The following is a 57,671-nucleotide window of genomic DNA, read 5'->3' on the forward strand; positions in this document are numbered from 1 at the left end:
CACTTCTCGACGAGAAGCTGCCAGGCGCACTTGTCATTAGCATCGCCCACCGTGAAGCCCTCGAAGCATTTCATTCCAACTCTATTATTCTTTCTCAGTAGATATAGCGATGCAGTAGCTACCTGTCGCCATTCGTCTTGATGGCGACCAATGGCAGCGTCTGTGAAGACTTCACCGTCTCCATTGAGATGTATGCGCTTACTCGGGTCATGTCAACTTTCCGAATTAGCGACTTATAAACCCGATCGTAATCCTCCACTGCAGGCAACACAATTTTAAGGATATAGTCCACGTTTCCCGTTAATCGATATGCATCGACGATTTCCGGTATTTCCGTCAACGCGGAATGGAATTTTGCGGTCCATTCGTCGTTGTGCTGACTTGTTCCGATCATGACGAAAATTGTTGTCGGTAGCCCGAGTTTGAGCCGATCAAGTACCGCTACGTTGCCTCTGATATACCCCGCTTCTCGCAGCTGGGTTAAGCGGCGGGAACAAGCAGACGGAGAAAGATGGACAGCCTCTCCCAACTCGGTCAGCGGAGTATCGCTGTCTAGTTGCATGATGTTAAGAATTGCTAGGTCGCGGCTTGTGAGCATGGTCGCTGGATTGGAAAGAGAGGACGCACACATTCTACATCGCTGCATCTGAATTGCGGATGTGCCCGCTTGCGCGCAACTATCGAGCATTTTTTCTGAAATCAGTGCAAAAAACGCATGCAAAATTCCTGTGTAACTGTCTATATTGGATGCCAATATGCGATTGAGTGTTGGAAGCAGCTGATGAGTCGACTGGCGGCCTTGGACAGGATTGGGGAGCTTGTCTTCGTTGTTCGGCCCCGGGGCGCGCCATAACGTGTCTTGCAATGGCCGTCCAAGTCCGTGCTTCGAATACTGGTACACGTCATACGGGCGTTAGCCGGTTCTTCAATGGCGTCAATGAATTCTTATAAGGGCTATTTAATGACTTTCGTAAAAGCAGCCGATTTAGACTTTGCTCAAGATGTTATGAAATCGGAGTTGCCGGTGCTGCTGAAGTTTTCAGCGGATTGGTGCGCTCCGTGCAAATCCGTTGCGCCGGTGATAGAAAGCCTTGCCAAGGAGTACGCTGACGAAATGAAGTTCGTTTCGGTGGACATCGACGACAGTCCGCACATCGCCGAGGCTCACGGAGTGCGAGGCGTGCCGGCTTTTGTAGTGGTCAAAGATGGAAAGATCACCCAGCAACTGTCCGGTTTGCAAACGCGGACGAGGTTAGCTGAATTTATTGAAGCAGCTATTGGGGCTGACCAGTGACTGGAAAAAACGAAACCGCTGTGCTGCTTTTGCAGCGGTTTACGACCGCTGTAGCCAACGGCGATTTCTTTCCAGCCCCGAGCGACCCTGCAAATCGAGATGGCTATCGCGGCATGGTGTCTTGCGTTGTTGGTTCGGAGGACGAGATCTCGTTCGCAGATTTCACCAAAATTCCGCTATCGATTGTCTTGGTCATGACGCCGATTATTCAGAGCCTCCCTCCATCTGTGGCAACGCAGGCTGCCTTCAATTGGCTAGAGCCACGGGTAGGCGTGATGGACGACCTTGCTGCCGAGCGTATCGTCGTGGATTATCTTGAAACAAGTGCTCTGCAGCGGCGCGTGATGGGAAGCGAGGGCGCAAGCGAAGTGCACGCTACGTTGGTTCGATTGCACCAGCTGGCCGCCTCGTGTGATCCGCCTAGTCAGAGCGAGTGGCGAGCGGTGAGACGCAAGGCGAGTGCCTTGTTAAGCGGCCTGGACGAGCACGACGCTAAGGCGCTCTCTTTTCTGGGAACTGCGGGATGGCCGGTGGCGTCTGCGCCGGAATTGATGCGTGACCTGCTGAATGACGAGGCCGCTGCTCTTGCTGCGATTGCAACTCGTAATCGTGGGCTACGGCAACCGGATAGCTCAGATTGGGAAATATTCCGCGCTCTGATTGATGAGCTTAAAGGGGCTGGAAAAAGCAAGGATGAGGCGTTCTCGCTCGTAGATGGTGTTCTCAGTGATCGATATCCAGATGTTTGGAAGCGCTTGAACGATGCTAGCGCATTGAGGCACGAGACCGCGCAAGACGCTGCCGAATTCATGCGTGCCTTAGTCGATAAGCAATTTTCTTTACTTCTGTAATCTTCGAAGTGAGCGAAGCGGAGCCAATCATCGAGTGCCCATCGGAAAGAAAAAGATCCTTGCCCTGCAAATGGGAGAGGACTGTACGAAGGGCGCTTCCTTCCTCTCCCCGCCTGTTTCTCAAGCCCGTGCGGGCGGAGGTCTCCACTATTGGTTTTGTTGAGCGCAAGTCCTACCTTGGCGGCGATACGCTTCTTTCCGAGCCCGCAGAGGCAACCACCAGCGTCGTATCTTCGAGGGCCGACGCTGCGGTGGTCTGTTTCGGGATCAGGGCGTCTGCTTTCGGCCGCGCGGAACTAGTTGGTTTCGGTCTGCTACGGCAGATCTTGCTCTTTATGTTCATTGCGCGATGTTTCAGGTTTATTGATCCGCTTGCCGGGGGAGACAACTTCGCCTTTGAACGACCGACCAAGCCCCTGGCACTTGGCGCAAGTAGGCGTGCCGGTGAAGCGCATTCGAGACCATCGCTAGCTTCTAAGAGCTACGGCAATGAGCCTAGTTACTTGGTCTCTATACTCCCATTACAGCTGCCATGATGGACTGGTGCAGCCAGCGCGGAGTCGCCCACGTCAGGGCTGTCATCGCCTTATTGCCAAACCCCGGCACGACGCTCATGCGACCTGCCTGTAGCGCTGCGATGCCGGCCTGTACGACAGGTTTTGGCTGCATCATGATCATTTTCAAGGTCGGTGTGAGCTTCTGTTTGGCGCCCGCTGCAAACCCTGTATCTGACATGCCCGGGCAAAGCGCGGTGACGATGACGCCGTCTTTCTTGAGCTCCCGATGGAGGGCATCCGAGAACTTCAATACATAGGCTTTGGCGGCAGAGTACACGGCGAAATCCTTGACCCCCTGGTAGGCGAGCAAGCTGGCGACCATCAAGATGCTTCCTTTTTTTCTTGCGCGCATGTCTTCGCCGAAGAGTCGGGTCATGGCAGTAAGACTGCGGATGTCCAGATCGATCATGGCCAGCGAGTGGTCGAGCGCCTCGTCGAGGAATGGACCTTGCAGTCCGTGGCCTGCATTGTTGATCAAGACATCAACTACGATGCCACGTTCGCGCAGACGCTGATGCAGGGCAGTCACTGCTTCAATAAACGAAAGGTCCACCTGCTCCACAATTACATCTACGTTGAAGCTCTGGCGCAACTCAGTCGCGAGAGATTCAAGCTTACTCAACGTACGCGCTGCCAGGATCAGTGATCGGCCCTGCTCCGCATATTGCCTAGCAAACTCGACGCCGAACCCGCTTGATGCGCCGGTCACGAGCACCCAGGATTTAGTGTTGCCAGTCATATGATGCTCCGCTGCGTTTGGTGAGGGCTGGGTAAGAGGGGCGCATGCTGAATTGAGGGGGGGGGCGGGGCGGGATCATAAGTTGGCTTCATGTGACGCGTACTCTGCTGCGTGTCGACGAACGAACTCAGCCATGGTTGTTGCGGGCTTAGCTGTCAGGGCGGACAGGTCGTCTGTCTCACGGTCGTACCGCCCCTGCTGGTGCAGTTGTGCCATAACCGAGAGATGGTGGACGACGTGCGCGGGAACACCGGCTTCATGCAATGTATTGGCCCAAGCGCTCACCGGGATGTCCCGATAGATGATCTTGCGGCCTAGCGCTTCAGAGAATATCCGTGCGTAATTCTCCAGGTCAGTGGACTGTGGGCCGGTGAGGTTGTAGATCTTGCCGACATGCGGTGCAGGGTCCACCAAGATAGCCGACACCGCGTCAGCGACGTCGGCCGCACAGATGGGTGAGGTTCTGCTGTGACCTAATGGCAATAGCAACGTGTTGTTGTCCCGAACTTGGGCGGCAGCAAAACGCAGAAAGAATCCCTCCATGAATACGGTGGGTCGCAGAGTCACCACAGGCAGACCAGACCACGCGAGCGCTTGCTCGGCTAGCCAGTGCAGCTTGTGCTGAGGGCTGTCGGTTGTCTCAGTGATGCTCATCTGTGAAATCGTCATCTGTGACATGTTCACAAAGGCCTCGACGCAATGATGTCGCGCTACCGCAGCTGTATTGACGGTGGCTTCCAGATACGCAGGTGACACCGACATGCCAAAGTAGATTCGAGCAACGCCCTTTACGGCACGATGCATTGATTCAAGGCTTGTCAGGTCGCCGACCACAACCTCAGCGCCGAGCTGACGTAAAGCAGCAGAGCGCGCGTCTTCGCGTCGAACCAAGGCACGGACCTTCAGCCCCTTGGCAAGCAGTGTCTCGGTCACTGTGCGTCCGATACCGCCGACAGCTCCTGCTGCCCCGGTTACCAGTACCGGACGATCATCGCTTTTGGTCATGAGCCTTCACTCCATCAGTACCGGCAGCGGCATATTCGGTTGCCCTAGGGCGTGGGGGCTGCCGTGAGCCGACCGTCAACGTTTTAGCCCTGCGTAATCGGCCGCAGATAGATGCCGTTACTCAGGTTCTGCTTGATTTGTTGGCTGGTCTCATCGGCCAGTACCTCGGGCTGATCGTTGATCACGCCCTCGAGAACGCGCTGGGCCACTTGGTGGGGGTCGGATTTGTGCACGCCCTCGATGCCACGCGTCATTTCAGTGTCTAAGAACGCGACATGGACGCCCACCACCAGCGTTCCCTGCGCGGCCAGCCGCAGGCGCAAGCCATTGGTCAGTGACCATGCTGCCGCCTTGCTTGCCGAGTACGTTACGGTGTTCGGGAGGTTAATCCAGCTCAGGGCCGAGTGCATGTTGACGATGGCCCCACCACCGTTGGCGGCGAGGAGTGGTGCGAACGCCAAACTGGTAGCCAACGGACCGGCAGCATTGGTCTCGAACTCAAGGCGGAGGGTATCCAGGCTGATGCTGTCCTGCGCTTGATCGCTCAGGCCACTGATGCCTGCATTATTGATCAGCAGTGTGAGGTCAGGCGCACGTTGAACGGCTGCAGCAATGTCTTCCGGATGCGTGACGTCGAACTTGAGCGGCACCACATTCGGCAGGGTTTCGATCGTGGAAGGGTCGCGTGCTGCGGCGTACACCTTGGCTGCGCCTGCGGCCAGAAGCGCCTGGACGAACGCCTTGCCCAGCCCGCGGTTTGCACCTGTGACCAGTGCGATGCTGTCTTTGATTTGCATGTCGATCGACCTTCGTCTGTTGAAAAATTGATGCGCGATTTCATCTGCGTAACTGAGGTGTCGAGTGAGCAGAAGCGCGCGGAAGTAGGAACAGGGTCAGCGCAACCAAGCAGGCCACGAACTGAATGCCACCCAGTGCGGCGACAGGCGTAGCGCTCAGGACAGAGCCCAACCAAGTTGTCAGCGCGGCCGAGCTCATGGTGAGAAATCCCAGCAGTGCCGAAGCCAATCCGGCTTCCCGACCAAACGGCCCCATGGCAATTGCGGTGCCCAACGGATTGGCCAGCCCCATGCCGCACAGGAAAGTCACCATCGACAGGGCATACCACCACAGACTGGGATGCGCGGGTCCCAGTGCCAGCAACGCGCCCCCTCCCATGGCACAAGCGATGCCGAATGTGGCAACGGGCGCTGCACCATGGAGATGGGCCAGACGTGGGGCAGCCATGCCTGCGCCGAACACGACGAACACGGTCGTCGCGAAGTACACGCCAGTCTGCAGCGATGACAAGCCGATCTCGTTCATCAGGATGGCTGGAGCTGCTGCGAACGAAGCAAACAGTCCACTCATCAATAAGCTCATCGCCAGGGCCGGCAGGATGAAGCGCTTGTCATTCGCAAGCCTGCCGTAGGCAACAACTACCTGGCGGGTAGAGTGCGGTGTGCGGCGGTTGGCCGGGAGGGTCTCACCCAGATCCTTGACATAGAAGATGGCAAGCATGACCGCAGCGACGCCAACCAGAATGAAGGTTACGCGCCAGCCGACGGTGACTGACAGGATGCTGCCTGCCAGGGGAGAAAAGCCCGGTGCTGCAGCAGTAGCGATCATGGTAAGCGAGAGTGCACGTGCCAGTGTCTCGCCCTCGAACAGGTCACGTGCGATGGCGCGGGAGAGCACAGATGCCGCACACACACCCAGTGCCTGGGTGACACGCGCAAGGATAAGTGCGTCCAATGAGGTCGCCAGTCCTCCTACAAGTGTTCCAGCGAAAAACACAGCCAGTCCGCCCAGCACTAGTTTCTTTCGCCCATAGCGGTCTGCCAGAGGGCCGACGACCAACTGGCCCAGAGCGAAGGTCATGAAGAAGCTCGACAGCGTCAACCCAAGTTCGCGCGTACTTACCCCCAGTTCCCGGCCGATATCCGGAAAGGCAGGGAGGATGATATTTGTGGACAGCATGCCGATAGCCGCCAGTCCAGCAAGCAACGCGACGATATTGCCGGTCAGTGGTTGCCTATTGGGCTGCGATGAAGTATCGACAATCGCTGCGTCGTTCTTAGGCGCCATGCCAGTCCTCCTGCGTCAGGTGTGGCCCAAGAACATCCACGCGCGTGCCTCCATACGGGCGGTAGCCATCGTTGGCGACGGGCGCGCGCGTGACGCCCACCGTTTGCAATTGCGTCAGTACAAGGGGGGCTGTCATGGATTCATGCCTAGGTCGCTTACGCTTATTGTTGCTAGTGCTCAGTGGCGTGAAGAGATCGCTGCCAAGAGCCTCTGGAAGTAATCATGATGGTTGTCATACTTGAATTTAAGTATGATGGCCATCATGAAAAGCGTCAAGCCATTGTTGCTGCCAAGGACTACGATTCGAGGTCTACTGAATGAGATACCCCGCCAGTCAAACGGCAGAACGCCACGAACGGGTTCTGGATGAGGCTTCCCGACTGTTCCGCGCCAAGGGCATTGCCGGCGCAAGCATCGCTGAGGTCATGAAGGCATCAGGTCTGACGCACGGCGCGTTCTACGCGCACTTCGAGTCAAAAGAGGCGCTGGCGTGTGCGAGCATTGACCATGCCATGGACCAGTTGAACCGTGAGCTGGGAGAAACAGTGGCCTCAAGTGAAACGCCGAAGGTAGCTTTTCTCGATCATTACCTGAGTAAGCGTCATCGCGATCATCCCGAGAATGGATGCGCCATGCCAACGCTTGCCATTGAGGTCGCCCGTGAGCAAGGCATGCGTCAGACGTTCACTCGACGCGTGACGAAAATGATTGCATCGTTCAGTGCCAACTTACCGTGGCGGCGGGGTCGCTCAAAGGAGGAGCAAGCGATCTGCTTCATGTCCGCAATTGTTGGCGCCATGGTGCTCGCTCGCGCAGTCGACGATCCTGATCTATCAGACAAGATTCTGATGGCGACTCGCAACGAGCTGTCGCGGCAGTAGTGCCGGTGCGACTGCATGGGTGATTATTTTTTCAAAGTTGTTGGCCGATGGGCGTATTGTCCACTCCGTCTCGCACACGATGGAAGGCGAGAGTTAGGCGGTGATCCAAACTGCCGATTCAAGACGTAACGACAGCAACACGTGTAGCGCGTTCGAATTGACCATCTTCAATATCGACCAGGAAGATCTCTACTTCTACTGGCTCAATCCGCGTAATCCCCTCTCGGTGCCGTTGCAACGGCACGCGGTCCATCAGGTCACGTGCGTATTTTCCGATACTTGTCGCTGGTGTTTGCGTTGTTCGAAAATAACGCCTCCTACGCCAGGTTCTAGCGCCTAGTGCAAGGCGAGGTGCGTGGCACCCCTAGCTTGACGTGCGCGGAGCCGCCATCATGATCATTGCTGCGATGGCGACCGCAAGCCTGATCTGATACAACGCATCGCGTGTCGACAGTGACGCTGTGCTCTTGCATGCTCAATGCAACGGTAAGGCATGCATCACGATAGACCTCGCAACCGTTTGATCTTAGGGGCGAAGCAGACGCCTCCAACGCTACGCTCTGGCAAACGACCCTCGATGAGGCATGTAATGTACTGGATGGAAGAAGCCTCGGTCTTTGATGTCCAGCATCGCTGGATCATCGAGGTAACGGAAAAGCGATTACTTGCGCCCTATCCGGCGCCCAAGCTTCAAGTAAAAACCTAAGGAAGGTAGTCATCCAGGCCTCGCACTAAGACGCGTTGCGCGCCAAGGTCGACAGATGTAATGACATTACCTAACGCGCCAGAAGATCGTTCGGAGGTCTTTGCCACAGTCGAGAAGAAGCCTCTCGCCGACAAGCATGTCCGCGCCCGCGTCTGTGTGTACTGCGCGGTCGTCGTCGTGACCGCCGCAAGACCGGCGCACCAAAAAAAGGGCCGCTCCCCTCAAGGAAGCGACCCTAAAGATCTGCGGTTAGCAGATCAAACGGCTCTCGAATCGTGTATATATTGAAGACGCTGTGGGTCCTTAGAACTCCTGCCAGTCACTGCCACCGGCCGTCGGTTGCGTAGCACTTGCGGAAAAGCGCGGCTGGGAGTTAGCACCGCTACGCGTCGTGGCACCTGCTGCGATGCGTGCATTGGCCGGTGCCCTGGCGATGGCTGAGAGCTTGCGCGCCAGCGAGCTCTGCTCGACGATCTTGAACACGGCCACCGCCTCGGTGAGTTGCTGGGCCTGTTCTTCCATCGCGCGGGCGGCGGCGGTGGCTTCTTCCACCAGCGCGGCGTTCTGCTGGGTGGCTTCGTCCATGTGGGTGACGGTCTGGTTGACCTGCTCGATGCCGGCCGACTGTTCCTGCGAGGCGGCAGAGATCTCGCCCATGATGTTGGTGACACGCTGCACGCTGGCGACGATCTCGGCCATGGTCTTGCCGGCCTGGTCCACCAGCTGCGAACCGTCGGCCACCCGCTGCACCGAGTCGTCGATCAGGCTCTTGATCTCCTTGGCCGCTGCCGACGAACGCTGTGCCAGGGTGCGCACCTCGGAGGCGACCACCGCAAAGCCGCGGCCCTGGTCGCCGGCACGCGCCGCTTCCACTGCTGCGTTCAGGGCCAGGATGTTGGTCTGGAACGCGATGCCGTCGATGACGCTGATGATGTCGGCAATGCGCTTGGACGAGGCCTCGATGCCGCTCATGGTGTCGACCACCTTGCTGACCACCTCGCCACCCTGCGAGGCCACACTGGCGGCGCCGATGGCGAGTTGGTTGGCCTGGCGTGCGCTTTCGGCGTTCTGGCGCACGGTGGAGGTGAGTTCTTCCATCGAGGCAGCGGTTTCCTCCAGGTTGGCGGCCTGCTGCTCGGTGCGCTGCGACAGGTCCTGATTGCCGGCGGCGATCTCGCTGGCGGCAGCGTTGATCGAGGTGGCCGAGTGCTGGATGTGCCCGACGATGCCGGACAACTGGGTCGCGGTGGCGTTGGCGTCGTCGCGCATCTGTGCGAACACGCCCTTGAACTCGCCGTCCATGCGCGCGGTCAGGTCGCCCGCCGCAATCGCCCGCAGGATGCCCGACAGCGACTGCAGGCTGCCATCGGCGGTGGCCATCAACTGGTTGAGGCTCTCGACCATGACGCGGAAATCGAACTGGAACTGCGCTGCATCGCCGCGTGCACCAAAGTTGCCGTCGGCAGCGGCTTGTGCCAACTGCTTGATTTCCAGATTCATGGCGGACAGGTTGGCCTTGACCTCGTCCATGGTCTGCGTCAGTACGGCTTTCTCGCCCGGCAGTTGCTCCATGTCTTCACTCAAATCGCCGATGGCGTAGCAGCCCATGATGCGTGCGAGGTTCGACTGCACGCTCAGATGGGAAGCAACCAGAGCGTTGGTGTCCTTGGCCATGCGGCCGTAGTCGCCAGGAAGTGCGCTGGCATCCATCAGAAAGCTTATCTGGCCTTCGTCGTGGCGCTTGGCCATGTCTGACTGGGCCGACATCAGGCTGCGGATTTGCGTTTGCATGAGTTGCATGGCCTGCAGCAAGCGACCTGGTTCATCCAGTGCCTTGGTCCGAGCATCGCTACTCAAATCTCCTTGAGCGATGGCGTTGGCAACCTTGGTTGCACGGGCCAGTGGCGTGGTGAGGCTGCGCGTAATGATCCAGCCCAGTACTGCGCTGACGATGACAACGATCGCACCGCCCGCGATCAGCATGGCTCGCCCTCCAGCGATTGCGGTAAGCGCTTCTTCATAAGCCTGCTGGGCACTTTGGTTTTGACGCTTTACCAGCTCTCGAAGTGTTTTTTGCCAGCTGAGAATGGCTGGGCGTGCCTTCTCGCTCAGCAGGGTTTGTGCCCCCGGGTAGTCTTCTGCGACGCAAAGGGCGATGACTTGATCACTCAGCTGGCGAGCAATCGCGCGCTGGCTGTCTAGAGTGACTCGAACTTGACGGCCACCTTCGGAGAGAGACTTGCTATCCAAGGCCGTTAGCTGCTCGCGTAGTTGTGAGTAGCGGTCACGTTCGCTGTGGATGGTTCCAGCGGCCTCTTTGTTGAGCTCATCACTGGTGGTCATCGCATACGTGCCGAGGGCGACGAGGATTGAAGAATTGGCATCCAGCATTCCATTGGCAACTTGGATCTTTGCCATTCTGTCTTGGACAATGGAGTCCAGCTGATGCTTGGAATTGGACATCGTCCACAGGCCCGCTGCAACAAGCATGGCGGAAAGAAGAATCAGGATGCCGAAAGCGACAGTCAGACGCTTGCCAACGCTATGCCTTTGAAGAAAATCCATCTCATAACTCTTGATGCCGTGCAAAAGCGCACGGATGCTTAGCGGCCTCATCCTTCAGAAATTAAGAAACTAGCGATTTCTGTGTTCATTCCAATGCAAGAAGGCGCGTGAACTAGCGCGTCAGGGTAGCCATCTTTCAACGCTGCATTGCGAGCCGTTCCATGCGCAGGCACTCCACCACCGATTTGTCCTGATCGACATCCGTGACCGGCTTGAGATGCACGAAGCATCCTTTACCGATTTCCTCTCGACACCAACCGTGGGTACAATGGCAGACCTTAGCAACGACTCGAATCTCGGACAGTGATGACTCCCCCCTGAAACTCCATTGAGAGTTGAACCAGGTAGACCTACCTGGTAACGGGATGCTGTCTGTTGAATTCAGCGCGCGCCTCGCGCGTGGAGGTCGTTCTCATGTCTAATGTTTATCCGCTGCGCCAGCAATGGCTCGGCAATGTGCGTGGCGATGTACTTGCCGGTATTGTCGTTGCGCTTGCGCTCATCCCAGAGGCGATCGCGTTCTCGATCATTGCTGGTGTCGATCCGAAGGTCGGGCTCTATGCTGCCTTCTGTATAGCCGTAGTGACGTCTATCGCAGGTGGTCGCCCGGGCATGATCTCTGCGGCAACCGGCGCCATGGCGCTGTTGATGGTAGATCTGGTAAAGGACCACGGGCTGCAGTATCTGCTGGCAGCCACGGTTCTCGCCGGTATGCTGCAGGTCGGCGCAGGCGCCTTGCGACTTGGCTCACTCATGCGTTTTGTGTCGCGTTCGGTCATTACCGGCTTCGTCAACGCGCTGGCAATCCTGATTTTCCTGGCCCAGTTGCCCGAGTTGGTCGGCATGCCTTGGCAGGTCTATGCCGTCTGTGCGTTTGCCCTGGCCATCATCTATTTGCTGCCGCTGTTTACCAGGACGATTCCCTCGCCTTTGGTGGCGATCGTGGCGATGACGGCCGCATGCATGTTTTGGGGTATCGACATCCGTACTGTCGGCGACATGGGCAGGTTGCCCGATAGCCTGCCGACATTCTTTCTGCCCGATGTTCCTTTGACTTCGGACACCTTCCGCATTCTGTTTCCGGTTTCGGCGACGCTGGCGATGGTGGGCGTACTGGAGTCGCTGATGACGGCGCAGATCGTGGAAGACATGACCGACACGCCTTCGCAACGCAATCGCGAATGCATCGGCCAGGGCGTGGCCAACATGATTGCGGGGTGTTTTGGCGGCATGGCAGGGTGCGCGATGATCGGCCAGTCGGTGATCAACGTAAGTTCAGGTGGGCGCGGACGCCTGTCGTGCCTGGTGTCGGGTGTGGTGCTGCTGCTGATGGTGGTCTACGGCGCGCCATGGGTTAGCCAGATTCCGATGGCCGCACTGGTGGCGGTGATGATCATGGTCAGCATCGGCACTTTCAATTGGAGGTCGTTTGGCGACCTGAGGACTCACCCCAAGAGCTCGTCGGTGGTGATGATCGGGACGGTGGTCGTCACTGTGCTGACACACGACCTGGCCAGGGGTGTGCTGGCGGGCGTGCTGCTGTCTGCCCTGTTTTTTGCTCGTAAGGTGGGGCGCATGTTGTATGTCCTGGAGCGGGATGTGGATTCGGACACGCGCGTGTACGAGGTGCGTGGCCAGGTGTTCTTCGCCTCTGCCGGACAATTTGCGTCCAGCTTTGATTTCCTGAACAGTCCGAAGAAAGTGACCGTCGATCTCACGCATGCCCACTTCTGGGACATCAGCGCGGTGGGAGCACTCGATCGCGTGGTGCTGAAACTGCGATCGCATGGGGTGCAAGTCGATGTCATCGGCTTGAACGAGGCCAGCGACACGCTCATCGAGCGGCTGGGAACCCATCGCCGGGAAGGTGCGACGCTGTCGCTTGGCCATTGAGGCCAACGGACGCCGGCGTGCCAGTGACATGGTGATGCTGGGTGCATTCCCATGTCTGCGAGCATCGCGGCGTGCCTGCGGCAGCCTGTCAGGTAGTGCGCTGGAGTGGCGGCCACCCCGGCTCGGTTACCGGCCGCCGGACCGGGGAGATACCACCTTGCGAGGCAACTGGATGGCGGCAAGCATTCCGCCTCCATCCCGGTTGCTGAAGCTCAGCTGCCCACCGTGGGTCTGGCAGATCGCCGAAGCGATCGCCAGCCCCAGTCCACTTCCACCGGACTGTCGCGCGCGTGAGTGTTCTGCGCGCCAGAAGCGATCCATCAAGCGCGGAAGCTGGTCAGGATCCACGCCGGGACCTCTGTCGCCGACAAGAATATGGTAAAGCTCGGGCTCGGCCGCGACAGACAGCTCCAGCACTTGACCCGAGCTACCGTAGCGGATGGCATTGTCGATCAGGATCGATACCACCTGACCCAGCCGAGCGCGATCGCCTGGCATATTCAGATCGGGTGGAATGTTGCAGCTGATGACCATGCCTGCCTTGCTCAGTGCAGGAGTGGCCCATTCCAGCCGCTCGTTGATCAAGTCGGTCAAAGAGAAGTTATCTATCTCCAGGACCAACTGCCCGGCACGCGCGAGCGAAACCAGATGTAGCTCGCTCACCAGCCGGTTGATCTGTTCCAGCTGTGCATGCACCAGTGCCAACTGCTCCGGTGCGCGTGGGAATACCTCGTCCAACATCCCCTGTACACGCCCCATCGCCGCCGTGAGCGGGGTACGCAACTCATGCGCAAGCATGGCACTGGATTCGCGCAATTCGCGCTCATACTGCTGAAGCTTGGCGCTCATTGCATTGAAGTCAACCGCAAGTCCGGTGAGTTCCCCGGGGGCGCCATCCACCACGGGAACGCTCCCGCCGAACTGACCCTCGCTGACCCGATGTGCGACGCGTGCGACATGCAGCAGCTGTCGTGAAAGCGGTCGGGCAATCAATAAGCCACAGAGCAGGATCAGTGGAATGACCACCACCACCATGCTGCTCAACACAGCCCAGTCCGGATTGCCAATCCCCGGAAGCAACATACGGATGTCGTAGTAATGCTCCATTAGTTGCCACAAGCGCGCTTCGTTCACGTCGGGTTGCGCCCGCAACAACTCGATTTCAGCCTGGACGTCTGCCGGAACATCGCGCAGGATCAGGTAGTCCCGAATATCGAAGTATGCCCACATGCTGAACGCGATCAAGCAGACCGTGGTGATCGCCAAGCCGCTGATTCGCATCCCGATCCACAACGAAAGCGGCGCGTTGCGGTGTGCCATGAGCCATCTGCGTAGCTTCCGCACCATTCTCACTTGAACCGATATCCGACGGAGCGGACTGTCACCAGCACGCCGGTGATGCCGTGTTGATCGAGCTTGCGTCGCAGGTTGAGCACGTGGGTGTCCAGAACCCGCTCCAGCGCATCGCTATCGGGCAGACAGGCCTCCAGTAACTCGCTACGGGTGAAGGCCTTGGATGGGGTCCTCAACAGGGTCATCAAGAGCGTGAACTCGGTGCGAGTCAGCTCCAGCGGCACCAGGGTGCCATCTTCGGACTCGATGTGCGCCGCAAAGCTGGTTGGGTCCACGCGCAGGCGTTCATAACGCAGCGCTTCCTCATTGCTGCGCGTGGTCGTACTGCGGCGCAGGACGGCAAAGACCCGCGCTACGACTTCCTTGGGGCTGTAAGGCTTGACCACGTAATCGTCGGCACCGTAGCGCAATGCGCCAAGCTTTTCCGGCTCGTCACCGATCGCGGTCACCATGATGACCGGGGTGCTGCCCACGCGGCGGATCGCCGACAACACCTCGATGCCGCTCAACGAGGGCAGCATCATGTCCAACAGGACGAGGTCCGGCTTCCACTGCGCATGCAATTGCACTGCGCGCATACCGTCCGAGGCAATCGCAACGTCAAAGCCTTCTCTGAGCAGGTACGCCTCGAGGACGCTGGCGCTATCACCATCGTCCTCGACGACCAGGACCTTCTTGGATGCCATGCGTCCTCCAGTGTTTTTGTTGTCTTGATGAAATCTTGATGAAGTCCCGAGGCAACCTTGAATCTCGGCCTCGATGCTATGCCTCGGTCGATCCACAGGCATATCCCATGATTCCACAGATTGCAGGCAACCCTCTACGACAGGCTACCTTGGTGCTGGTGCTCGCCTTGTTGCTGGGAGGGTGCTCCCTCGCCCCTGCCTACCATCGCCCGGCGGTCGCGTTACCAGCCAACTTCGCCGACTCGCAGGCGCCTGCAGCAGCATCCGTCGGGCAGATTCAGGAGCTTAAGGCGCACGAACTGGCATTCCTGAGGGCGTTCGCGCCCCGCACAGCGCTGGCGCCTTTGGTCAGCGCCGCCCTGGCACACAACGCCGATTACCGTATGGCCACCTTGCGGGTGGAGCAAGCGCGCGCGCAGTACCGCATCGAGCGCTCGGCGCGTCTACCGTCCGTTGGCGTGGATGCGCAGCGCGTTCGCCAGATCTACGACGATCCTGAGCTGCAGCAGCGCTTCCAGCAGGAGCTGTCAGTGGCAAGTGTGGGAATCGGTGACTTCGAGCTGGATTTCTTCGGGAAGCTGAAATCCCTCTCAGATGCGGCGCGTTCCCGCTACATGGCTTCGACACATGGTCAGGAGGCGGCACGCGGGGCGCTGATCGCCGAAGTGCTGCGCGCGTACACGCTCGAGCGCGCCACCGCCGGGGAATTGGCAATTCAGCAGACGATCGAGGCCGACACCGCCGCCTTGCTGGCCTACGCCCAGCGCCAGCAAGCCGTGGGCATGCTGTCCCAGGACGAGCTCAACCGCCAACGGGCTGAGGCCGATCGGGTACGTGTACGCACGCTTCAGGCTGCCGACGATCATCGGGCGGCATTGCGGGCGATGCACCTGTTGACCGGTTTTGCCACCGTCGAGATAGAAGGGGCATTGGCCGATCTGGCCCCCGGCGACGAGAGCGACGGTGCCCTGCGCGACCTGGACTCGGATGTGTTGCTGCAACGCCCAGACGTCCAGCAGGCCGAGGCCGAGCTGCGCGCGCGCAATGCTGACATCGGTGCAGCGCGGGCAGCGTTCTTCCCCTCCATCCGCCTGAGTACCGGGCTGGGTACGGCAAGCAGCACGCTCGGCGGCCTGTTCGACAGCGGAAGCCGCATGTGGTCGTTCACCCCGCAATTATCGTTACCGATCTTCGATTTCGGCCGCAACCGTTCCAATCTCGACCTGGCCAAGGTGCGCAAGCAGGCCGGTATCGTCGAATACGAACGGACGATCGAATCGGCGTTTCGTGAAGTCGCCGATGCACTCGACGCTCGCGCCACCCTGGGTATTGCGCGGGACCGGAGCCACGCATCGCTGCAGCGCGAACAACGCCGCATCGAGCGGATGGCATTGCGTGTCGAGCGGGGGCTGCAGGACCGCGGCGGATTGCTTGAGGAGCGCGTGCAACTGGGCCGGACAGCGCTGGATGCCCTGTCCGTTGATCGGGATGCTGCGCTCAACCGCATCGCTGTTTTTCGCGCGTTCTACGGAGTCAGGCTCCCGGCGTCGTCGTGACCGGTGCCACTTCGCCAAATCCACTTCCAACGCCATGAAGGCGCCGATGCCTTCCCATCTTCAGACCATCGTGCAGGACTTCTCGTGACCATCCAATCTTCCCTTCTCGCCAGTGCCATGCTTGCCGCGTTGCTATCGCTGCCGGGATGCTCCAACGATGCCAGGCCTGCCCAGGAGGCTCCCCGAGCCGTCAAGCTGACCTCGGCAACAGGTGATGACCCAGATCAGACACGCTTCACCGCAACGGTGCGGCAGGAGCAGCGCACTGCGTTGGCATTCGAAAACGGTGGACGGATCAATGCCATCTACGTCGACGTGGGTGACCATGTGCGCCAGGGGCAGCTGCTGGCGCAGCTGGATCCGGAACCGACGCGTCTTCGTTTGCGACAGGCCCAGGCCAATGCCAGCTCTGCAGCTGCAGAGCTGCATGAGCGGCAGATACAGCTGGAACAGCAGACTGCCATGTTCGCTGACGGGGCAACGTCGCAGGCCACACTGACCGCAGCCAAGGTGGCGGTAGATGCCGCGCAGGGGCGCTTGCGCGTGGCCGAATCGGATCGTGCGCTGGCGCAGCGCGCGCTACGTCAGGCGGACATCCATGCTCCGTTCGACGGCAATGTGGTCGCCCGTCTGCAACAGCCGCACGTGGACGTGCCCGGCGGTCAGGCGGTTCTGCAAGTGGAGGGTGAGGGGCGTGCGCAGGTGGTGGCCTTGCTGCCGCCGCAGGTGGCGGCGTTGAGTCCAGGTGCCACTATCGCAGCCGCGCGTACAGGAGCGGCAAGGGATCCGGTGACGTTGCGTTTGCGGAGCGTGGCTGCGGGCTTGGATGGCGCAGCCACCGTGCAGGCGATCTTCGATGTGCAATCCGGCGGCAGGGATCTCCGCAGTGGCGAGAGTCTTCTACTTTCCTTGCCGCGCCGGGACAGTGCGCAGCCATCGCTGCCCCTGGCGGCCGTCCTGCCGCACAACGACAACCAGACCGGCACGGTGTTCGTGTACCTGGCCGACAAGGGACGGGTGGAGCGTCGCAAGGTGTCGGTGGGCGCAATGCAAGGTGATCGGATCCAGATTCGCGGTGGATTGCGTCCCGGTGAGCGAGTGGTCAGCGCCGGCGCGGCATTTCTCACGGATGGCCAGCAGGTGGTGCCGTTCGTCTCAAGCAGCAAGTTGAGCGCGGGAGGTGCGCTGTGAATCTGACCCGATCAGCGCTCGGATCCAGCCGATTGACTCTGTTCACCGCGCTGATGGTGCTGGTGGGCGGCGTGCTGACCTTTCTGAATTTTCCATCCCAGGAAGAGCCGTCCGTCACCATCCGTGATGCGATCGTGCAGGTGGCCTATCCCGGCATGCCGACAGAGAAGGTCGAGAGCCTGCTTGCAAGACCGGTTGAGGAGAACCTGCGCAGCCTGGCGGGGATCAAGAAGATCGTGACCACCGTGCGTCCGGGCAGCGCAATTCTGCAGATCACGGCGCACGACACCGTGGCCGATCTGCCGGCACTCTGGTTGCGCGTTCGCGCCAAGGCGGCCGAGGTGGGCGGCGTATTGCCGGCCGGCACCATGGGTCCGTTTGTCGATGACGACTTCGGGCGCGTATCGGTCGCCTCGATCGCAGTCACCGCACCGGGCTTCAGCATGACCGAGATGCGCGGTCCTTTGCGCAAGATGCGCGAGCAGCTGTATACGCTGCCCGGTGTGGAGCGGGTTTCGATGTACGGTCTGCAGGAAGATCGCGTCTACATCGCGTTCGATCGCGCGCGGATGGTCGAGGCAGGCCTGAGCCCATCCTCCGTGATCGAACAACTGCGCCGCCAGAACGTGATCGCTCCCGGTGGTCTGGTGTCAGCCGCGGGCATGGCGATGACCGTTGCGACCTCCGGCGAGGTCGGCAGCCTCCAGGCATTGCAGCAATTTTTGATCAGCGTGCCAGATGCGTCTGGGGCTCGCGAGGTACCGCTGGGTGAGCTGGCCAAGGTGCAGGTCATGCCTGCGGACCCGCCGGAAACTGCGGCGGTCTACCAGGGAAAGGCAGCTGTCGTGGTCGCCGTCTCCATGGCCAATGGCTACAACGTGGTGAGCTTCGGAAAGTCACTGCGCGCAAAGCTTGTTGAAACCGCCAGGCTTTTGCCGAACGGCTTCAAGCAGCATGTGGTGACCTTTCAGGCCGACGTGGTCGACCGCGAAATGGGCAAGATGCACCAGGTGATGGGAGAGACCGTGGTGATCGTTATGGCGGTCGTCATGCTGTTCTTGGGCTGGCGCACCGGTCTGATCGTCGGCGCGATCGTGCCTTTGACCATCCTGGGTTCCTTGATCCTGATGCGCGTGCTAAATGTGGAGCTGCAGACCGTCTCGATTGCGGCAATCATCTTGGCCCTGGGGTTGCTGGTGGACAACGGTATCGTGATTGCCGAGGACATCGAGCGGCGTCTCGTGGCAGGCGAGGATCGCTTGCATGCCTGCGTCGAAGCGGGACGCACGCTGGCAATCCCCTTGTTGACGTCCTCGCTGGTGATCGTGCTTGCGTTTTCGCCGTTCTTCTTCGGTCAGACCAGCACCAACGAATACATGCGCTCCCTGGCCATCGTGTTGGCCATTACCCTGCTGGGGTCATGGCTGCTCAGCATCACCGTCACTCCTCTGCTATGCCTGTACTTCGCACGTGTCCACGTCGGGGAACACAGCGAGGGCAACTACAACTCCAGGTTCTACCGTGCCTATCGTGCGGTCATCGAGCGCCTGCTGGAGTTCAAGTTGCTCTTCATCGGCACGATGCTGCTTGCGCTGGTCGGTGCCGTCGTTGTGCTGGGATCGATTCCCTACGATTTCCTGCCCAAATCCGACCGCTTGCAATTCCAGATGCCGGTCACGCTGAGGGCAGGGGCCGACTCGCGCCAGACCCTGCAATCGGTCGAGACGATCAGTCGCTGGTTGGCCGACAAACGCGTCAATCCGGAGATCGTCGACAGTATCGGCTACGTGGCAGACGGCGGCCCGCGCATCGTGCTTGGTCTCAACCCGCCGCTGCCTGGTTCCAACATCGCCTACTTCACGGTGAGCGTGAAGCCCAAGACAGATATCGACCAGGTCATCGATCGTGTGCGCCAGTACACGCGCAAGACGCTGCCGGACGTACGTGCCGAACCCAAGCGTTTCTCTCTGGGCGCCACCGAAGCGGGCGTTGCGGTGTACCGCGTTACCGGAGCCGACGAGCAGGTGCTGCGCGCCGCCGCCGAGCAGATTGCCGATGCGCTGCGGAGCCTGCCGGGCACACTGGACGTGACCGACGACTGGCAGGCGCGCATCCCGCGCTACACCGTGCAGGTAGATCAGTTGAAGGCGCGTCGTGCTGGAGTCAGTAGCGAAGACATCGCACAAGCGCTGCAGCTACGCTACAGCGGCGTGGGTGTCTCGCAGATCCGCGACGATGGTGTCGACGTGCCGATCCTGCTCAGGGGCGATGCCGGTGAACGCGCTGCCAAGGGCAGTCTGGCCGATACCCTGGTTTACCCGCAGAACGGTGGCAAGCCGCTGCCGCTGTCAGCGGTGGCCATCATCCAGCGCGCCAGCGAACCGTCCACCCTGATGCGGCGTAACCTCGAGCGGGCCATCACCGTGACCGGGCGCAACCCGAACTCGACCACCAGCGAAATGGTCGCCACGCTGGCCGACAAGATCGCCAAGATCCAGCTGCCGCCCGGCTACCGTATCGAACTGGGCGGGGAGATCGAGGACTCGGCCGAAGCAAACCAGGCCCTGCTGGAGTACATGCCGCACGCACTGGGGGCGATCCTGTTGCTGTTCATCTGGCAATTCAACTCGTTCCGCAAACTGTTCATCGTGGTGTCGGCAATCCCTTTTGTGCTGATTGGTGCAGCCCTTGCCCTGCTGCTGACCGGCTATCCGTTCGGATTCATGGCTACATTCGGCCTGCTTGCCCTGGCCGGTATCATCGTCAACAACGCGGTACTGTTGCTGGAGCGCATCGAAGCGGAACTGGCCGAAGGCCTGCCACGACGCGAGGCTGTGATCTCTGCGGCGGTCAAGCGACTGCGCCCCATCGTGATGACCAAGCTCACGTGCATCGTCGGCCTGATCCCCTTGATGCTGTTTGCCGGCCCGTTATGGACCGGCATGGCGATCACGATGATCGGAGGCCTGGCCTTGGGGACGCTGGTCACATTGGGGATGATTCCAATCCTGTATGACGTGCTGTTCGGCCTTCGGCTGCTGGAGCGCGACAAGGACGTGGCCCGCGCATGATGTGCTTGCCGCTACTCGCCCAGGTGCATCGCGTTGCCTGGCTGCTATGGCTGCTGGTCGTGATGACGGCCAGTGGCTGCGCTGCGGTGACGTTGAAGCCTGTCAAGCCCCGTGCCTACCTGGAGGCACGGCGCGGCGATGCGCTCACGACAGGCCAGCTCGGCGACAGCACTACCGAAAGCCTGCGGCTGCTCGGACTCGATGGCGCGCGTTGCATGCAGGCCCCCAGCCAGTGCGTGCAGGCGCTGCTTAAGGAAGGCGGACTGACCTCTGAGCGTGGCTTGTCGGCGGCGGCGGAAGTGTCACTGCTGCAATCGCTCGAGCGGCCGCAGAAGACGGGCGATGCGATGCCCGACGCAGCATTGTCGGGCTGGCTGGAGACTGCCCGCTACGCATACGCCTACCTGTTCTTCAGCGGTCGCGCGCCTGACCAGCGTGCGTTCGAGGATCGGCAGACGCAGGTCCGCGACTACTACAACTATGCGACCGAGCAGGTCGTGGCGGGGCTGTTCCAGCGCTATCGACAGTTGCCGCCGGATGGCGGCACCTCCACGCGTCTGCCCGCGCCCGATCCCTGGAAGGTCAACCTGGACGTAAGCGGATTGGGCCCGCTGGAACAGATTCCCACGCCTGAGGCGCTGATTCCGGTTACCAAGATCCGCTTCCATGGGCTGCGCAGCGTTTACCGCCGAGATGGATTTGGTACGGAGATGGTGGCGGTGTTACCGGACCTCGAACACGGCGCAGCTGTCGCTTCGGATGCGGTGGTGACTCCCGGCGGCTTCAGCGAAATGCATACGCCCAACATTACCGCTGTACTGCGGTTCCGGGGGGCCTCGCTTGCCGAGGTGCTGGCCACCTCCGACGTCAGCCTGGAAGGATACGATCCACTGCAAAGCGACAGCGGACAGTTTGGCGGTTACCGGGTCCCTCTGGCAGCGAACTACACGGCAGGCTATGGGGTCTGGTTGGCGCGTTCGGGATTTGCCGGGCAATCGCTGCGCACCTTGTTCGGGATGGCCGAAGGTTTGAGCCAACCGCGATTGTTCATGCTTCAACCCTACGACCCGAACAGGCGCGTGCTACTGCTGATGCACGGCCTGGGCAGCAGCCCCGAAGCGTGGGTGAACCTGGCCAACGAGATCGCCGGCGATGCTGGATTACGCCAGCGTTATCAAGTCTGGATGATGTATTACCCGACCAATCTGCCGTTGGCCTACAACCACATCGCCATACGCCGCACAATCGAAGGCGCGTTGAACAGCTTCGATCCTGATCGTCGCAATCCTGCATCTCACCATATGGTCCTGGTGGGGCACAGCATGGGCGGGGTCCTCGCTCGGCTGATGATTTCCTCCAGCGATGGCGACCGCTTGTGGCAACGCTTGCTAGGCGATCTACCGCCGGAGCGCAGCACACGCGCACGGAGCAAGTTGACGCCGCTGCTGCAGTTCGAGCCGATGCCAGAGATAGGTCGCGCCGTCTTCATCGCTGCGCCCCAGCGAGGTACTGCTATGGCAAGCGGTGTGATGGCAGGCATGGTGCGTCGCATGGTCGGCATTCCCAACGTGCTGCTGCATCGCTTTGCAGACGTGCTGGACATTGCCAGCGACGTACCGAATCGCCTGCCTACCAGCATGGACAATCTGCGTGAGAGCGACCCTTTCATTCAGGCCGCTGCGGATCTGCCGATCAGCAGTCAGGTTCCGTATCACTCGATCATTGCCCGTCGTTCAGCACAAGGCGAACTCCTGCTTTCCGATGATGGCTTTGTCCCTTACAGCAGCGCACACCTTGAAGGTGCCACCTCGGAGAAGATAATCGTGGCCGGCCATAGCGTGCAGGAAACGCCAGCGGCTATTCTAGAACTCAGGCGTATCCTGACACAGGACGACAACGTCATTGAGGAGAATGCAAGCAGGTAGTGATCCTAGTCCTGGGGTTGATGTGCCTTCCGAAAAGACAGGCGAGCATGTCGGTGCTAGGTAATCAATTCCTGCAATTGCAAGGCTGCAGGAAAAGGATTGCCGTCATAATGCCATGTATCCGTGCGCCGAATATTGCTGGAATATTCGGCGATCTCGTTTGTCCATGAACGTCGGACCTGCTCGGGCGGCATCCTCGCTGCAACAAGAAATTCAGATGGGTTCAAAGGATCTTGGTTCGACTTCCGATCCCAGTGGCAACAGCCTGCGACTGCCCATTGAAGATCACGTTCGTCGAAACGCCGCCCACGCTTGTCAATTCAATTGACGTCGCCTTGCCGTCGCGCCATTCCATATCAACCAAAAAGCCGCCACGTGCACCAACTCCGGTGATGCGGCCGCTTTTTGACCAGGCCAGAGGCAGCGCGGGCAATATCTCAATTTTGCCTGGACGGGAATACAGCAGCATCTCCAGCATTGCCACGGGCGTTCCATAATTGGCATCGATCTGGAATGCACTCGAATCGGCGCCGAAACTATAAATGTCGAACAGGTTCATCGCTGAACCGTTTGAATTGGCATGTGACGGAGACAGGTTGGTGATTATCAGCTGATATGCCTTTTCAGAATTTCTCAGTCGTGCCCAGCAAATGGCGCGCCAGGCACATGCCCAGCCAAAGCTGGACATGCCTCGCGCTTCCAGGAGTCTGGTAACTCCATCGATAAGCTCTGCTGGACTGCGATCCAAATGAATCCGATCGCCAGGAAAGAATCCAACCAACGGTGACAAATGCCGGTGCTCGTCCTCGCCGAGATCTTTCGGAGACATCCATTCCTGTAACCTTCCGGTGATCGGGCTGATCTGAGGCAAGTACAGACGCTGTTGAAGTTGTTTTATGGCCTCTGCATATCCTTGATCACGCGAAAGAATTGCGCTGGACTGGGCATAGTTTTCGAATAGATCCCAAACCAGCTCCTGCGCGTAGGTGATTCCTTTTGCGTGTTCTGGCCCATGCTCGGGCGACCAATCACTATCATCAACTAGCACCTTGCGGACGGTGCCTGTGTCATCTGTCGTCGTTATCTCGATGAGGCGCGCCTCCCAGAATTCGCATGCGCCTTTAAGTAGCGGATAGATTTTCTGTAGGTAGCCTTTGCTTTGTGTATATTGATAATGCTGCCAAAGGCTATTGCATAGCCATGCGTTTCCGGCTGGATGCCACCACCAGCCATTTCCACCGAATGGATTGGTGGAAATCGCAACCGTCCATCCTGCTAGCTTTCCAGAAGAATTTTTGAAGCGGTTCCGAGGATCATTGAAGTGAGCTTTGGTAATGCGCGTCCAGGACTCGAATTGAGACAAACAGTAGCGAGTAAGCGCATCGAAACAAACGCCCAGTCCAGCTCGATCCGGAAGCCAGTAGTTCATTTGTAAATTGATGTCGGTATGATAGTCACTCATCCATGGGGGCGTGTTGTCTTTGAGCCACAGACCCTGCAGATTCGTCGGCAGACTGTCGCGCGAGCCGGCAATCGTTAGATAACGGCCGAACTGTAGATAGGTGGCCTCCAGTTCGGGATCTGGAGCAGCGCCGTTGCTTGCACGCGTGATAAGGCGTTGCCAGGTGTCCTGGTTACGTAGTGCATCGTCGGAGCGACCGAGGTCGATCTGCATTGTGTCGAAAAGCGACCTGTAATCAGCGGTATGCGTGTCGAGTAGCGTTGGTGCTGTAGCGGTCGAGGCCCGGCGTGTCTTTTCGATTGCCAGATTCAATGGCACAGCGCTTGGGTCACGGTAGCCATCCTCCAAACAAGGCGCATAATCGGTTCCCCCACTAAAGATGACGGTAAGCGCGCTGCACTTGGAGAATTCCAATATGTTGCCGCGTATCTCCGTCCTTCCATCATCCGCTATTACCTTGCTGGCAGCGGCATAGCGCAATGCATTAGGTAGTCGGCCACTGAAGTGCAATGTGCTGTTGTCGAGTCCGCCAGTGACGTCTTCATGCGCACTGACGAGCTGCAGCTTCCCGCTATGCAGGCCGCCTTTTTCGCATGTAAGCCGAATGACGATTACGTCGTCGGGCTGGCTGGCAAAATAAGTCCGCGTGTAGCCGACACCATGATGGCGGTACTGCACTCGAACGCACCCATTGCTGAGATCCAGCTCGCGCCGATAGTCATGGATGGAGGCCCCACCATGGCCTTCGAGTTCAAGGTACAACCGAGCAAGCATGACAAAACTGCCAAAATCATCCTTCCCGTAAGGAAACTGGCCGTTTTCATCCAGCGTGACATTCGTGCCGCCGGTCCACATGCTTGCGTCAGAGACGTAGAGGAAATCGCGCTCAGGCGCTCCGCCGATCAGTGCCCCGATGCGTCCATTGCCGATTGGCAAGCCCTGCTGAAGGACGTCTTTCTCAAGCGCGGGTGTTACGTACTGCATACGGAGCGCTTGATCGGGCGGAACGAGTGGTGTCGTTGGCGGCCGGATGGGTGTGGAATGCGCGCCAGAAAACCTTGGCAGGCTGAGCAAGGGCAGTAGAGCGGCAAGTGCACCGCTGCGCTTCAAGAATGCACGGCGCGCGGCATGGTCAGCATGGGAATACTTCGAACGGGACATTGTTCCGGGTTCAGGCGCCAACGTGCCAGTGGCACGATTTACGGCAGACGCTCTTTTTTAACCGCAATCTTGCGTGAGGGAAAGCCGGGAAAGAACAATGGTGAAATCGATTGCCTCCATGTGCTCAAGTCCACGACGATCGATCTGAATGTGGCTTATTTCTGGAACATTGTAGCGACGAAGCTTCTAGGCTGAGTGGCCAGGGAGTTGCGCATGATTGATGCAATCATGGAGGTCCGTGATTTGGACGAGGCCAGCGACACCCTTGTAGGGAGCTTAGGAAGCGCCGAGTGCCCGGGGCAGTGCCTACCTAGATCCCTGGTAACGGGCATGGCTGCAGCTGAAGCCGCGCGGCGCAATCGATTCCGGATCTGCGGTCGCGCCCGATTTTTGTCCACCACGGTGCGTGCACAATCCTGTGTGGGCGAGGCCAAACGCGCAGACACTCACTACGTGCCCTCCTTGGACTGCAGTGCTGGATGAAGCCTTCGATGTCAGTTATTGTTATTAGATAACACGAAATAGGCTCATGGCATGCACGATCGCAGGCGCTTCCTGATGGGTTCCACATCCGTGGCCATGATGGCGATGGTCGACGCCATCCCGACAATCGCGGGCCCAGTCGCGAGCGTCGTGCCGGTCAGCCACCAGGCACCGGACGCATTGGCACGCGACGAGGCGCATTGGCAGGCCATCCGGCGCCTGTATCCGGTGCAGGACGACATCATCAATCTGGAGCACGGTTACTGGGGCAAGATGTCCAGCGCCGTGGAGCAGGCGCTCGCACGCAATACGCACCGCGTCAATCGTGAGCTGTCCTGGTACGCCAGGCGTGACTATGATGCGGATTTTTTGCACTCGCGCAGGGTCGTGGCCGATGCGCTCGGAGCGCAGGTCGACGAGGTGATGCTGACCCGTAACGCCACCGAATCGTTCGTGAACTTGATCACGCAGTACGACGGATTGTCGCCGGGCGATGCAATCGCCTGGGCCGATGCGGACTATCCGGAGTTCAAACGCATGATGGCGTGGCTGGCCCGCGCGCGGCAGGTGGACGGCCCCATGCTTGCACTGCCCAGTACTGGCACCGATGACGATTATGTACGCGCTTACGAGCAGGCGTTCGATGCGCATCCACGCCTGAAGCTGGTCGTGCTCACCCATGTCAGCAACCAGCACGGGCTGGTGCTGCCGGTGCGCCGGATCGCAGCGCTTGCCAGACAGCGCGGCATCCAGGTCATCTGCGACTGCGCGCAGTCGTGGGGCCTGCTCGATTTCACCATCGAGACGTTGGGCGTTGACTGGGCGGTGTTCAACCTGCACAAATGGATCGGTTCGCCGGTAGGCGTTGGTGCCCTGTATATGCGGCGCGGCACGCTCAGTCCGGTCAGGCCGTTCCCCGGTGAGCCGGACTCCGATGCCGACATCACGGCCCGGGTTCACCTGGCCACCAGCGACTTTGCCGCATTCATGACGGTCCCGGCCGCTGTGCAGTTCCATCAGGCAATTGGTGGCGCCAACAAGCAGGCACGCTTGCGCTACCTGCGCCAGGTCTGGGCCAGCGCGCTGGGGGCGATGGAGGCGGTGGAGATCTTGGGAGCGGCGAGCGAACACAATGCCTCGGGCATGGGTGCGTTCCGCTTGCGTGGCCGATCGTCCAAGGCGGAGGCCGATGCGCTGCAACAGCGCCTGCAGGACGAGTTCGGCATTTTCACCGTGGTCCGCAGCGACTTGCACAGTGGCTGCTGTCTTCGAGTCACACCACAGATCTTCACCCCGGTGGCCGACATACAGCGACTGGTCGATGCGGTCGCCCAGCTCGCTCGGCGTGCATGAGGTGCTTGCGGCCGCCAGCTTGCGCCCGCCCCAACTGCAGTGGATGTCATCGTTACTGGCAAAGGTCGGGCGGTTATCGATGAAGCTAGGGCCGGACCTCCAATCACCACGCGGCCAGCCTGCATCGTCTGTCCTGCATCTGAAATCCTGACGGCGTATTGGCGGTCCGATCGCTGTGCTATGCGTGGTTGGAGTGGTCGTCGACACCAGCAACGCAACACGGTGCAGCATAGGGGCGGGGTGCGCCAGTGAATTCATCTGGATTGTGACGGAGCGTTGGGTCGCGGCACTCAACGGCCCAGCGTTCTTTCCATTTGGCAAACCAGGCGGCAATGCGTGGATCGCATCGTGTACTGGCAGCTTCCGGGGTCGGTGTCCCGACACGAACGGTTTCCTGTCGCTTCTGAAGCCCTTGAGAAATGCGATCCTGCCGGCTTGAAGATGTGCAGATCCACCTGATCTAAGGACGAATGTGCTGGCGCGTGGCATGCGACGTATCTGCCCGACCCAGCAACCCGCGTGCCTGCATCCACCAGGTGAACGCGTCGAACCAGTGGTCGCTGGTCGTCCCCTTTGGATGCAGGTCGAATCCGTGCCCGCCGCGCTCGTACAGGTGCAGCTCGGCCACGGCGCCGGCCTTGCGCCATGCGGTGTAGAGCAGGAGAGGATCGTTCGGCTGGTAGGGGTCGTCGGCGGCACCTGCAATGAAGGCCGGGGAAGCGCCAGCGGGAACCGGTGTGCGCAGGCCGCCGTAGATCAGGCCGACGAAGTCCGGGCGCGAGACATCCGGCCCGATGGCCAGATCGGCCGCCAGATAGGCGCCGCTCGAAAATCCGATGACGCCGACTCGCTGCGGATCGATTCCCCAGGTACGGGCGCGCTGTCGCACGATTGCCACCGCGCGCGCTCCATCCTCGATGGCGTGCGGCTCGCCGGCAAAGCGAGGGAGCTCCACAGGATTCCCGCTTCTGGCGCGCGACATCACCAACTCCATCTCCCGCAGATGGATTGCGGGCATGCGCATCGGTCCGTCGCCGCTACGAATGGTGCGGTGTTTGAGCACGAAGGCGGTGATGCCACGTTCCGCCAGGGCTTGCGCAACCTCCACGCCACCGGAGGTGTAGCCAAGCGCGACAAATCCGCCTCCGGGCACGACGATCACCGCCGTGCCAGTCTCCCGGCCCGACGCAGGCCTGAAGAGCTCCAGCGTTGGCTCGCTGACGTCGTAGATCAAGGTCTGGCCAGTGTCCAGCGTGTCCTGCCGCTCCGCAACGCCGAGCGATGCGATGGCGCCTTCCGGGTAGAGCGGGATGCGCGCGTCGCCAGCTGACGTTTGCGCAGCTGTCGCCGGCCATGCCCATGCAACCGCCAGCAGCATGCTTACCCCGATGAGCCGGCATTTGAAAAGATTCGCCATCACAGATCCATCTTGAGGGTGACGTAGCCAGAGCGCGGCTGATTGGGCGCCACGACCGGATAGCCCATGTACGAATACGGGTCCCACTCCTTGCGTCCGGTCAGGTTGACCAGCGCAAGTCCCAGCGTGAACCTGCCGAAGGTATAGGCGGCTTGCGCATCGATCGTGGCGTAGCCAGGAATGGCGACGGTGTTCGGCAGCGTGAGCTCGCGCGAACTGAACGCGGTGATGCCTGCACCGAAGGCCAGCCCGTTGGCCGGTCCATCAAGCAGCCGGTAGCGTGCGGCGATTCGCCCGCTGTTGTCGGGCACGCGCGCGATCCGGTCGCCAGGCGAGCTGCCTTCGTCCTGCGTGTTGGTGTGGGCATAGTTGGCCAGCAACGAGAAGGCGGGAACCGGCTCCCACACCATGTCCATTTCCAGACCGCGTGCGCGTTGGCGGCCACTCTGGATGAAGTAGCCCACGTTACCCGGGTCGGAGACCGCCACCTCCTTGCGCGTCTGCCGGAACAGCGCGACGGTGCCGGAAAGACCGCTGCTCGGCAGCGAAAGCTTCAACCCGCCTTCGACATTGGCGGAGGTCTCCGGCTTGGGCGTCGCCAGGCCGATGAATCCGAACGGCGCGCGGAAGGCGGTGGCATACCCCGCGAACACGGCAACGCCGGAGGCGACGTCGAAGGTTGCGCCGAAACGGGGCGACACATGCGTGTAGGTCTTGTCGTTGGCCACGCCGATATTGCTGTTCTCGACGAACTTCAGCGAAGTCAGACGCAAGCCCCCCGTCATATGCAGGCGACCGTAGGTCGCTTGGTCCTGAACATAGGCAGCGACGGTGGTGAAGCGATCGTCGGTGTATGAGTTGACCGGCAGCTGCGGTGTATAGGTCAGGTCGTAGCGGGGATTGGCCAGATTGATCGTACCGGCAGGACTGTCGCTGATGAACAGGCCCATCCCGCTGTAGAAGCTGGTCCAGTCGTAGTTGATGCCGCCCAGCAGCGTGTGCGTTCCGCCCAACAGGTCCACCTTGGCAGCGAGGTTCGCGTCGAGTGTCGCCTCTTTCGTGCGGTTCACCATCGAGATCGGGAAGACGTCGTAGTCGGGCGCCAGTGTGTCGGTGGCGGCAAGGCCGGGATAGACGAAGCTGCCACTCTCATCGACCTTGCCGCGGAAATAGCGCGCTGTCACCGTCAGCTTGACGCGGTCGGAGAACGCATGGCGCAGGGTGGCCGTACCCATCCGGGTGTCGTTGCTGGTCAGTGGCTGGCCATTGGGCGCGCCGGGAAAGGCATCGCGGTCCACTGTGCCGGCCAGCGCAGCATCCGCTGGCAGTCCGGAGTATTCCAGCGAGCGGCGGCGATTGAACTGGCCTTGCAGCAATAGATCGGTATCGGGTGCCAGCTGGAACAGGAGGCTGGGCTGCAGCGACCAGCGCTGGCCATGTACCTTGTCGATCCAGCTGTCGTCGCGTTGATATTCGGCGCTGATCCGTGCCGCCACCGTTGGCGACAACGGAAGATTGAGGTCGGCGTAAGGATTCCAGGTCGAGAAGCTGCCCGCGCGCAGCGCTGCGTAGCCGCTGGAAGCCGTTGGGTCCGGTCGCTCGCTCTGGATGTTGATCAAACCACCCAGCGGCGTGCCGAGCCCACCGCCATACAGCGTTGCGCTGGGGCCCTTGAGTACCGCAATGCTGGCAATGCCGACCATGCCGGTGGGGTCGTAGGCTTGCTGATTTCCCGCAAACAGCGGCAGCCCGTCCAGGTACACCTCAGCCGGGAATCCGCGCACGATCGGTGGAATGAACAGGTTCTCGTCCGAACGCGTCGGCGTGACACCGGACACGTTGACCAGCGCCTCGCCCAGCGTGCGTCGATCCTGCTCCTGCAGCAGCGTGCGGGTGATGACCTGCACAGACTGCGGAACCTCGATGAGCGGCGTCTGCGTGCGGGTGGCTGCAGAGGTGGCCGCCGTGGAGTACTGCGCGCGCCTGGCGGTGACGTTGACCGGTTCGAGCGTCCAGCTGGGCGTGTGCTCGGACGCGTCCGCCGCGGCCTGCTGGGCAGTGGTCTGGTCCTGCGCTTGCGCGTGGGCCGGCAGCACCAGGCCGGCCAGGCTCAGCGCGATGCCGGTGTGCAATAGGGTCTTGTGGATCATCAGCTCAGGTCTCCAATAGGAAAGGTGTTTTTTTGTTGCGCGGGCGGCATGCGCTACGCGATGGCCTGGTAGGGCTCAGTCCGCAAACCGGTAGGAGAGCGTCAGCTGCGCGGTCGCCGGCGCGCTTGGGGTCAGGGTGTAGTTGAAGACGCCCGCCGAGCCACCGGTGTAGTACTTGCGGTCGAAGACATTGAGCAGGTTGAGCTGCGCGCTCCACTGCCCACGTGCGTAGGACACCATCGCGTCGGTCCGGGCATAGGCCGACAGCTGGAAGGTGTTGGGCAGCGTGGCCTCCCGCGCGCCGACGTAGTAGACGCCGGCGCCGATCTTCAGCCCGGGCAGCGAACTGAACGCATACGTGCTCCACACGCTGCCGCTATGCCGCGGCACGTTCGAAAGCGCATCGCCCACCGGCAGATCGGTGTCGCGTTCGACCTTGGCATCGGTGTAGGCGTAGCTGGCGATCACCTTCCAGCCCGGCAGGATCGTGCCGGCCAGATCCAGCTCCGCACCGCGGCTGCGCTGCCTGCCGTTGAGCACCTGCCGCAGCGGATTGGCCGGGTCGGTGGTCAGGATGTTGGCCAGGTCCAGGTGGAACAGGGCCAGGTTGGCATCGAGCCGGTCGTCGACCAGCGCCCGCTTGACGCCGACTTCGAACTGCTCGGCGATCTGCGCATCGTAGGTGATGCCGCCGCCGCTGTGGCCCACATTGGGCGAGTAGCTGCGGCTCCAGTCGGTGAACAACGACGTGCCCGCCAACGGCTGCCAGGTCAGTCCCACGCGCGGGGAGAACGCGGTCTGCTGCCCGCGCCCGGCGACCACGTCACGCTCGATGGCGGTGTTGACGAAGCGATCCACGCGCATGCCGAGCATGGCCTTGAGTTGTGGACTGAGCTCGATCAGATCCTGGACGTAGAGGCCGTAGTCCTTGCCCTGGCCCTGGTGGGATTCCAGCGCGCCATTGGCGCGCAATGCGGTGACGTTGCCCGGGTCGAACAGGTCGATCTGCAGCGCATAGACCTGCGAGCCGGCGCTGCCTTGTTCCAGGTACCCGTAGTCGACCCCGGCCAGGACCTGGTGGCGCATGCCGGCAATGAGCAGATCGCCGGCAAGCTCCGCCCGCCCGCTGTATTGCCGGGAATTCTCATCGGCATTGGCATAGACCGAATATCCCAGCAGGCTACCCACCGGCGTGGTGCTGTCGGGAAAGGTCTGGGTCGAGTGCTGGCTGGCCGAAACGTATTGCCCGCCCAGGCGCAGCGTCCAGTCGGCCGAGAGGGCATGCGAGAACAACAGCGTGGCTGCACGGGTGGCGTTGCGGCCGTCGTCACCCTGCACCGCAGCGTCGACGCCATCGCGCAAGCCGTAATAGCGCGTCCGCGACAAGTCGCGATAGCGTTCGATCGCGGGAATCCCAAGATCGAAGCCATCGCGGCGGAGATGGTTGAATTCGGTCAGCAACGTCAGCGAGGTGCCGGCGTGGTTGTCCCAGGTCGCCGAAGGCGCAATCGACCACGCGTGGTAGCCACCGTCGTCGCGGAAGGTGTCGTTGTTTTCGATCGCACCGTTGAGGCGCAAGCTGATCTCACCGCTCACGACGCGGTTGAGGTCCAGCGTGGTGCGGCGCAAGTTGTTGCCGCCGACCGTTTGGCCGATCTCGCCGGAATTGTCTTGCTGCGGTCGCTTGGAGACCGTATTGACGTAGCCGCCGACCGCACCCACACCGCCATACAGCGCGCCAGCCGGCCCTTTGAACACTTCCAGCTGGTCGATGTTTTGCACGTCGCGGAACGCGTAGTAGCCGTAGTTGCGGAAGCCATCGCGCAGGCCATTGCTTTCGCTGAAGCCACGGATGTTGAAGAACGTGGCGCCATTGCTGCCATAGCTTGCTTCGGCATGCACGCCACTGACGTTGTCCACCAGCTGTTCGGTGCGCGTCACGCCGCGATCGCGCAGCACCTCCGCTGGCACCACCTGGACCGAGGCCGGATAGTCGGCCAGCGCAACCTCGGACTGGAGCGTGCTGCGCGCCTTGTCGGCGGCGTAGTCGCCGACCACCTGCACGGCAGGCAGTTGCGTTGCGTCCTGGGCGGCCGCGTCCAGCGCCCCTCCTGCGAACAGGAGGCCCACCAATAGCTTGTTCATGCTGTTCCTGGTTCTCGTGGTGAATCGCCGCCCGGTGCCGATGGCGCGGGCAGGCCAGGCGTGGGCCGCTGGGGATGACGGCCGGCCGCGCCAGGCGGAATACGCAAGCCACGATGCAACCGCACCGCGGGATCGGCGACTAACGCTTAAGGTCACTTCGCATCGCAATCGCCCTCGTTGGAGGCGATGCCCTGCCGATCACCGACCACATGACGACTGCGGCAGCGCACTTGGCCGCGCAAGGCGGTTCAACGCGCAGCACATCGGGGTCATCAGCGATGACGCAACGGCAGATACGAAGACGGATGGCTGGCGGCCCGGCCATGCCAGGTGCCACCAGCGGGATCAGGCCGGCAAGGTGTCCGGCGGGCCGCGCGCGCCGTGGGCCGGCCAGGCGCTGGCGATGCGCTGCATGCGTCGCAGCAATGGCAGGCGGACAGCCGCATGCAGCAGAAGCGGCAGCACCAGGACTACCAACAGCAAGGCCAGCAGGGTGGCCGCGAGTACGCAGTAATCGCAGAGCATGCCATCGTCCTTGTCCATCGGCATGGCCCCGGTATGACCGTGGTCCATGCCGGGCATGGCCATGTCCATCGACATCGCATGCGCGGCCTGCATCGGGGGCGCGCCTGTACCCAGTTCGACCTGCTGCATGCCGTGACTGGTGCACAGTTCCGCCAGTTGCCGAACAGAGTGCGTGGACGCATCCGCCAGGCTCCAGCGGCTGAGCACCGGCGCAATCGCCATCAGCAACGCGCCCAACAAGGCGAGCCGATGCATGACCTGCAGCAAGTGCGAATGGCGCAACATGGTTGTCAGTCTAGACCATGGCGCAAGGTCATGGCTGGCAGTCTTGTGGTGGTGATGGCGGGTTGCACAGGTGGCTTGAGGCAGATGGGCACCGACTGCCGCCGGAGCTACCTAAGAGGAAGCGCGGGCTTGCCGCCCGGGTCAGGACGTCGTTGCAGCCAGAACGCGACGACATGTGCGCCCTCATGCTGGCCGCTACCGGTCGGGCTGCAGCAGTTCGGTCGGTCTTCAGTGCATCGAGTGCGGGGAGGCGGCATTGCTTGGCTCCTCTGACCCCATTGGCTGCACATCGAACTGTACGCTCACGCGTGGAGCGTTCTGGAACACAAGGGTTGCCTTGATCGGTTTGCCGACGACGAACGGTGAATGCGGCTCGATGAACATCAGGTGGTTGCCGCCTGGTTGCAACTGCACGGTGCCATGCGCAGGTAGGGCCAAACCGTCATCGAGCCGACGCATCTTCATGACATCCCCCTCCATGCGCATCTCGTGTATCTCCACGCGCGCGCTAGCTGCCGACTCCACTGCGACGAGTCGGTCGGGCAGGTCGGCATCGTTGCGCAGTGTTACGTAGCCGCCTCCCACCGCCGCGCCCGGCGGTGTGGCGCGCGACCAGGCATGGCTGACCTGTACGACGGGCTTGTCTGGTGCGCGCGAAGCGATGTCGGCCTGTGGCGATGCTGGGTGCGCTGTCGCCTCCTCGTGTCCGGCATGTGGGCCGGTCTGCTGGCAGCCGACCAAGGCGAGTAGTGTGACGAGGAGCAGCGTGGCGTGCAGGTTCATGACGAATGACCTCCGGTTTGCGGAAAGGCCCGGCCGTGGTGCGGCGGGCGATGATGATGGTTGGTGCGACGGGAAACGGGCATTCAATCGTCGGCAAGAACCTGGCGGATGTCCGCTACACAGTCCTGCACGCTCTGCTCATGGGCCAGCCCCACGCGCAGTCGGCCCTGGCGATCGAATACGTAGCTGCGGGTCGAATGATCGATCGTGTAGGTATTGCCAATCGGCACTTTGGCGTAGACCACGTGGAGCTGGGCGGCGGCGGCCTTCACTTCGCCCTCGGTGCCGGTGAGGCCGATGAAGCCGGGGTCGAACGCTTGGACATAGGTGCGTAGCATTTGCGGGGTATCGCGCTGCGGATCCAAGGTGGCGAAGGCGAACTCCACCTCGCGCGCATCCTGTCCGAGCTGCCGCTTGATTTGCGTAGCCCGCACCAGTGTGGTCGGGCAGATGTCCGGGCAGCGGGTGAATCCAAAGAACAGCACCAGCACCTTGCCGCGGAAGCTCTGCGACGGGCGCGGCTGCCCTGCTGTATCCCTGAGGAAAAAGCTCACCCCGCGCCCTGCCGCACTCAGGTCGGCCCCATGCGGCGGCGGCGGGCTGCAGGCGCACAGCAGCCCGAGGGCGAGCAGGGCCAGGCCAAGGTGCCGGGCCATCGCAGGCCACCTGGGCAGATCAACCTTCATGAGCAACATCTCCGGCAGCCGGTAGGCGCATGCCGGCACTCAACGGGGCCGTCAGACGCAGCCGCTCGACGGAGACCTGCCTTTCCGCGGCCGTCAGTTGCTCGGCTAGCAGGTGCAAGTTGTCGGTGATCGCAGGCTTGGCCCGGTAGGGGGCCGTGTCGATCTGTGCGTGATCCCCATCCAGCACCGTGATCGCGGGTGGCGTGAGCGTTTTCTCGGCCTGGACACGCCGGAAGCCAGCCAAGCAGACCTGCATCGCGTCAAGCGTGATGGGGAATGGCTGCTCGGCGGTACGAGCGGCGGCGGGCAACAGGATCGCGGCCATTGCCATGGCAATACGCAACGCACGTGGCGCCGCGAAGAAATTGATCGACACGGGAAAACTCCTGGATTGAAGCGACGCGCGCAACTTGTGCGCGGAAGACCGACCTCGACCTCAAGCCAGGAGTGGCGGCCCGCGCGATCCCAGGCCATTGGGGTGCAGAAACAGACGTGCGATGTCACGCCGCCAGTTCCGTATGCCGCGTTGCGGGGTGAAACATAGTGAAAGCAGCAGGCCGAACAGCAAGGCCATCATGCCCGCGGCAAGCGGGCAATAAGGACAGTCGCCATCCATGTGGTCAATAGACGGAGCGGTCGGCAGCTCGCTGTCCGGTACGCTGGACGTGTCGACGGTCTTGACCAGTTTCAGGCCGCTTGCCGTGCACAGCTGCGACCACGTCGCATGGGTTCCCCCGGAACTGGACGCCATCACCCGCGAGGCGATCGGCATGGCGAGCAGCAGTGCCATGGCTAGTATCGCCAAGGAGCTCATCGCGCGCTGGAAGGCAAATTGCCGCATGCGGCGCATTCTAGCCATGACGCCACGATTGCGGGTGATTTGTCGCACTTGGCAGTGACACGCGATGCTGTCAATTCGATCGAGCAAGGTTCCACATTGAAACCACGGGGGCGTAGATGCCTGGGCAATTTCAGATCCCTACTCGATTGCAGCAGGCTTGGACGACCCGAAGCCGTTGAGAGTGTTGCTGCCCCTCTGTCGTTCGCGGGGCGGCAGGTGCGACAAACGGTCGCGCAGGCTCAATCGGGTGACGTTCAACGCCTGACATTCTTACTCCGTCCCTTAGAATCGGCCGGTGCATTGTCCTGTTCTCCACCGCTGGCTCCACGCCTGGGCATGCTTGGCCATGCTGCTGGTCGTGGTCGCTCCGCTGATCAGCCGGGCGATTGTGCACCCGGCGGCAGGTGCGGCTTCGATGTCAGTCGCTCATGCAGGGCATCACCTGCCAATGGAGCCGGCGACACCACGGACAGCCAACGTGCACCATCTGCACCATGATATGGGTCATGGCATGGGTCATGGCATGGACCACGCCATGCAGATGCCGGGTGCTGCCGTTGTGGCGGAGTCGGACACGCCTCCATCCAGCTCCGATGCCTCTCATGCCGAGCATGAGATGGGCGTGGACTGCGAATACTGTCTGATTGCCGCTCGGATGATCGGCCTGTTGGTGGCCTTGCTTCTTTTGCTGGCCACCTGGCCTGCGGTCTTGCGCGCCTTGGTCGGCCTCGTCGATATACGGCGTGTTCCTGCACTAGGCACGCTCGGTGCTCGCGGTCCGCCGGCCGCCTCCATCTGCTGAACCAGCCCATGACTTGAGGCGCATTGCGCCTATCCGTCAATGCACGTTTGTCTGCCTCCCCATCACCGTGAGGCCAGCGCGCGTGCACGTGCTGCCCTGTACCGCTGACGCCCGGCGCAATGCCGGCTCTTTTGCTTGTCTCGACCCTGCGTGGTCGCGGCCGTTTGATGCTGTGCCCGATTGAGCGTCTGTCGTCCGATCGCGCTTGGTCACCCCATGACAACACCGCACAGCATCCCGTATCGAAGGTTCATCGATGACGATCTCCAATTTCATCTCCGCCGGCATGCCCCGAAAGGGCGCGCTCCTGTTGGCCATCAGCGCATCCTGTGCGCCATCGGCATATGCCCAGACAGACCACCAACAGCCGCCTGCCGAAGCCACGACCCTCGACACCCTGCAGGTGCAGGGACAATACCAGCGGTTGCTTGATGCGCCGGAAGCGATCGGCAGCCGCTTGGGCCTGTCGCAGCGCGAGACGCCAGCGTCACTTCAAGTGATCGATCAGAGCGATATCGCCCAGCAAGGCGCACGCACGACCAGTGAGGTGTTCGACATGGTCGCCGGCGCGATGGTCGGCAATGTGCCGGGCAACCCGGCCGTGGTCACCATGCGCGGGTTCAGCGGCAACACGGTTTCTGTCCTGCACGACGGCGTGCGTCTTGGCGCTTCGACAATCGTCACCCGCAACCTGGATACCTTCGGTCTGGAGCGGGTTGAAGTGCTGCGTGGCCCGGCGTCGGTGCTTTATGGCGAAGGTGCCCTGGGCGGGGCCATCAACCTGGTGAGTCGCAAGCCGCAACTAGCGGCAACCTCCATGGAAGGCATGCTGGGCGTCGGCAGTTTCAACACCTGGCGTGCCGGGTTCGACGTCAACACGCCGCTGTCGGACACCGTTGCCGTTCGCGGCTTCGTCAGCCGCCTGCGCTCTGACAGCCTCAACGACATCGACGACAACCAGACCGATCTGTTGACGGTCGGCGGCAGCCTGCTGTGGCGCCCGGGCACCGGGATGTCGATGCTGTTCTCCTTCGAGCACGCAGAGGACGACAGCACGGGTACCTATCAGGGCGCGCCGATGGTGCCCGCCGACGTTGCAAGATCGCCCAGCCATGTCGTGCGCAGCACCGACGGATTTGTCGTGGACAAGGCGACGCGCCACGTGAACTACAACCCGCCGGGTGCCACGACCGGGGCCAACAGCGACCTGTTGCGCTGGCGCGTGGACCTTCCGCTGGGCAGCGGCTGGTCGCTGCAGAACGATCTGAGCTGGTATCAGGCCGACCGTGACTTCTTCTATTCCGACAACTGGATCTACAACCGCGCGAGCGGGCAATTCTCCCGCACCGCCGAGCGGATCCAGCACGATCAGCGGGTCTGGAATGAGCGGCTTGCGCTGGCGTTCGACGGCCAGGTGGGCGGGCATCGCAACCGATTCACCGCCGGGCTCGAGCACAACGACACCGACTTCCACAACCCACGGCAGACCGGCACGACCACGCCGGTTTCGCCGATCAATCCGGCGCTTGGCGTCTTTCCGGACGAATCGGCGGCCAACTTCCCCGGGCCAGGCAACAACGTGATCTTCGACTCTCGCCTGCGCACCTCCGCGGCGTTCGCAGAGAACGCGCTCAACCTGACAGACCGCTGGATCCTGCTAGCGGGTGCGCGTATTGAGAAGATCTCACTGTCGCGCGATATCCGTGATCTGAACACCGGCAGTTCGGAAACGTTTCGTCCCGACTACAGCCCCTTCTCCTGGCGCGTTGGCACGGTCTTCGATGTGACGCCGGACGTGCAGGTCTACGGCCAATACGCCACAGCGGTCAGTCCTGTTTCCACCCTGCTGACGATGCGGCCGGCCGCTGGCGTGTTCGACCTCAGCAAGGGGAAATCGCTCGAAGCCGGTGTGAAGGCAAGCGTGTGGGACAAGCGCGTGGAGCTGACCGCGGCCGCCTACAGGATCGAGCGCGACAATATCCTCACCCGCGATCCAACCAACCCGAGCATCAGCGTTCAGGGCGGCGAGCAGTCCTCTCAAGGTGTGGAGCTCTCTGCTCAAGCTCGGGTCACGCGGGGCCTTCGACTGGACCTGGCCGCCGCTTACGGCACGGCGCGCTACGACCGGCTAATGGAGGCCGGCGGTGCAGACCGCAGCGGCAATCGCCCCACCAATGTCCCCAATGGTACCGCCACCCTGGCTGGCAGTTATCGCTTCGTACGTGTGCCACTGTCGATCGGGGCATCCGCTCGTAACGTGGGCGGCTTCTACACCGACAACGCCAACACCATCCACGTCCGTGGCGCTACGACCTTCGACGCGTGGGTCGGCTACGACTGGCAGCGCGTAGCGGCAGTGTTGCGTGTGCGCAACCTCTCCGACGAGCTTTACGGCACCTACTCCGGTTACCCGTCCACCCACATCTACCTTGGCGCGCCACGAAGCGTCGAGCTGACCCTGCGCACGCGGTTCTGACATGGCCCGAAAGCGTCCTTCGAGCGCTGAAGACGTCCAGCGTGCCGATGCTGCCAGGCGGGACCGGCACCGTCTGTTCTGGCGTTGGCATCTCTATGCGGGCCTGTTCGTCGCGCCGTTTCTGCTGATGCTGGCAGTCACCGGTGCGATCTACCTGTTCAACGATGAATTGAACGATGCGATCTACCCGGAGCTGCGCTTCACCCAGACGCCCTGGAAGCAGCGATCCTCACTTGGAAGCATGATCGATGCGGCGCAAGCGCATGTGGCGGGAAGCACGGCAACGCGGATCGATGTCCCCATCGATCCGCACCGGCCTGCGCAGGTCTATCTGGATGTCGCCAAGGCCCCTAGCCAGATCGCTTTCGTCGACCCGGGCACTGGTCTGGTGCTGGGAACGCTTGTGCCGTCGCGGACACTGGTGGGTCTGGCCGATCGCCTGCATGGATCGCTGATGCTTGGCGCGCCAGGTAGCTACCTGATCGAACTGGCCGCCTGTTGGGCGGTGCTGCTCATCCTGAGCGGGCTGTATCTGGGCTGGCCGCGCGGCCAGGGGCTTGCCTGGTGGCATGGAGTGGTCCCCAACCTACGTGCAAAGGGACGGGCGTTCTGGAAGTCGCTTCACGCAGCAACGGGGCTTTGGGTCTCGCTGCTGGCGCTCTTGCTGATCTTTACCGGTCTTCCCTGGGCATCGTTCTGGGGGGAGTGGGTGCGCAGTGGTGCCGAGGCGATCAATGCAGGCTACCCGCCTGTCTATCGCCGTTACGTTGCACCTGCTGCGCCCAAGATCGGGACCGGGTTCAACGACGTCCCCTGGACGCTGCAGCAAGCGCCCATGCCGCCCGCTGACGTGGCGTCCGATCCTGCGCATTCGCATCACCAAACCCACGCTGCTGCAACACCGGGCACTGCACGCCACTGGACCGACGCCGGCCTGGAACGTGCCATCGCCCATGTCCGCGCCGCAGGCACGGCCGATCCGCTGCGGGTGTTCCTGCCAAGCACGCAACGCGGTGCGTTGATGGCCTACACCTATCCGGACAGACCCCAGGGGCAGGTCACTTACCACTTCGACGAACGGGGCGAACTGCTTGTTCGTGCAGGCTTTGACGACTACGGCGTCGTAGCCCAGGCCATCGAGATGGGTGTGCAACTGCACATGGGCAACTACTTCGGCCGGGCAAATCAATTCGTCATGCTGTTCGCCTGCGTCGGTATCGTGGTGCTGTGCACATCCGGGCTGGTGATGTGGTGGCGTCGCAAGCCGGCCGGCCGCATCGGCGCGCCCGGATCCGACCGCCGCACGCCGCGTCGCTGGCTGATCGGCTTGGCCGTCGCAACCGCACTTGCGCTGCCGCTCCTGTTCGCATCGCTTGTCATTGTCTGGGTGTTTGATCGATGGATCCGGCCACGATCGCGGCTGTTCCGATGGCTGGACTGAAGTAGCGCATGCATTCGTATCGCCCGATTGTCGGGCATTCCGGGGGCGTCGCTCCCATATCGCTGGAGGAAGGAAGCATGAAACGACTCGCCCTTACGTCCCTGTTTGCGACAGCACTGCTGGTCACCACCTGCATCGCGTCCGCCGCAGAGCCTGCGCAGTCACCGTTCTCGTTGCCCGCGTTGCCGTATGCCACTAACGCCCTCGAACCTGCAATCGATGCTCGCACGATGGAAATCCATCACGACCGGCATCACAAGGCCTATGTGGACAATCTCAACGCCAAGCTCAAGGACTACCCCGCCTTGGCCACCACCGCATTGGAAGATATCCAGGCCAGCGTGTCGCGGTATGACGCCGCGGTGCGCAACAACGCCGGGGGGCACTACAACCACAGCCTGTTCTGGACGCTGATGGCGCCGGTGGGCAAGGGCGGAAGCCCGTCGCCGGCGCTGAAAGCCAAGCTCGTGCAGACCTTCGGTTCGCAGCACACATTCCAGACCAAGTTCGCCGAGGCGGCCACCAAACTGTTCGGATCGGGCTGGGCCTGGCTGATCCTCAAGCCGGATGGTTCGCTTGCCATCACCACCACGCCGAACCAGGACAACCCACTGATGGATGTGGTCGCCGAGCGCGGCACTCCGCTGCTGGCGCTGGATGTCTGGGAGCACGCCTACTACCTGCATTACCAGAACAAGCGCGCCGACTACATCAAGGCGTGGTGGCCGGTGGTCAACTGGAGCCAGGTCAACACCCGCTATGAGGCGGCCACGCGCAAGCGGTGATCGTTGCCACACCCCGGGGCGTGACGCAACGTAGAGCTGTTCGGCGGAGAGAGGTCGCTTCGCAGCGCTGCCAGCTCGGTGGGGAAGTGACTCTTGTCTTGGTGTCTAGATGGAGATCAACTGCCTACGCTGGCAAGGATTGACGGCTAGCTCGCGCAGTGTCGGATGAGCTCCTTGCAGGGGCATCACCTCACGTAGGGTCGCGCCCGCTAATCCCGTGTAGCAGACTCGACCTAAAGTGGTGAATCTAGGATGACCCTTCCTGCATATGGGCGCTTTAGGGAAGGTCGTGGAGGCCGCTAGATGAGCAAGAAGCCGGACAGCTGCAGCATGGGCCGGATTTATCCTCAAACCTCCTTGGACAATGTATGAACGCTCTCTTGCAACGCCTCAACGTTGGCCGTCGATTGGGAACGGCTTTCGGCATCCTGATCCTCCTGTCAGGTCTGCTCGTTGCGACGGGCCTGATTGCCATGTCGAATGCGCGACTCGAGTTAGACTCGATCGTAAATAGCAACCTTGAGCGAATTCGGCTTTCGTCTGAAATGCTAGATGCCAACACAAATGTCGCGATTGGTCTACGCGATATCGTGATGGTGGATGGAGACGAAGCAAACCGTAAGGCGATGGCCATCGTTGAAACAAACCGTAAGCGCTATAAGACCGCATCAGATGCGCTGTCCGCTATGCCTAGCAGTGAAGCCGAAAAGGCGTCACTTGGGCTTGTGAAGGAAAAGCGCCAGGTATCGGTTGGATACAACAATCAGGTTCTCGATTACGGCTCGCGGGACGAGGACGAGCAGGCCAAAGCGATTCTCCAGGGAGCTGGTGCAGTCGCGATGGAGGCTCAGCAGTCAGCGATACGGGCTAATGCTGAGTTGGAATATCGACTTAGCAAGGAAGCCTACTCCGCAGCCTTAGCGTCCATGCACCGTGGCAAGATTATCCTGACGGCGGGTGGGGGAGCTGTCTTGTTGATCAGTGCTCTGCTGGCCTTGCTCATTACTCGTAGCCTTACAGCTCCATTGAGTCAAGCAACCCAGGCTGCTGAATCTATTGCCGCAGGCAACTTGAGTACCGATGTGCATAGCGCCGCTACTGACGAAACAGGACGCCTGCTGCAGGCGATGAGCAAGATGCAACTGCAGCTGCGCAACCTGATTGCGGCGCAGACTGACATGGCAAAGCGTCACGACGAGGGGCAGATCAGCTTCCGCATCGATGCTGCCGCCTTCCCGGGCGACTACGGCCGCATGGCTGGCGACACTAATGCCCTGGTCGCCTCGCACCTTGCGGTCCAGGCCGACCTAGCGCGCATCATGGGACGCTATGCCATTGGCGACCTCAGTGACGACATGGGCAGTCTGCCAGGTGAGAAGGCCGTATTCACCGACACCATGGCACAGGTCAAGACCAACTTGGCGGCGATGAATCACCAGATCAAGCATCTCGCGCAGGCCGCCGCCAATGGCGACTTCAGCGCACGCGGCGATGCCGAGCGCTTCCAGTACGACTTCCGTGTGATGGTGGAGAGCCTCAACACGTTGATGGCCACGGCCGACAGCAACCTGCAGTCGCTGTCTTCGTTGCTGCAATCGATCGCTGCCGGTGACCTCACCGCGCGTATGAGCGGCGAGTTCCTGGGCGTGTTTGCCCAGATGCGCGACGATGCCAATGCCACTGCCACTCAGTTGACTGAGATCGTCAGCAGCATCAAGACCTCGGCCGTGTCGATCAAGGGTGCGGCCAGCGAGATCGCAGCCGGCAATCAGGACCTGTCGCAGCGCACCGAGCAGCAGGCCGCCAACCTGGAAGAAACTGCTGCATCAATGGAAGAGCTGACCTCTACTGTCAGGCAGAACGCCGAAGGCGCACGCCAGGCCAATCAACTCGCCATCGGCGCAGCCAGCGTGGCCGTTCAGGGTGGCGAGGTGGTCGGCAAGGTGGTCGACACCATGAGCGGCATCGAGGCCTCGTCCAAGCGCATTGCCGACATCATCAGCGTCATCGACGGCATCGCGTTCCAGACCAACATCCTGGCCCTGAATGCCGCCGTGGAAGCGGCGCGTGCCGGCGACCAGGGCCGTGGCTTTGCGGTGGTCGCCTCCGAGGTGCGCACCCTGGCACAGCGTTCGTCCGCAGCAGCGAAGGAGATCAAGAGCCTGATCGACGACTCGGTGCAGCGGGTGGCCGACGGTTCGCAGCTGGTGGACCAGGCCGGCAAGACCATGGCAGAGATCGTCGCCAGCGTGCAGCGCGTCACCAACATCATGGGCGAGATCTCTGCCGCCTCGCAGGAACAGTCGGCCGGCATCGAGCAGGTCAACCAGACCGTCACCCACATGGACGAAGCTACCCAACAGAACGCCGCGCTGGTGGAAGAAGCCACCGCCGCTGCCCGCGCGATGGAAGAACAGGCCCAGCAGCTCACCGAGGCGGTTGCGGTGTTCAAAATCGTCGAACCGAAGGACTCGCCAATGCCAACATCCGCTGCTCACTTTTCACTGGCAGCGAGCGTGAGCAATACAACCGAGAAGCGCGCCGTGAAGACCAAGCCGCGCGCGGTGTTTACAACTGCCAGCAACGAGGCTAGTTGGCAGGAGTTCTAAGTCTGCGAGCGGATGCTTGAGATAGAGAAGCCCCCGCTTGGGCGGGGGGCGCCGCAGAACAAGAGCGTATCGGTTGGGTCATAGGACGAGTTGGGTCATAGGTAGTTCGCGTTGTCGCTGGCCGGGGACGATCCCAACCATCCCGTCACAGCGGCCCGCATCGTCGAGGGTATGGGGTTCGACCCTGTCGTTATTGGTGACCTGGCAGATTCGTGGCGCGTGCAACAGGGCAATCCCGCCTATGTCGGCCCGTATCGTCGCGCCGCGCTGATCGAATGAGGTAGCCGCCGCCGTGCGCGGCAAGGGCGAGGCCAACCGAGACTATTCCGCGAAGTTCGTCGAGCTTCTGGGTGACAATCGTTATCGGGATCAGATCGTCGATCTTCAGCGCCGCATCAACGCGCGGTAATGTACATCTCCTTCTGAACCGGGACGGAGACTGCCCAAGCTGCGCATATCATCGAGTTTTCAAACAGTTCCGATAGTTAGACGGGAAAGCAGGCGCGACGTTGGAACGTTCGCCGCCGCGAAACGGTTCATGTCAGCCTCGCGCCCGGTCTGACTCGTCGTCCGATCGTGTCGAGCAGCCAAAGCAACGTCCCCCGCCCAACGCCGTGTAGACTTGTTTGATAGCGCCGATAGAGCATGGCGTGACCGAGCTGCGCGACGCGGCCCCGGAGAAATCCACCGTTGAAGAAGCCGAAACGCCCGAGCGTACCATAGGCATCGAATCCGCCCAGCGACACCAATCCTCCGAAATCACGGTAGGTCGCCGAAGGAGCTTTTTTTCCCGCGATCAGCGCAGGCAGGTGCCGAGAAAGGTAGCTGGCATGCTGGCTGGCGGCCTGCGCCGTCGTCGGTACTGGTCCGTCATGCCCTAAAAGATGGGCAGCGGCGCAGTCGCCGAGCGCGTAGATGTGCGGGTCCCCTGGCGCCGCGAGCGTAGGACCGACAATAAGTTGTCCGCTATGTGTGCGCTCCATGTCCGCAAGCATGTCGAGCAGCGGCGGCGCCTTCACGCCTGCGGCCCAGACTTTCAGCCCCGCAGGGACGAGCTGGCCGCCTCCGAGTGTGAACCCGCCCTCATCCGCGGCTGTGACGCGTGTTCCTGTCCTCACCTCGATTCCCAGCTGTTCCAGCTTGCGCTGCGCAGCCATCGCCACCCGCTCGGGAAACGGGCCGAGCAGACGCGGCCCAGACTCGATCAGGACAACCCGGAGATGGTTCAACGCACCCGCGATGCCATAACGTTCGGCGACGCCGGCCACTTGGACCAGCTCCGCAGCGAGCTCGACGCCGGTAGCGCCACCTCCTACAATCCCGACCGTCAGCGGCGATGCCGCCACCACGGCCTTCAATAGCTCGACCCGCAGCCGGTCATTGAATGCGATGGCGTCTGATCGGCCGTCGATGCTTTCGCAATGCTCCGCAACGCCAGGCGTGCCGAAGTCGTTCGCTCTGCTGCCGACGGCCAGCACTAGCGTGTCGTAATCGATCGTGCGTTCGGGCACCACCTCCTCGCCCTCGAACGCAAGCGCAGCAAGGTGGATTTGCCGGAGTTTGCGGTCGACACTCACCGCTTCGCCATATTCGAAGCGAAAGCCGTGGCTTAGCGCATGCGCGGCATACACGGTCTGCTGCATGCCGGCATCCGAAGTGCCTGCAGCAATCGTGTGCAGCATAGGTTTCCACACGTAGGCCGTTTCGCGATCAATGAGCGTCACGCTCAATCGTCGGTCGCCCGATCGCCGGCCAGCAAGGCGTGTTGCGATCTCCAACCCTGCGACGCCGCCACCCACTACTACCAGCTTATGTTCGTTGACCATCGTTATCCCTATCTGCCCACCGTGCTGACTGCGGTGGCTTGATTTTTGCTGTCCGACCAGGCTGGTTGCGCCGCAAATCGTCACCGACCACTCGTCGTGATGTCGCAGAGCGGTCGGCGTTTGATTGAGTGCTAGTGGACGACGATCCGCACCCGGCCCACATTCTGCAAAAAGGTGGTCCCGTTGGTGTCATTCCGTCCCTCACGCTGCCCTTCCACCCGGATCGTGATCGCATATTCGCCCGGCGCGCTGAAGCTAACCGTGCGCTTCACGGCTATCGTCCTCCCCGGCTTGGCGACGGGCATGAAAGGCTCGAACTCCAGATCTGGCGTGCCCAGATACCAGGCGTAACGGACGACCTTACCGGCATGTGGAGGCATGGCGATCCGCGCCGACAGCGTCACCGGTTGGTTCACGGCCACCTCTGCGCGCACGTCGCCATTTGCGGTGAGGTCGATCACCGGCTGTAAGCCCCCGCGTGCCACGGCGCTGTCTGGCAGGACAATCTGGTTCATTGCATCGCGGCTGTACTTGGTCGAAGGCAACGGCGCGACGCCGCGCTCCACCCAAGCCGCCATGTCGAGCAGCGCCTGATGGAGTAATCCGCCGACGCTCGCCGTCATGGTCGCCTGCCGGGCCGCCTCCGGCCCGGGCGTGATCGCGGGGAACGCGCCATGCGGCGCATTGTCCTGATAGTAGAGTCGGAACATGTCGTCCGTGGCACGCGGACCAAGTGACCGCCGCACCTGATCGGCATAGAAGCCGCCGACATAGGGATAGGATGCCGGGTCGAACAGATTCTCGAGCACGATCGTTCGGACCTTCAGCTGGCCGGTCTGCCGCCGGCCGCCGGAGGAGCTGATATTGGCGATATAGGCGGTCTGGATGTCGCGCTGCACGTATTTTGGCGTGCCGTCCGTGTTCCTGTACTGATCATAGGCAGGGTTGCCGTTGTCCAGGATCGAGTGGCGCGGGTAAAAGCAAGCCGCCAGCACGAAGCGGTTGTTGATCCTGACCTTCGCACCCTTCGCCAAGGCGCCGAGGAGGACTGGATCGTTGTCGCCTTCGAGCGTCAGCGTGTTGCCGGCGAGCTTGCCGGAAAGCGTGCGGGCGTCGCCCTTCGTCACCCGCGTGACGCCGTCAGGGGCATAGACGTAGAACTGCAGTCCTTCCGCGCCGATCGAGCCAAGTTTGGGAACGGTGGCTGGATCGAAGGTGACGCTGGTCACCGCATCCTTGCTGTCGTGCTGTACGCTCGTGATCATGGCGAAACCGTCTACCTTGGCCGCGGCGAGATAGGCTGACGGGTCCGCACCCTCGTACCCCGGCTTGGACCAGAAATCGTCCTCGTAGCCTGGATCGTATGTCGCCAGCGCGCCTGACAGCGGCAGCGCCGAGCTCACCTCGAACGTCCAGTCCTCCAGCGCCTTGCGCGCGAAGCCGGCGTTCAGCAGCTCTTCTAGGGCGGTGCGTTCGCCGGGAGTGAGTCCCTTGTAGAGGTCGCGCCCGCTGCCCGGCGCAGCCGCAGTTGCCACCGCCAAGCGCTTGGCCTTCGGAACGGCAAGCGCGTAGAGCGCATCCCATTGGAACGAATGCATGTTGAGGCCATCGGTCGCGATCACCACGGGGGCGATGCCGTCCCACACGCCGCTGGTCCCCTCGTTTGCGCCCATCATCTGCACAGATCCTCCGCTCTGGCCATAGATATAGCCGTAGATGCGCGCGCTATTTCCGTATATCCGGTTGGCATAAGCCTTGGCTAGCTTCGCGGCCGCGGCACTTACGCGGTAGCCGCTCACGGTGTTGCCCGGCATCACGCTCACCGTGTAGCCGCCGTGAGTGAACGCAAAGACGCTGTCGACGACGTTCAAATACTCCAACGGCAGCGGATAGGATTGCTGGAAAAAGCGATTGCGCCAGTGTGTCCGGTCAGGGAAGAGCCAAGTGACGGCATGACTGGCCGTGGTCGGGCTTCCCGTTACGCCCTGTGGAAGCTGCGCCCCCGTGTGCGTTGCAGGAAAATGCCCCTTGACCTCGGTGTAGGGAATGGTCGATCCATCCGGCAACGCAAGCATCAGCGACTTTGTACTGTCGATGACGAAAGTGTCATTGTTGTAGTCGGGGTCCGTGCAATCTGCGTCAATCACCAGCGGGGCTTCGGCCCCGTACTGGTTTTCGCCATCGGCAGCGCAAGTCGCAGCATGCGCAGGCGAGGCTGCAACGACGAGCGCCAGTCCGACTACCGTCAATGCTGCTCGGTATGGTGCAAGCAATGTTCCTGCTCTCATTACGATTTCATTTCCTTCTAAATATGAGCCACGAACGGCTGCTTCGAGTAAGCCCAGGTGTCAGGGAATGATGCCAGGACACAACCACGCCCTAGCCGATCATCTGGGTGCCTGCCCGCCTTCACTGTGGGTAAAAACGCTCCAAGCGTTGAAGGCTCCGGTTAGCTCTCGGTGTCGCTCATGCATGCGGGCCGCGTCGCCTTGTCCTCTGACAGGATCCTCGAATACGCAAAGGCCGTGGAAACAGGTTACGGTATCGCGGCTGGGCAACACGTGAAAGACAATCGCGATTAAAGCCAAGTGTTTTTTGAAAAGGCCGTTATCGCGGCGCACTAGTGATTGAAGATTACGTCGCCACCCAATGCTCGGCCCGTCGGCCGCAGCGCGAGAGGAATGAGTCGAGGCAAGACTCCTTGCGGTCGCGGGCACGGCGGCCGAGGCACTACTCCGTCGCTCAACCTTTTTGAGGAGCGCACAAGTTTTCGCGAGGGTAGCCTTCCCGATTGGGAGGGTGTTGTGGCGTGGCCAGTTCCGGCGCGCGCAGACATCCGGATGGCAAACTTGACAGAGCGATCAACCTGCACACAACACCGGTTGCGCGATAACGCCCGTCGATTCCGATAGAGGCGCGTCATCTCGCCAAATCAAGGACGTGCCGGTTTCCTGCTCCCCGAGCACATGACGCAGCCGGCCTGTTTCCTCGAAACAAAAATATTTAAAACCCTTAGTACCTACATGAGAGCCAGGAGGTGTCTGGCCTTGCGTAGGGGCGGTCCGCACTGATCCGTCCATTGACTGGGTGGTCTGATGAGGGACAAGTCTGAGTTCCTGTACTGCGTTTTCATTGTGGCGGCTTCCATCTTGGCTGCCGTCGCGCGTTGTTCCTTTGCTCCCAGTGGTTCGGAGTTCTTCCGTAACGACTGATCCATCGTCCATCGGCACCACACAAGGCCCGGCATTGTCCGGGCCTTGTGTGTTTATGTCGCCGCATCTAGGAGAGATACATGCATCTTGTTGAATCGATGGCCTACAAGGGCCAGACACCTTGGCATGGCCTGGGTAACAGCTTGGGCAAGCACCAACCCATCGAAGTCTGGAGGCGCCAGGCTGGTATGGAATGGGAGATAAAAGAATCGGAGGTGCGTTACACCGCACAGTGTCATGGCTCCAATGGCACGAGTGCCTTTCCTGGGCAGAAAGTGCTCTATCGATCGGACACCCAGGCGCCGCTAGCGGTGGTGTCCAGGCGCTTCCAGGTTGTACAGCCTGGGGAAATTCTGGAGTTCTACCGCGACCTGACAGCACTTCACGGGTTTGAACTTGAAACCGCTGGCGTCCTGCGTGGTGGACAAAAGTTCTGGGCCTTGGCCAGGACCGGACAGAGCACCTCTCTCAAGAAGCGCGACAGGGTTGATGGATACCTGCTGCTGGCAACAGCGTGCGACGGGACCCTGGCAACGACAGCGCAGTTCACGTCCGTTCGCGTGGTATGCAACAACACGCTGCAGATCGCTGTGGGTCAAAGCGCTGGGGCGATCAAGGTGCCGCATCGTAGTCAGTTCCAGCCCGACGCTATCAAGCGGCAACTTGGCATCGTCGTTTCTGGGTGGGAAGACTTCGTGGATCGGATGAAGGCATTGTGCGAATTCCCCGTCGGCCCAGACGCTGCTGATACCCTTATGCGCCGCGTGTTGACCTACGCCATTCCAAGCACGACGCAGGTGGTCAACGAACAGGCGGTGGCTAAAGTGCGCGCGCTGTATGAGGGTGCCGGGCGAGGATCCAAGCTTGCTTCCAGCCGAGCAACGGCTTGGGGTCTGCTCAATGCCGTCACCGAGCACGTTGATCATCATCGACGTGCTCGAAGTAATGACCATCGGCGGGATGCAGCCTGGTTTGGGCAGGGGACCAAGATCAAACAGCGTGCGTGGGAAGAAGTGATGGGGTTGGTAGCGTGATGCCGGCCGGGACACGCACAGGTGCGCCGTGTGAAAGCAGGCTTGTACCATCACAGGAAGCCATCCGCGTACGGGATGACAAGATCGTCGCGCGCGCCCTGCGCATCCTCGAGCAGCGTTTCTGCGAACCAGGGCCACGACTGGGCGATGTCTCCAAGTGTGGCGCCTTCTTCCGGCTACGGCTGGGCGGTGAGATACGGGAGCACTTCGAAGTTGCGTTCCTCGATAACCAGCACAGGCTTATCGGGGTAGAGCGTTTGTTCTCCGGGTCCGTGGAGGGCGCGGAGGTGCATCCGCGCATCGTCGTCCAGCGCGCGTTGGCCTTGAACGCCGCGGCAGTCATCGTGGCTCATAACCACCCGAGTGGCCACACTGAGCCTTCAGCGGCCGACCGGGCTGTCACGGTTCAGTTGAAGACCGTTTTGCACTTGGTGGAGATCCGGCTGCTGGACCATTTCGTGGTCACGGCCCACCAGGCGGTTTCGATGGCCACCCGGGGATGGGTGTAGGCGTAATTTTCTGCAAGCAATGGCGAGTCGCCCGGTCCAGTTGGGCCGGGCATATACGTGCGACTGATGGGGGTGAACGAAAGCCGAGCACATGAGGCCAAGCTCCTTCACTCGCTTGTGTTGCTCCCATTGGGCTTCTGCAAAAGTTCCAACAACTTCGAAAGCATGCCTGGGTCCTGGAGCACAGCCGGAATCAGCTTGGTCAGAACTTTGCGTTGAGCCTCATCTGCTTGAGAGAAGGCAAGGATCGCATCAGCCATGGATGCATCGTCTGCAAGTAGGTAAGCAACCGGCACCTCCAGGACCTGAGCTAGCGTGTTCAGGTTGTCAAAACCAATGGCTGTGACCTGGTGTTCGTACCGGTTGATCCGTGAAGACCCCTTCTCCTTACCGAGGCCCATGCGATCCCCCAGCGCGCGCTGGCTCAAACCGCGCAACTGCCTGGCCTGAGCTAGGCGGGCAGCGAAAAGCGCTCGGGGGGAGGACTCGGGCACAGGGGAATCGTGAAACGAAGATGTCCGGAATCATGACGAAGGCTCTATCGGTGTGGCAGACTCTATCTTCCAGATAGAGGGCGGGCCGCCGCAAGTCAGGAGCGGCTCGCGCGTCCGGCATGCGACGGAAACGACAGGAAGGACAGCAAGGCAGGCATGGATCCATACGAAATCTTGGGCATTCGTCCAAGCGCTGGGGGTGAGGAAATCGAGCTCGCCTACAAAGGACGACGTAGCCAGTACCACCCGGACCGCTATGCAAACTCGGATGCGGAGACGCTGAACTGGGCGACCTCGAAGATGCAGGAGGTCAACCAGGCTTACGCGGCACTTCGGGATACGGTCAGTCGTGCGCGAGTGGATGAGGAAGTGCGAACTAAGTCAGCGCGCCCAGAATGCCCGGCAGATGCCACCTGCGCGCGCGAGCCGGAACAGTCGTATGCACCGACATTGGTGCAGGCGCTGGACGGCCTGGCACTGAACGGTGAACCGCTTGAGCGGATCTTCATCGCGCCGCGTATCCCTCACAAAAAACTTGCCGGCGCATTGGAGTCTTATGGGCAAGGACTACACCCCCAGGATGTGGTCGTGCTGATTGACGACACGCTCTTTGGCGGTGCCCGCGAAGGTGTCCTGATCACCGAGGCACAGATCAGATGCAAGGCGGTGTTCCAGCCCGTGGATATCCGACTGATTGGAGTCCTGTCGGCGATCACGACAGAAGGGAAGTACGTCTACATAAACGGCGAGCGCTTCGCGGATCTGAACATGCCTAACAGAGGCGACTTGAAGACGCTCTTCAAGGCCGTAAGCCGCTATCTGCAGCAAGGCCATTGACAATCACAACAACAGGGGGAAAGAGATGAAATATCTGATTGGGCTCTACGGAGCCTCTGTCGTAGTTGCTGCAATCTGTTTCGCCCATTGGGGGCAATACGCCTACAAAGGCTTTGCCTACAACCTCGGTCGCGCGCTGGTCTGGCCAGCAATTGTGTTCCCGTCGTTCGGAGGGCTTCTCAGCGGGTTGATTTGGCTTGTCGTCATCGGCGGCGTGCTGGTCCTCGTGCGAAGGAGGGCCTAGTCATGGCACGGAATGTTTCGAAGATTGCGGCCGCTCTGGCGGCGTTGCTGATGCTTGGAGCATGCAGCAGCAAGGCAGACAAGGCTCGGAACGAGTTCGTCGACAGCTGCTCCAGCGGTGGAGGGGACGAATCGGTCTGCGAATGCGCCTTCGACAAACTGCAATCGCATTACGGCGAAGAGGGAATTGTTGCAATTCAGTCCGAGGGTTCTCCGCCTCCGGACTTCATCGATCAATTGGCCAATGCAGCACAACAGTGCAGGAAACGATAAGGAAATGAGGATGAAGCAGATTTACCGGGCCGTGATGATCCTACTATCCGCGCTAGCCGTTACGGGGTGTGGCAAAGCAGATGAGGTAACGAAAGCAGGCGATATCAACCTGGCTGGCTGCGAGGTTCCGGCGGGTACCGAGCGGGCAAAGGCCGAGGCTATTCAGTGCGATGCCGCCAAGGACGTAAAAGCTGAGACAGAGAAAGCGCCGCCGCAGGAAGCTGTCCAGATCACACCGGATGCCGAGGTTATCAACGCAGCAATCGCCCAGGAGGCGAAGAAGGCCGACGGAGCGACCGAGTATAAGGACGCGCGGAAACTGGCCGAAGGCGATCTGACCGGGGATGGCAAGCCAGAAGTGGTGGCCTTGTACACCCTGGAAGGCGGTGGCGGTGGCAACGGAGCTGGTAGCTACTTGGCGGCTTTCCAGCGCAAGGAAACCGGCCAGTTGCAGCTGGCCGGTACCACGTCCGTTTCCGGCTTCGGAGTTGCTGCTCAGAATGTGAGCCTGGAAGACGGCACGGTGCATGTGAAGCTGCTTGTACAGGGGCCGGACGATCCGGACTGCTGTCCGTCAACGGAAGAGCAGGCGCTGTACGTGTTTCATGGGAGTAAGTGGCTGCAGGTGCAACCATCACCTTAATCTGTGTCGTAGTGCCCAAGTAGGGGGAGCATTCGCTCCCCCTACTTGGTATCGAGGTGCAAAGCTATTTTTTTGACTTTACAGGCGGCCATCCGGCGTGTAGGAGGGACGTGGTGCAAGGGCGCGGATGCGACGGAACTCGTCCACACCCAGCACGACAACCTGCTCCTTACGCACCAGCCACTCCACTGAGTGGCTAAACCGCTTCGGTGGCAAACCAGCTAGCCGTTCAACCTCGTCGACAAACTTTTCGTCGCTTGAGCGCAGGCCGCGTGCACTCCAAACCGCCTCCAGGACCAGCCGCGCATCATCGGCAGGGCGGGCCTTGCGGGGTGCGTGAGAACGGGCGACCGCACGTGGCTTTTGCTTCGATTCCGGACGAGCAGCTTCGACAAACACCATGTAGTGCTGGGTGAGCGACCACTCCATGATCGTCCAGGCACGCTCAACCATCTCCTGGCTGATCTCGCCTTCTTCTTCGCAGACGACGTGGAAGACAGCAGCCAAGCGCAGCGTGTTTTCCCAGGCGCGGTCAACGGACGGCTTGATGGCATCGTAATGCTTGGGACAGCAATCCGTGATGTCTTCTTTCAGCATGCGCATGCGCACAGAAGCGTCCTTGCTCAGTGCCACCAACGTCCGAGGTGTCTCCGATGGGCATTGCTGTGCCTGACCAACAAGCTTCTTGAGAACCGCCTGCAGGCGATCGTTGTGGCCAGATCCTCCAGCGCGCGATGTCATCAGCGGCTGGGGGGTTGGAAAGCGTTCTGGATCGTGGCAAGCGAGGAGGAGACGCGGCCATAGGCCCTGTTCATACGCCTCCCCAGCACGCTTGTTCAAGCACTTGTAAAAAATGTGAGGCTGGAAGCGAAGGCCGATGCTGAGACGCGCGTCGACTGCCGTCTGGTTGATGCGCTTCACACGGCGCTTGACCGGAGGATCTCCGCTATAAAATTGTGTCAGGACGCCTTCCAGCTTGACCATCTCCGGGATGAAGCGGGTGCCTTCCTCGATCTGGATGGAACAACCTTTACCCAAGCCACACAGACGGTCCATGAGCGCCACGAGGCTGATTTCCTCTAGGATCAGATCATCGTCGGTCTGCGCAGTTTTTCCAGCGGCGAGCTCTTGCCTAAGCTTCTCCTTTGTGTCCTCCTTGAAGGCCTTGAAGAACTGGATCATAGACTGACCTTTACCGATCCCTGAGCGACCCAGCGCTGCCGTAAAAATCGATGTGGGCATCGTCCGTCCGTCAGGGGCGCTCACGTCATGGCGGAGGTGCACGGCCAAGCACGCAGCGGCGATCGCATCGGCGAGCAGGATCTCTGCCGGTGCCTCGGTGAGACGGCCGATCTCACAGGCGGCGTTGTAGAGCGGGTCGGGCAGCGCTTCGATGGGGCAGGGAGGACGGAAGTTGGTGAACATGTTTTGGTCATCCAGAAGTGATGGGGACAAGGGCTTAGAGCACGAGCCATTTGGGGTAGAGGCTGCGAGCGCCGCTGAGTACACGTTTCACATCGCGCAGGCTGTCTTCGTCCTTGCGCGGAGCACCTGAACGGACTGGGGTTTGGAACTCGCTGCGACTGAAGTTCCTTTGCTTGCCACTGGTGGCCTTCAGTACGCAGTCGCGCTTTGTCATGTAGTGGAGGGCGACGCGAATACCGATGAGCTTCTCGATGTCGTTGAGATGCACGACGCCAAGTCCGTTAAATCGGTATTCGTGCCGACGCACATAGCAGTTGAAGTAGCTCGCGCGATCTCCTCCGACAATGCTCACCCAAGCATCGCCGATTGCTTTGCTGAAATAATCGGCATGCATTTGATCGTGGGCATCCAGGAAAAACATGCAATGCCAGTGCATGCCGCGATGGATGCCGTTCTCCCGTTTGTAGATGCCGCCCAAGAATCCGGGCACGATGGATCCATCTCGCAAAAGACGTTGCAAACGCTCGATACGGTTATTAGCTTCTTTGCCGAATCCCCAGGCCCGGTATCCTGGGCGCAAATACAGGTCGACACGCAGCACTACTAGGCGTGTGTAGCGGGAAAATAAGTGAACAACGTACTTGCAGGCGCTCTTGAAATTAGCAGCAGCCTGCCGGCTGTAGTCGTAGCAAGCAAATTTGAATTTCTTGGTATGACTGACCCGGCGGATAAAAGCGATAAGGCGCGTCATTGCGACAAGGGCATTATTGTGGCGCTCGTCCATCGGCATAAAATCGGCGGCACTTGGCCACCAGACAACATCAGCTGCCCACCGTTTCATAGCATGCAGCATCACTGTAATAACAGGGCTGAATTGGTGATCGGCGTAATCGGACACCCAATCTGGGCTGTCGTCTGCTTGGTCGAGAAACATAACGCAGCAGGTCCTTACACGATCCCCTAATTTGGTAAGTTTATAGCCCGGGTGTGGAAGCGCGTTACGCTTGCCGAGTGGAATATAAGCATGGGTAGTTGCTGCGCAAATATCCTCATGGGCTTTGACAAGGCACTTCATCAAAATGCTCAATCGCCGTTCATTGAGTAAACCGGCTTCATCATGGGGGCGGGGGTGCTGGAGACATCCGCTATCCGACATTTCTTGATGCAACTGTTCTTTATTCTGGAGCTGAATAATCTGCGCCTGAGTGAGCCCGGAGATTGCGTGCTTTACATTAGTGGGAGTTGGATCTTTAGACATGATTTTTATTGCAGGCACGACGGTGCGTCGGGCTGCATCTGCCTCGCTAGTGTTTAAGGTTGTTGGGCGATCAGTTCAGGTGGTATGGCACAGTGTACGTGCAACCGTCTAGCTGATTCGAATGTGATGCGTTATACGTTGACTGCTGATGCTTGGGATGCTGCTTTATCCAAGTTGTATCTATGCGGCGCGCATTGTTATATGCAATGTTATATTGGATATATATCCGGAATTAGTTTTCGGCATATAGCCCCACTTATCGTGAAATTTGCCGAGATTCGTGGGTGTATATAAACCGTTACTACGGGCCGGCCGTCCGTCGAGTTGCCGCATTTTTCTTACGCGGCACGAGCACGATCTTCGACCCAGGCATACACTTCACTCGCCAGCCAGCGGACCGCACGAACGCCCATGGCGCGCTGCTTGGGGAACAGGCCAGCGGCGACGTAGTTGTAGATGGACGAGCGGCTAAGGCCAGTGATCCGAGTAACGTCACGGAGACGCAGGTAGTAGTCAGTGGTGGAAGTGCGCATTGGATTGCCTTGGTTGGCGCCACACGTTGCGGCGCTTGTGGTGCCATCTTCGGTCCAGTTGGATGCCTGACCAAATTGCCATTGGAATTTCAAAGTTGCCAAGATCGAGCTTGTCACCTAAGCATTAGCAGAGGGGACGGACCTGATGCGCCCAGGCTCCACGTCCGACCAATTGAGCTACGGGTTAACTTGACGATGTCCAACGCCGTCCAATGTCCCTCAGGTAGGGACTTGCAAGCGAGCTCTACTTGAGTAATATTTCGGAAACCCGCTTTTTTGAGAACAGACTTGTCTTCCGAAAATCAACCACTATCGAGTGCTTCGGTATCCATCGTAGGGGGGCAATCCGACTCTTTGGCAAGCAAAGCTAAGCCGCGGGTTGGCAAAGTAAAGCTCTATGTCGACGTAGAGAACGAGCTGTCGTTGTTGCGTCCCGATCTCAATCTCCTAGATTTTATACGAAGAGAGAATATCCCTCTTTATGTTCGCCTTGATACGCAGCTTTATATTGCGTACATTTATTACGAGGATGGCGGGTTTCCGAGGGCGACATTTAAAAACGGAGTTAGCCATTTTCGATTAAGCACAAACACGATAGAAGATTTGCAAAGAACTGATGGAAGCACTACTTGCATTGAGTTTGTTTGCGGAGGGCTGCTGGAGGTTAAAGCATCGGACACCACTTCGGCGGATTTTGAAGTTCTCGATTTTGAGAGAGGATATGTCGTCGAGCTGACTGATAAGCATAGGTCAGATAGACGTGGTTTTACTCCGGAACCGGTATGGTCCGAACTTGCAAGCAGCTATCTCGCTCATCCAGGTAATATCTACATCTTGGAGCGTGACATGGAGTTTATAAGGAGTGGTTTTATTCCTGATATGCTTGAGTTCCCGCCCAGTCTGGAAGGAGTCACATCTCCAATTCGAATGATGTATAGAGCTGCCTATGAATTCTGGGCAAAAAATCTAGGCGAGGAGGATGTTCGGAATCGTCTGTGCCGTAGTGACCCTACGGTCTTCGCGGTCAAGAGGCTGAATGAAGCAATGGGTGTCATCACGGGTGGGCTTAGAGAGGGGAAAAATGCCATCGCGGAGGCTGATATAAGTCTCGGTGGGCTAGAAAAGCCAGCCAGTGACGCTAAAAGTTTTTTTGACCAGGGATTTTTAACTTCCGAATTGAAGTCGGTGATGCTTATTTCCGCGTGGTGGAATAACTACGCTGGCGCCGCAGATGACGACTTACTTCTGGTCTTGAAGGATCGTCTTAGATTAATGGGTTTTAAAAAATCTAGAGTGCCGCATTTGATGAAGCTTATTATCGGAGACACTCAGTGGAAGGGGCAGGGCATCGACGAAATGTTGCGGAGTGTTAAATTGGGGGCTTCGATGGAAAAATATCCGTGATGCCTCTACTACCGCATCGAGTAAGGCGTTGCTAGAGAGTTTGTGGGAGACCCGGCGCGGCGTTCGCAAAAGCTGCAAGAAGTGGCTATGTCGAAGATCGTATGATGCGTTGCATCGTCCCTCGCTTACTAGGCAAGGGACGGTGTCAGCGTTGCTACATCGTGCGCTGTAGCGGGAGCTGCATGTGCTGCTTCTCAGCAGGCAAGAGAGAGCGCAGG

At 60.5% G+C, this 57,671-nt stretch carries 48 protein-coding genes (1 of these 48 running past the window's edge); 23 read left to right on the top strand and 25 right to left on the bottom strand.

Features of this window, described 5'->3' with window-relative positions; genetic code table 11:
• Positions 1 to 118 precede the first annotated feature (118 nt).
• Positions 119 to 865, bottom strand: a complete 747-nt coding sequence (locus tag J7396_RS00005; RefSeq protein WP_209260700.1) for an Lrp/AsnC family transcriptional regulator — start codon at positions 863 to 865, stop codon at positions 119 to 121.
• Positions 866 to 937: 72 nt separating this feature from the next.
• Here J7396_RS00005 and J7396_RS00010 point away from each other — a divergent pair, with 72 nt between their 5' ends.
• Both J7396_RS00010 and J7396_RS00015 read left to right on the top strand, forming a co-directional pair.
• Positions 938 to 1,294 carry a thioredoxin family protein gene (locus J7396_RS00010; protein ID WP_209260701.1) on the top strand — a complete coding sequence of 119 codons (357 nt, stop codon included), beginning with the start codon at positions 938 to 940 and terminating at the stop codon, positions 1,292 to 1,294.
• Complete coding sequence (locus J7396_RS00015) at positions 1,291 to 2,145, top strand: hypothetical protein (protein WP_209260702.1); 855 nt, start codon at positions 1,291 to 1,293, stop codon at positions 2,143 to 2,145. Before J7396_RS00010 ends, J7396_RS00015 begins: the two co-directional genes overlap by 4 nt.
• A gap of 510 nt (positions 2,146 to 2,655) precedes the next feature.
• Here the strand turns inward: J7396_RS00015 and J7396_RS00020 are convergent.
• The 5 genes from J7396_RS00020 to J7396_RS00040 all read right to left on the bottom strand — a co-directional run bounded on the left by J7396_RS00020 (position 2,656) and on the right by J7396_RS00040 (position 6,667).
• The gene (locus tag J7396_RS00020) at positions 2,656 to 3,441 is read right to left on the bottom strand and encodes an SDR family oxidoreductase (RefSeq protein WP_209260703.1); all 786 of its coding nucleotides are present in this window, start codon (positions 3,439 to 3,441) and stop codon (positions 2,656 to 2,658) included.
• A 75-nt stretch (positions 3,442 to 3,516) separates the two neighbouring features.
• Complete coding sequence (locus tag J7396_RS00025; RefSeq protein ID WP_209260704.1) at positions 3,517 to 4,446, bottom strand: SDR family NAD(P)-dependent oxidoreductase; 930 nt, start codon at positions 4,444 to 4,446, stop codon at positions 3,517 to 3,519.
• Positions 4,447 to 4,529: 83 nt separating this feature from the next.
• Positions 4,530 to 5,243 (bottom strand): SDR family oxidoreductase, encoded by a 714-nt coding sequence (locus tag J7396_RS00030; protein ID WP_209260705.1) that lies wholly within the window; start codon positions 5,241 to 5,243, stop codon positions 4,530 to 4,532.
• Positions 5,244 to 5,283: 40 nt separating this feature from the next.
• Positions 5,284 to 6,531: a multidrug effflux MFS transporter gene (locus J7396_RS00035; protein WP_209260706.1), complete on the bottom strand. Its 1,248-nt coding sequence runs from the start codon at positions 6,529 to 6,531 to the stop codon at positions 5,284 to 5,286.
• Complete coding sequence (locus J7396_RS00040) at positions 6,521 to 6,667, bottom strand: hypothetical protein (protein ID WP_209260707.1); 147 nt, start codon at positions 6,665 to 6,667, stop codon at positions 6,521 to 6,523. The genes J7396_RS00035 and J7396_RS00040 overlap by 11 nt, the downstream gene beginning before the upstream one ends.
• A 181-nt stretch (positions 6,668 to 6,848) precedes the next feature.
• Here J7396_RS00040 and J7396_RS00045 point away from each other — a divergent pair, with 181 nt between their 5' ends.
• Entirely contained in the window at positions 6,849 to 7,412 is a 564-nt protein-coding gene (locus tag J7396_RS00045) for a TetR/AcrR family transcriptional regulator (protein ID WP_209260708.1), read from the top strand.
• Positions 7,413 to 8,421: 1,009 nt separating this feature from the next.
• On the opposite strand, the gene J7396_RS00050 is transcribed toward J7396_RS00045, so the two are convergent.
• Positions 8,422 to 10,629, bottom strand: coding sequence for a methyl-accepting chemotaxis protein (locus J7396_RS00050; protein ID WP_343237456.1), 2,208 nt, complete (start codon positions 10,627 to 10,629; stop codon positions 8,422 to 8,424).
• Between J7396_RS00050 and J7396_RS22470 the strand changes: the two genes are divergently transcribed.
• Together J7396_RS22470 and J7396_RS00055 are read left to right on the top strand one after the other, a co-directional pair.
• Entirely contained in the window at positions 10,564 to 10,725 is a 162-nt protein-coding gene (locus tag J7396_RS22470) for a hypothetical protein (protein ID WP_244669461.1), read from the top strand. The two genes, J7396_RS00050 and J7396_RS22470, sit on opposite strands and share 66 nt — an antisense overlap.
• Positions 10,726 to 11,097: 372 nt before the next feature.
• Positions 11,098 to 12,576, top strand: a complete 1,479-nt coding sequence (locus J7396_RS00055; protein ID WP_209260710.1) for a SulP family inorganic anion transporter — start codon at positions 11,098 to 11,100, stop codon at positions 12,574 to 12,576.
• Positions 12,577 to 12,702: 126 nt separating this feature from the next.
• Here J7396_RS00055 and J7396_RS00060 read toward each other — a convergent pair whose 3' ends face one another.
• Positions 12,703 to 13,896, bottom strand: coding sequence for an ATP-binding protein (locus J7396_RS00060; RefSeq protein WP_209260711.1), 1,194 nt, complete (start codon positions 13,894 to 13,896; stop codon positions 12,703 to 12,705).
• 29 nt (positions 13,897 to 13,925) lie between these two features.
• A complete protein-coding gene (locus tag J7396_RS00065) occupies positions 13,926 to 14,615 on the bottom strand; it encodes a response regulator (protein ID WP_209260712.1) in 690 nt (229 codons plus the stop codon).
• A gap of 107 nt (positions 14,616 to 14,722) precedes the next feature.
• On the opposite strand from J7396_RS00065, the gene J7396_RS00070 reads away from it, so the two are divergent.
• From J7396_RS00070 to J7396_RS00085, 4 genes are all read left to right on the top strand, one after another.
• Positions 14,723 to 16,171 (top strand): efflux transporter outer membrane subunit, encoded by a 1,449-nt coding sequence (locus tag J7396_RS00070; protein ID WP_209260713.1) that lies wholly within the window; start codon positions 14,723 to 14,725, stop codon positions 16,169 to 16,171.
• Between the two features lie 84 nt (positions 16,172 to 16,255).
• Positions 16,256 to 17,362, top strand: coding sequence for an efflux RND transporter periplasmic adaptor subunit (locus J7396_RS00075; RefSeq protein ID WP_343237453.1), 1,107 nt, complete (start codon positions 16,256 to 16,258; stop codon positions 17,360 to 17,362).
• Complete coding sequence (locus J7396_RS00080) at positions 17,359 to 20,433, top strand: efflux RND transporter permease subunit (RefSeq protein ID WP_209260714.1); 3,075 nt, start codon at positions 17,359 to 17,361, stop codon at positions 20,431 to 20,433. The genes J7396_RS00075 and J7396_RS00080 overlap by 4 nt, the downstream gene beginning before the upstream one ends.
• A 5-nt stretch (positions 20,434 to 20,438) precedes the next feature.
• A complete protein-coding gene (locus tag J7396_RS00085) occupies positions 20,439 to 22,358 on the top strand; it encodes an alpha/beta fold hydrolase (RefSeq protein WP_343237454.1) in 1,920 nt (639 codons plus the stop codon).
• Between the two features lie 223 nt (positions 22,359 to 22,581).
• Here J7396_RS00085 and J7396_RS00090 read toward each other — a convergent pair whose 3' ends face one another.
• Positions 22,582 to 24,981, bottom strand: coding sequence for a glycoside hydrolase N-terminal domain-containing protein (locus J7396_RS00090; RefSeq protein WP_209260715.1), 2,400 nt, complete (start codon positions 24,979 to 24,981; stop codon positions 22,582 to 22,584).
• Between the two features lie 558 nt (positions 24,982 to 25,539).
• On the opposite strand from J7396_RS00090, the gene J7396_RS00095 reads away from it, so the two are divergent.
• Positions 25,540 to 26,817: an aminotransferase class V-fold PLP-dependent enzyme gene (locus tag J7396_RS00095; RefSeq protein WP_244669444.1), complete on the top strand. Its 1,278-nt coding sequence runs from the start codon at positions 25,540 to 25,542 to the stop codon at positions 26,815 to 26,817.
• Positions 26,818 to 27,277: 460 nt separating this feature from the next.
• Here the strand turns inward: J7396_RS00095 and J7396_RS00100 are convergent, their stop codons facing one another.
• The 8 genes from J7396_RS00100 to J7396_RS00135 all read right to left on the bottom strand — a co-directional run bounded on the left by J7396_RS00100 (position 27,278) and on the right by J7396_RS00135 (position 35,667).
• Positions 27,278 to 28,051 carry an alpha/beta hydrolase gene (locus J7396_RS00100; protein WP_244669445.1) on the bottom strand — a complete coding sequence of 258 codons (774 nt, stop codon included), beginning with the start codon at positions 28,049 to 28,051 and terminating at the stop codon, positions 27,278 to 27,280.
• Between the two features lie 182 nt (positions 28,052 to 28,233).
• Positions 28,234 to 30,384 (bottom strand): TonB-dependent siderophore receptor, encoded by a 2,151-nt coding sequence (locus J7396_RS00105; RefSeq protein WP_209260717.1) that lies wholly within the window; start codon positions 30,382 to 30,384, stop codon positions 28,234 to 28,236.
• 75 nt (positions 30,385 to 30,459) lie between these two features.
• Positions 30,460 to 32,529 carry a TonB-dependent siderophore receptor gene (locus J7396_RS00110; RefSeq protein ID WP_209260718.1) on the bottom strand — a complete coding sequence of 690 codons (2,070 nt, stop codon included), beginning with the start codon at positions 32,527 to 32,529 and terminating at the stop codon, positions 30,460 to 30,462.
• A gap of 345 nt (positions 32,530 to 32,874) precedes the next feature.
• Positions 32,875 to 33,339, bottom strand: coding sequence for a DUF2946 family protein (locus tag J7396_RS00115; protein ID WP_209260719.1), 465 nt, complete (start codon positions 33,337 to 33,339; stop codon positions 32,875 to 32,877).
• Positions 33,340 to 33,567: 228 nt separating this feature from the next.
• A complete protein-coding gene (locus tag J7396_RS00120; RefSeq protein ID WP_209260720.1) occupies positions 33,568 to 34,122 on the bottom strand; it encodes a copper chaperone PCu(A)C in 555 nt (184 codons plus the stop codon).
• Positions 34,123 to 34,205: 83 nt separating this feature from the next.
• Positions 34,206 to 34,808, bottom strand: a complete 603-nt coding sequence (locus J7396_RS00125) for an SCO family protein (RefSeq protein WP_244669446.1) — start codon at positions 34,806 to 34,808, stop codon at positions 34,206 to 34,208.
• Entirely contained in the window at positions 34,798 to 35,184 is a 387-nt protein-coding gene (locus J7396_RS00130; protein ID WP_209260721.1) for a hypothetical protein, read from the bottom strand. Before J7396_RS00130 ends, J7396_RS00125 begins: the two co-directional genes overlap by 11 nt.
• A 60-nt stretch (positions 35,185 to 35,244) precedes the next feature.
• Complete coding sequence (locus tag J7396_RS00135) at positions 35,245 to 35,667, bottom strand: DUF2946 family protein (protein ID WP_343237455.1); 423 nt, start codon at positions 35,665 to 35,667, stop codon at positions 35,245 to 35,247.
• A 328-nt stretch (positions 35,668 to 35,995) separates the two neighbouring features.
• Here J7396_RS00135 and J7396_RS00140 point away from each other — a divergent pair, with 328 nt between their 5' ends.
• The 6 genes from J7396_RS00140 (at position 35,996) to J7396_RS00165 (ending at position 44,041) form a co-directional block, all read left to right on the top strand.
• Complete coding sequence (locus tag J7396_RS00140) at positions 35,996 to 36,451, top strand: hypothetical protein (RefSeq protein ID WP_209260723.1); 456 nt, start codon at positions 35,996 to 35,998, stop codon at positions 36,449 to 36,451.
• A 256-nt stretch (positions 36,452 to 36,707) separates the two neighbouring features.
• Positions 36,708 to 38,927 carry a TonB-dependent siderophore receptor gene (locus J7396_RS00145; RefSeq protein WP_209260724.1) on the top strand — a complete coding sequence of 740 codons (2,220 nt, stop codon included), beginning with the start codon at positions 36,708 to 36,710 and terminating at the stop codon, positions 38,925 to 38,927.
• A gap of 1 nt (position 38,928) precedes the next feature.
• A complete protein-coding gene (locus tag J7396_RS00150) occupies positions 38,929 to 40,368 on the top strand; it encodes a PepSY domain-containing protein (protein WP_209260725.1) in 1,440 nt (479 codons plus the stop codon).
• Positions 40,369 to 40,445: 77 nt separating this feature from the next.
• The gene (locus J7396_RS00155; RefSeq protein ID WP_209260726.1) at positions 40,446 to 41,153 is read left to right on the top strand and encodes a superoxide dismutase; all 708 of its coding nucleotides are present in this window, start codon (positions 40,446 to 40,448) and stop codon (positions 41,151 to 41,153) included.
• A gap of 368 nt (positions 41,154 to 41,521) precedes the next feature.
• Positions 41,522 to 43,762 carry a methyl-accepting chemotaxis protein gene (locus J7396_RS00160; protein WP_209260727.1) on the top strand — a complete coding sequence of 747 codons (2,241 nt, stop codon included), beginning with the start codon at positions 41,522 to 41,524 and terminating at the stop codon, positions 43,760 to 43,762.
• A 111-nt stretch (positions 43,763 to 43,873) separates the two neighbouring features.
• Positions 43,874 to 44,041 carry a hypothetical protein gene (locus J7396_RS00165; protein WP_209260728.1) on the top strand — a complete coding sequence of 56 codons (168 nt, stop codon included), beginning with the start codon at positions 43,874 to 43,876 and terminating at the stop codon, positions 44,039 to 44,041.
• A 257-nt stretch (positions 44,042 to 44,298) separates the two neighbouring features.
• Here the strand turns inward: J7396_RS00165 and J7396_RS00170 are convergent, their stop codons facing one another.
• Positions 44,299 to 45,588 carry an FAD-dependent oxidoreductase gene (locus J7396_RS00170; protein ID WP_209260729.1) on the bottom strand — a complete coding sequence of 430 codons (1,290 nt, stop codon included), beginning with the start codon at positions 45,586 to 45,588 and terminating at the stop codon, positions 44,299 to 44,301.
• A gap of 131 nt (positions 45,589 to 45,719) precedes the next feature.
• Positions 45,720 to 47,876, bottom strand: coding sequence for a hypothetical protein (locus J7396_RS00175; protein ID WP_209260730.1), 2,157 nt, complete (start codon positions 47,874 to 47,876; stop codon positions 45,720 to 45,722).
• A 1,004-nt stretch (positions 47,877 to 48,880) separates the two neighbouring features.
• Between J7396_RS00175 and J7396_RS00180 the strand changes: the two genes are divergently transcribed.
• Complete coding sequence (locus J7396_RS00180) at positions 48,881 to 49,834, top strand: DUF932 domain-containing protein (protein ID WP_209260731.1); 954 nt, start codon at positions 48,881 to 48,883, stop codon at positions 49,832 to 49,834.
• Entirely contained in the window at positions 49,834 to 50,343 is a 510-nt protein-coding gene (locus tag J7396_RS22475) for a JAB domain-containing protein (protein WP_209260732.1), read from the top strand. Before J7396_RS00180 ends, J7396_RS22475 begins: the two co-directional genes overlap by 1 nt.
• Positions 50,344 to 50,450: 107 nt before the next feature.
• On the opposite strand, the gene J7396_RS00190 is transcribed toward J7396_RS22475, so the two are convergent.
• Positions 50,451 to 50,837: a helix-turn-helix domain-containing protein gene (locus J7396_RS00190; protein WP_209260733.1), complete on the bottom strand. Its 387-nt coding sequence runs from the start codon at positions 50,835 to 50,837 to the stop codon at positions 50,451 to 50,453.
• 156 nt (positions 50,838 to 50,993) lie between these two features.
• Here J7396_RS00190 and J7396_RS00195 point away from each other — a divergent pair, with 156 nt between their 5' ends.
• The 4 genes from J7396_RS00195 to J7396_RS00210 are packed head-to-tail and all read left to right on the top strand — an operon-like array spanning position 50,994 to position 52,833.
• Positions 50,994 to 51,674 carry a DnaJ domain-containing protein gene (locus J7396_RS00195; RefSeq protein ID WP_209260734.1) on the top strand — a complete coding sequence of 227 codons (681 nt, stop codon included), beginning with the start codon at positions 50,994 to 50,996 and terminating at the stop codon, positions 51,672 to 51,674.
• A gap of 25 nt (positions 51,675 to 51,699) precedes the next feature.
• Positions 51,700 to 51,918 carry a hypothetical protein gene (locus J7396_RS00200; RefSeq protein WP_209260735.1) on the top strand — a complete coding sequence of 73 codons (219 nt, stop codon included), beginning with the start codon at positions 51,700 to 51,702 and terminating at the stop codon, positions 51,916 to 51,918.
• A gap of 2 nt (positions 51,919 to 51,920) precedes the next feature.
• The gene (locus J7396_RS00205) at positions 51,921 to 52,190 is read left to right on the top strand and encodes a hypothetical protein (RefSeq protein WP_209260736.1); all 270 of its coding nucleotides are present in this window, start codon (positions 51,921 to 51,923) and stop codon (positions 52,188 to 52,190) included.
• Positions 52,191 to 52,200: 10 nt separating this feature from the next.
• On the top strand, positions 52,201 to 52,833 hold the full coding sequence (locus J7396_RS00210; RefSeq protein WP_244669447.1) for a hypothetical protein: 633 nt from the start codon (positions 52,201 to 52,203) through the stop codon (positions 52,831 to 52,833).
• Positions 52,834 to 52,911: 78 nt separating this feature from the next.
• On the opposite strand, the gene J7396_RS00215 is transcribed toward J7396_RS00210, so the two are convergent.
• The 3 genes from J7396_RS00215 to J7396_RS22765 form a co-directional block, all read right to left on the bottom strand.
• A complete protein-coding gene (locus J7396_RS00215) occupies positions 52,912 to 54,258 on the bottom strand; it encodes a DUF3987 domain-containing protein (protein ID WP_209260737.1) in 1,347 nt (448 codons plus the stop codon).
• Between the two features lie 34 nt (positions 54,259 to 54,292).
• Positions 54,293 to 55,516 (bottom strand): inovirus-type Gp2 protein, encoded by a 1,224-nt coding sequence (locus J7396_RS00220; protein ID WP_209260738.1) that lies wholly within the window; start codon positions 55,514 to 55,516, stop codon positions 54,293 to 54,295.
• A gap of 338 nt (positions 55,517 to 55,854) precedes the next feature.
• Positions 55,855 to 56,166 carry an AlpA family transcriptional regulator gene (locus J7396_RS22765; protein WP_209260739.1) on the bottom strand — a complete coding sequence of 104 codons (312 nt, stop codon included), beginning with the start codon at positions 56,164 to 56,166 and terminating at the stop codon, positions 55,855 to 55,857.
• Positions 56,167 to 56,337: 171 nt separating this feature from the next.
• Here J7396_RS22765 and J7396_RS00230 point away from each other — a divergent pair, with 171 nt between their 5' ends.
• Complete coding sequence (locus tag J7396_RS00230) at positions 56,338 to 57,453, top strand: hypothetical protein (RefSeq protein WP_209260740.1); 1,116 nt, start codon at positions 56,338 to 56,340, stop codon at positions 57,451 to 57,453.
• Between the two features lie 154 nt (positions 57,454 to 57,607).
• On the opposite strand, the gene J7396_RS00235 is transcribed toward J7396_RS00230, so the two are convergent.
• Positions 57,608 to 57,671 carry the 3' end of a hypothetical protein gene (locus J7396_RS00235; protein ID WP_209260741.1) on the bottom strand. It continues 395 nt past the right edge of the window, so only the last 64 of its 459 coding nucleotides appear in the window; its start codon lies off the right edge, out of view; the stop codon is at positions 57,608 to 57,610.

The sequence above is a fragment of the Xanthomonas sp. A1809 genome (assembly GCF_017746015.1).
Lineage (GTDB): Bacteria > Pseudomonadota > Gammaproteobacteria > Xanthomonadales > Xanthomonadaceae > Xanthomonas > Xanthomonas euvesicatoria.

Excerpts from the sequence above, each read along its gene's own strand:
- J7396_RS00010 (WP_209260701.1), top strand. The coding sequence starts at position 938 with ATGAATTCTTATAAGGGCTATTTAATGACTTTCGTAAAAGCAGCCGAT.
- J7396_RS00020 (WP_209260703.1), bottom strand. The coding sequence starts at position 3,441 with ATGACTGGCAACACTAAATCCTGGGTGCTCGTGACCGGCGCATCAAGC.
- J7396_RS00025 (WP_209260704.1), bottom strand. The coding sequence starts at position 4,446 with ATGACCAAAAGCGATGATCGTCCGGTACTGGTAACCGGGGCAGCAGGA.
- J7396_RS00030 (WP_209260705.1), bottom strand. The coding sequence starts at position 5,243 with ATGCAAATCAAAGACAGCATCGCACTGGTCACAGGTGCAAACCGCGGG.
- J7396_RS00035 (WP_209260706.1), bottom strand. The coding sequence starts at position 6,531 with ATGGCGCCTAAGAACGACGCAGCGATTGTCGATACTTCATCGCAGCCC.
- J7396_RS00040 (WP_209260707.1), bottom strand. The coding sequence starts at position 6,667 with ATGACAGCCCCCCTTGTACTGACGCAATTGCAAACGGTGGGCGTCACG.
- J7396_RS00045 (WP_209260708.1), top strand. The coding sequence starts at position 6,849 with ATGAGATACCCCGCCAGTCAAACGGCAGAACGCCACGAACGGGTTCTG.
- J7396_RS22470 (WP_244669461.1), top strand. The coding sequence starts at position 10,564 with ATGCTTGGAATTGGACATCGTCCACAGGCCCGCTGCAACAAGCATGGC.
- J7396_RS00055 (WP_209260710.1), top strand. The coding sequence starts at position 11,098 with ATGTCTAATGTTTATCCGCTGCGCCAGCAATGGCTCGGCAATGTGCGT.
- J7396_RS00060 (WP_209260711.1), bottom strand. The coding sequence starts at position 13,896 with ATGGCACACCGCAACGCGCCGCTTTCGTTGTGGATCGGGATGCGAATC.
- J7396_RS00065 (WP_209260712.1), bottom strand. The coding sequence starts at position 14,615 with ATGGCATCCAAGAAGGTCCTGGTCGTCGAGGACGATGGTGATAGCGCC.
- J7396_RS00070 (WP_209260713.1), top strand. The coding sequence starts at position 14,723 with ATGATTCCACAGATTGCAGGCAACCCTCTACGACAGGCTACCTTGGTG.
- J7396_RS00090 (WP_209260715.1), bottom strand. The coding sequence starts at position 24,981 with ATGTCCCGTTCGAAGTATTCCCATGCTGACCATGCCGCGCGCCGTGCA.
- J7396_RS00095 (WP_244669444.1), top strand. The coding sequence starts at position 25,540 with ATGGGTTCCACATCCGTGGCCATGATGGCGATGGTCGACGCCATCCCG.
- J7396_RS00105 (WP_209260717.1), bottom strand. The coding sequence starts at position 30,384 with ATGATCCACAAGACCCTATTGCACACCGGCATCGCGCTGAGCCTGGCC.
- J7396_RS00110 (WP_209260718.1), bottom strand. The coding sequence starts at position 32,529 with ATGAACAAGCTATTGGTGGGCCTCCTGTTCGCAGGAGGGGCGCTGGAC.
- J7396_RS00115 (WP_209260719.1), bottom strand. The coding sequence starts at position 33,339 with ATGTTGCGCCATTCGCACTTGCTGCAGGTCATGCATCGGCTCGCCTTG.
- J7396_RS00120 (WP_209260720.1), bottom strand. The coding sequence starts at position 34,122 with ATGAACCTGCACGCCACGCTGCTCCTCGTCACACTACTCGCCTTGGTC.
- J7396_RS00125 (WP_244669446.1), bottom strand. The coding sequence starts at position 34,808 with ATGAAGGTTGATCTGCCCAGGTGGCCTGCGATGGCCCGGCACCTTGGC.
- J7396_RS00135 (WP_343237455.1), bottom strand. The coding sequence starts at position 35,667 with ATGGCTAGAATGCGCCGCATGCGGCAATTTGCCTTCCAGCGCGCGATG.
- J7396_RS00140 (WP_209260723.1), top strand. The coding sequence starts at position 35,996 with ATGCTGCTGGTCGTGGTCGCTCCGCTGATCAGCCGGGCGATTGTGCAC.
- J7396_RS00145 (WP_209260724.1), top strand. The coding sequence starts at position 36,708 with ATGACGATCTCCAATTTCATCTCCGCCGGCATGCCCCGAAAGGGCGCG.
- J7396_RS00150 (WP_209260725.1), top strand. The coding sequence starts at position 38,929 with ATGGCCCGAAAGCGTCCTTCGAGCGCTGAAGACGTCCAGCGTGCCGAT.
- J7396_RS00155 (WP_209260726.1), top strand. The coding sequence starts at position 40,446 with ATGAAACGACTCGCCCTTACGTCCCTGTTTGCGACAGCACTGCTGGTC.
- J7396_RS00160 (WP_209260727.1), top strand. The coding sequence starts at position 41,522 with ATGAACGCTCTCTTGCAACGCCTCAACGTTGGCCGTCGATTGGGAACG.
- J7396_RS00170 (WP_209260729.1), bottom strand. The coding sequence starts at position 45,588 with ATGGTCAACGAACATAAGCTGGTAGTAGTGGGTGGCGGCGTCGCAGGG.
- J7396_RS00175 (WP_209260730.1), bottom strand. The coding sequence starts at position 47,876 with ATGAGAGCAGGAACATTGCTTGCACCATACCGAGCAGCATTGACGGTA.
- J7396_RS00180 (WP_209260731.1), top strand. The coding sequence starts at position 48,881 with ATGCATCTTGTTGAATCGATGGCCTACAAGGGCCAGACACCTTGGCAT.
- J7396_RS22475 (WP_209260732.1), top strand. The coding sequence starts at position 49,834 with ATGCCGGCCGGGACACGCACAGGTGCGCCGTGTGAAAGCAGGCTTGTA.
- J7396_RS00195 (WP_209260734.1), top strand. The coding sequence starts at position 50,994 with ATGGATCCATACGAAATCTTGGGCATTCGTCCAAGCGCTGGGGGTGAG.
- J7396_RS00200 (WP_209260735.1), top strand. The coding sequence starts at position 51,700 with ATGAAATATCTGATTGGGCTCTACGGAGCCTCTGTCGTAGTTGCTGCA.
- J7396_RS00205 (WP_209260736.1), top strand. The coding sequence starts at position 51,921 with ATGGCACGGAATGTTTCGAAGATTGCGGCCGCTCTGGCGGCGTTGCTG.
- J7396_RS00210 (WP_244669447.1), top strand. The coding sequence starts at position 52,201 with ATGAAGCAGATTTACCGGGCCGTGATGATCCTACTATCCGCGCTAGCC.
- J7396_RS00215 (WP_209260737.1), bottom strand. The coding sequence starts at position 54,258 with ATGTTCACCAACTTCCGTCCTCCCTGCCCCATCGAAGCGCTGCCCGAC.
- J7396_RS00220 (WP_209260738.1), bottom strand. The coding sequence starts at position 55,516 with ATGTCTAAAGATCCAACTCCCACTAATGTAAAGCACGCAATCTCCGGG.